This window comes from Lysobacter arenosi (genome assembly GCF_016613475.2).
Lineage (GTDB): Bacteria > Pseudomonadota > Gammaproteobacteria > Xanthomonadales > Xanthomonadaceae > Lysobacter_J > Lysobacter_J arenosi.
On the sequence record NZ_CP071517.1, the window covers coordinates 1,818,116 to 1,873,224 of the forward strand.

General features: G+C 66.8%; 52 protein-coding genes (1 of these 52 cut by a window edge). 16 read left to right on the forward strand and 36 right to left on the reverse strand.

Annotation, left to right across the window (positions count from 1 at the left end; genetic code table 11):
- Window positions 1-24: 24 nt before the first annotated feature.
- Window positions 25-324: a hypothetical protein gene (locus tag HIV01_RS08445; RefSeq protein ID WP_200606431.1), complete on the forward strand. Its 300-nt coding sequence runs from the start codon at window positions 25-27 to the stop codon at window positions 322-324.
- An 8-nt stretch (window positions 325-332) separates the two neighbouring features.
- Here the strand turns inward: HIV01_RS08445 and HIV01_RS08450 are convergent, their stop codons facing one another.
- Both HIV01_RS08450 and gltX read right to left on the reverse strand, forming a co-directional pair.
- On the reverse strand, window positions 333-827 hold the full coding sequence (locus tag HIV01_RS08450) for a transcriptional repressor (RefSeq protein ID WP_158733536.1): 495 nt from the start codon (window positions 825-827) through the stop codon (window positions 333-335).
- Between the two features lie 27 nt (window positions 828-854).
- A complete protein-coding gene (gene gltX / locus HIV01_RS08455) occupies window positions 855-2,261 on the reverse strand; it encodes a glutamate--tRNA ligase (RefSeq protein ID WP_200606433.1) in 1,407 nt (468 codons plus the stop codon).
- A 179-nt stretch (window positions 2,262-2,440) separates the two neighbouring features.
- Between gltX and lpxH the strand changes: the two genes are divergently transcribed.
- The gene (gene lpxH, locus HIV01_RS08460) at window positions 2,441-3,175 is read left to right on the forward strand and encodes a UDP-2,3-diacylglucosamine diphosphatase (RefSeq protein WP_200606436.1); all 735 of its coding nucleotides are present in this window, start codon (window positions 2,441-2,443) and stop codon (window positions 3,173-3,175) included.
- A gap of 44 nt (window positions 3,176-3,219) precedes the next feature.
- On the opposite strand, the gene HIV01_RS08465 is transcribed toward lpxH, so the two are convergent.
- The 7 genes from HIV01_RS08465 to HIV01_RS08495 all read right to left on the reverse strand — a co-directional run bounded on the left by HIV01_RS08465 (window position 3,220) and on the right by HIV01_RS08495 (window position 9,630).
- Window positions 3,220-4,026 (reverse strand): ferritin-like domain-containing protein, encoded by an 807-nt coding sequence (locus HIV01_RS08465; RefSeq protein WP_200606438.1) that lies wholly within the window; start codon window positions 4,024-4,026, stop codon window positions 3,220-3,222.
- Between the two features lie 6 nt (window positions 4,027-4,032).
- Entirely contained in the window at window positions 4,033-4,371 is a 339-nt protein-coding gene (locus HIV01_RS08470) for a ribonuclease E inhibitor RraB (protein ID WP_207527143.1), read from the reverse strand.
- A gap of 21 nt (window positions 4,372-4,392) precedes the next feature.
- Window positions 4,393-5,859 (reverse strand): amidophosphoribosyltransferase, encoded by a 1,467-nt coding sequence (purF, locus tag HIV01_RS08475; protein WP_207527144.1) that lies wholly within the window; start codon window positions 5,857-5,859, stop codon window positions 4,393-4,395.
- Window positions 5,860-5,906: 47 nt separating this feature from the next.
- Entirely contained in the window at window positions 5,907-6,479 is a 573-nt protein-coding gene (locus tag HIV01_RS08480; RefSeq protein WP_200606442.1) for a CvpA family protein, read from the reverse strand.
- Between the two features lie 42 nt (window positions 6,480-6,521).
- A complete protein-coding gene (locus tag HIV01_RS08485) occupies window positions 6,522-7,562 on the reverse strand; it encodes an SPOR domain-containing protein (protein WP_200606443.1) in 1,041 nt (346 codons plus the stop codon).
- Between the two features lie 95 nt (window positions 7,563-7,657).
- Window positions 7,658-8,947 (reverse strand): bifunctional tetrahydrofolate synthase/dihydrofolate synthase, encoded by a 1,290-nt coding sequence (gene folC / locus HIV01_RS08490; RefSeq protein ID WP_200606444.1) that lies wholly within the window; start codon window positions 8,945-8,947, stop codon window positions 7,658-7,660.
- Between the two features lie 41 nt (window positions 8,948-8,988).
- On the reverse strand, window positions 8,989-9,630 hold the full coding sequence (locus HIV01_RS08495; RefSeq protein WP_200606445.1) for a histidine phosphatase family protein: 642 nt from the start codon (window positions 9,628-9,630) through the stop codon (window positions 8,989-8,991).
- 126 nt (window positions 9,631-9,756) lie between these two features.
- Here HIV01_RS08495 and HIV01_RS08500 point away from each other — a divergent pair, with 126 nt between their 5' ends.
- Window positions 9,757-10,161 (forward strand): DUF3224 domain-containing protein, encoded by a 405-nt coding sequence (locus tag HIV01_RS08500; RefSeq protein ID WP_200606447.1) that lies wholly within the window; start codon window positions 9,757-9,759, stop codon window positions 10,159-10,161.
- Between the two features lie 12 nt (window positions 10,162-10,173).
- Here the strand turns inward: HIV01_RS08500 and HIV01_RS08505 are convergent, their stop codons facing one another.
- Entirely contained in the window at window positions 10,174-12,339 is a 2,166-nt protein-coding gene (locus HIV01_RS08505; RefSeq protein WP_200606449.1) for a S46 family peptidase, read from the reverse strand.
- Window positions 12,340-12,495: 156 nt separating this feature from the next.
- Window positions 12,496-14,679 (reverse strand): S46 family peptidase, encoded by a 2,184-nt coding sequence (locus tag HIV01_RS08510; protein ID WP_245156954.1) that lies wholly within the window; start codon window positions 14,677-14,679, stop codon window positions 12,496-12,498.
- 135 nt (window positions 14,680-14,814) lie between these two features.
- Between HIV01_RS08510 and tdh the strand changes: the two genes are divergently transcribed.
- The gene (gene tdh / locus HIV01_RS08515) at window positions 14,815-15,849 is read left to right on the forward strand and encodes an L-threonine 3-dehydrogenase (RefSeq protein WP_200606451.1); all 1,035 of its coding nucleotides are present in this window, start codon (window positions 14,815-14,817) and stop codon (window positions 15,847-15,849) included.
- Window positions 15,850-15,895: 46 nt separating this feature from the next.
- Here tdh and HIV01_RS08520 read toward each other — a convergent pair whose 3' ends face one another.
- Window positions 15,896-16,570, reverse strand: a complete 675-nt coding sequence (locus HIV01_RS08520) for a hypothetical protein (RefSeq protein WP_200606454.1) — start codon at window positions 16,568-16,570, stop codon at window positions 15,896-15,898.
- Window positions 16,571-16,891: 321 nt separating this feature from the next.
- Between HIV01_RS08520 and kbl the strand changes: the two genes are divergently transcribed.
- Complete coding sequence (kbl, locus tag HIV01_RS08525) at window positions 16,892-18,097, forward strand: glycine C-acetyltransferase (RefSeq protein ID WP_200606455.1); 1,206 nt, start codon at window positions 16,892-16,894, stop codon at window positions 18,095-18,097.
- A 109-nt stretch (window positions 18,098-18,206) separates the two neighbouring features.
- Here kbl and HIV01_RS18330 read toward each other — a convergent pair whose 3' ends face one another.
- The 6 genes from HIV01_RS18330 to HIV01_RS08555 all read right to left on the reverse strand — a co-directional run bounded on the left by HIV01_RS18330 (window position 18,207) and on the right by HIV01_RS08555 (window position 24,475).
- A complete protein-coding gene (locus HIV01_RS18330; protein ID WP_200606457.1) occupies window positions 18,207-18,647 on the reverse strand; it encodes a hypothetical protein in 441 nt (146 codons plus the stop codon).
- A 116-nt stretch (window positions 18,648-18,763) separates the two neighbouring features.
- Window positions 18,764-19,507 carry a pseudouridine synthase gene (locus tag HIV01_RS08535; protein WP_425600264.1) on the reverse strand — a complete coding sequence of 248 codons (744 nt, stop codon included), beginning with the start codon at window positions 19,505-19,507 and terminating at the stop codon, window positions 18,764-18,766.
- A 112-nt stretch (window positions 19,508-19,619) separates the two neighbouring features.
- A complete protein-coding gene (locus HIV01_RS08540) occupies window positions 19,620-20,144 on the reverse strand; it encodes a hypothetical protein (RefSeq protein ID WP_245156955.1) in 525 nt (174 codons plus the stop codon).
- A 242-nt stretch (window positions 20,145-20,386) separates the two neighbouring features.
- Complete coding sequence (locus HIV01_RS08545) at window positions 20,387-21,466, reverse strand: OmpA family protein (RefSeq protein WP_207527146.1); 1,080 nt, start codon at window positions 21,464-21,466, stop codon at window positions 20,387-20,389.
- Between the two features lie 276 nt (window positions 21,467-21,742).
- The gene (locus HIV01_RS08550) at window positions 21,743-22,846 is read right to left on the reverse strand and encodes an OmpA family protein (RefSeq protein ID WP_200606461.1); all 1,104 of its coding nucleotides are present in this window, start codon (window positions 22,844-22,846) and stop codon (window positions 21,743-21,745) included.
- 174 nt (window positions 22,847-23,020) lie between these two features.
- Window positions 23,021-24,475 carry a bifunctional 2-methylcitrate dehydratase/aconitate hydratase gene (locus HIV01_RS08555; RefSeq protein ID WP_200606462.1) on the reverse strand — a complete coding sequence of 485 codons (1,455 nt, stop codon included), beginning with the start codon at window positions 24,473-24,475 and terminating at the stop codon, window positions 23,021-23,023.
- Window positions 24,476-24,635: 160 nt separating this feature from the next.
- Between HIV01_RS08555 and HIV01_RS08560 the strand changes: the two genes are divergently transcribed.
- Complete coding sequence (locus HIV01_RS08560) at window positions 24,636-25,427, forward strand: DODA-type extradiol aromatic ring-opening family dioxygenase (RefSeq protein ID WP_200606463.1); 792 nt, start codon at window positions 24,636-24,638, stop codon at window positions 25,425-25,427.
- 28 nt (window positions 25,428-25,455) lie between these two features.
- On the opposite strand, the gene HIV01_RS08565 is transcribed toward HIV01_RS08560, so the two are convergent.
- Window positions 25,456-26,361 carry a LysR family transcriptional regulator gene (locus tag HIV01_RS08565; RefSeq protein WP_200606464.1) on the reverse strand — a complete coding sequence of 302 codons (906 nt, stop codon included), beginning with the start codon at window positions 26,359-26,361 and terminating at the stop codon, window positions 25,456-25,458.
- 107 nt (window positions 26,362-26,468) lie between these two features.
- On the opposite strand from HIV01_RS08565, the gene HIV01_RS08570 reads away from it, so the two are divergent.
- The 7 genes from HIV01_RS08570 (at window position 26,469) to HIV01_RS08600 (ending at window position 35,065) form a co-directional block, all read left to right on the forward strand.
- Complete coding sequence (locus HIV01_RS08570; RefSeq protein ID WP_425600265.1) at window positions 26,469-27,743, forward strand: MFS transporter; 1,275 nt, start codon at window positions 26,469-26,471, stop codon at window positions 27,741-27,743.
- 93 nt (window positions 27,744-27,836) lie between these two features.
- Window positions 27,837-29,078: an SGNH/GDSL hydrolase family protein gene (locus HIV01_RS08575; RefSeq protein ID WP_245156956.1), complete on the forward strand. Its 1,242-nt coding sequence runs from the start codon at window positions 27,837-27,839 to the stop codon at window positions 29,076-29,078.
- A 17-nt stretch (window positions 29,079-29,095) separates the two neighbouring features.
- Window positions 29,096-30,121: an aldo/keto reductase gene (locus tag HIV01_RS08580; RefSeq protein WP_200606468.1), complete on the forward strand. Its 1,026-nt coding sequence runs from the start codon at window positions 29,096-29,098 to the stop codon at window positions 30,119-30,121.
- A gap of 4 nt (window positions 30,122-30,125) precedes the next feature.
- Window positions 30,126-31,145: a zinc-binding alcohol dehydrogenase family protein gene (locus HIV01_RS08585; RefSeq protein ID WP_200606470.1), complete on the forward strand. Its 1,020-nt coding sequence runs from the start codon at window positions 30,126-30,128 to the stop codon at window positions 31,143-31,145.
- A gap of 307 nt (window positions 31,146-31,452) precedes the next feature.
- Window positions 31,453-33,528, forward strand: a complete 2,076-nt coding sequence (locus tag HIV01_RS08590; protein WP_200606473.1) for an NADPH-dependent 2,4-dienoyl-CoA reductase — start codon at window positions 31,453-31,455, stop codon at window positions 33,526-33,528.
- A gap of 337 nt (window positions 33,529-33,865) precedes the next feature.
- The gene (locus HIV01_RS08595; RefSeq protein ID WP_158733560.1) at window positions 33,866-34,324 is read left to right on the forward strand and encodes a cell wall hydrolase; all 459 of its coding nucleotides are present in this window, start codon (window positions 33,866-33,868) and stop codon (window positions 34,322-34,324) included.
- A gap of 129 nt (window positions 34,325-34,453) precedes the next feature.
- Window positions 34,454-35,065, forward strand: coding sequence for a glutathione S-transferase family protein (locus tag HIV01_RS08600; RefSeq protein ID WP_200606475.1), 612 nt, complete (start codon window positions 34,454-34,456; stop codon window positions 35,063-35,065).
- Between the two features lie 60 nt (window positions 35,066-35,125).
- On the opposite strand, the gene HIV01_RS08605 is transcribed toward HIV01_RS08600, so the two are convergent.
- The 7 genes from HIV01_RS08605 to HIV01_RS08635 form a co-directional block, all read right to left on the reverse strand.
- The gene (locus HIV01_RS08605) at window positions 35,126-35,668 is read right to left on the reverse strand and encodes a hypothetical protein (protein WP_200606476.1); all 543 of its coding nucleotides are present in this window, start codon (window positions 35,666-35,668) and stop codon (window positions 35,126-35,128) included.
- 193 nt (window positions 35,669-35,861) lie between these two features.
- Entirely contained in the window at window positions 35,862-37,013 is a 1,152-nt protein-coding gene (prpC, locus tag HIV01_RS08610; protein ID WP_200606477.1) for a bifunctional 2-methylcitrate synthase/citrate synthase, read from the reverse strand.
- Between the two features lie 310 nt (window positions 37,014-37,323).
- Window positions 37,324-38,208: a methylisocitrate lyase gene (prpB, locus tag HIV01_RS08615; protein ID WP_200606478.1), complete on the reverse strand. Its 885-nt coding sequence runs from the start codon at window positions 38,206-38,208 to the stop codon at window positions 37,324-37,326.
- 97 nt (window positions 38,209-38,305) lie between these two features.
- Window positions 38,306-40,204: a propionate--CoA ligase gene (gene prpE / locus HIV01_RS08620; RefSeq protein ID WP_200606479.1), complete on the reverse strand. Its 1,899-nt coding sequence runs from the start codon at window positions 40,202-40,204 to the stop codon at window positions 38,306-38,308.
- Between the two features lie 138 nt (window positions 40,205-40,342).
- On the reverse strand, window positions 40,343-41,329 hold the full coding sequence (locus HIV01_RS08625) for a malate dehydrogenase (protein ID WP_200606480.1): 987 nt from the start codon (window positions 41,327-41,329) through the stop codon (window positions 40,343-40,345).
- Between the two features lie 57 nt (window positions 41,330-41,386).
- Window positions 41,387-42,592, reverse strand: a complete 1,206-nt coding sequence (locus HIV01_RS08630; protein ID WP_207527147.1) for an aminotransferase class I/II-fold pyridoxal phosphate-dependent enzyme — start codon at window positions 42,590-42,592, stop codon at window positions 41,387-41,389.
- Between the two features lie 237 nt (window positions 42,593-42,829).
- A complete protein-coding gene (locus tag HIV01_RS08635; RefSeq protein ID WP_158733568.1) occupies window positions 42,830-43,336 on the reverse strand; it encodes a peptidylprolyl isomerase in 507 nt (168 codons plus the stop codon).
- A 216-nt stretch (window positions 43,337-43,552) separates the two neighbouring features.
- Between HIV01_RS08635 and typA the strand changes: the two genes are divergently transcribed.
- From typA to HIV01_RS08650, 3 genes are all read left to right on the forward strand, one after another.
- The gene (typA, locus tag HIV01_RS08640) at window positions 43,553-45,382 is read left to right on the forward strand and encodes a translational GTPase TypA (protein ID WP_200606482.1); all 1,830 of its coding nucleotides are present in this window, start codon (window positions 43,553-43,555) and stop codon (window positions 45,380-45,382) included.
- A 39-nt stretch (window positions 45,383-45,421) separates the two neighbouring features.
- Entirely contained in the window at window positions 45,422-45,892 is a 471-nt protein-coding gene (locus HIV01_RS08645) for a DUF2127 domain-containing protein (protein WP_207527148.1), read from the forward strand.
- A gap of 90 nt (window positions 45,893-45,982) precedes the next feature.
- A complete protein-coding gene (locus tag HIV01_RS08650; protein ID WP_425600270.1) occupies window positions 45,983-47,614 on the forward strand; it encodes an amidase in 1,632 nt (543 codons plus the stop codon).
- 124 nt (window positions 47,615-47,738) lie between these two features.
- Here HIV01_RS08650 and HIV01_RS08655 read toward each other — a convergent pair whose 3' ends face one another.
- From HIV01_RS08655 to rpmD, 10 genes are all read right to left on the reverse strand, one after another.
- On the reverse strand, window positions 47,739-49,127 hold the full coding sequence (locus tag HIV01_RS08655) for a class II 3-deoxy-7-phosphoheptulonate synthase (protein WP_200606486.1): 1,389 nt from the start codon (window positions 49,125-49,127) through the stop codon (window positions 47,739-47,741).
- A 118-nt stretch (window positions 49,128-49,245) separates the two neighbouring features.
- The gene (locus HIV01_RS08660; protein ID WP_245156957.1) at window positions 49,246-49,779 is read right to left on the reverse strand and encodes a disulfide bond formation protein B; all 534 of its coding nucleotides are present in this window, start codon (window positions 49,777-49,779) and stop codon (window positions 49,246-49,248) included.
- 107 nt (window positions 49,780-49,886) lie between these two features.
- Window positions 49,887-50,261 carry a 50S ribosomal protein L17 gene (rplQ, locus tag HIV01_RS08665; RefSeq protein ID WP_200606488.1) on the reverse strand — a complete coding sequence of 125 codons (375 nt, stop codon included), beginning with the start codon at window positions 50,259-50,261 and terminating at the stop codon, window positions 49,887-49,889.
- Window positions 50,262-50,460: 199 nt separating this feature from the next.
- Window positions 50,461-51,459 (reverse strand): DNA-directed RNA polymerase subunit alpha, encoded by a 999-nt coding sequence (locus HIV01_RS08670; protein ID WP_158733575.1) that lies wholly within the window; start codon window positions 51,457-51,459, stop codon window positions 50,461-50,463.
- 18 nt (window positions 51,460-51,477) lie between these two features.
- Window positions 51,478-52,107 carry a 30S ribosomal protein S4 gene (gene rpsD / locus HIV01_RS08675; protein ID WP_200606492.1) on the reverse strand — a complete coding sequence of 210 codons (630 nt, stop codon included), beginning with the start codon at window positions 52,105-52,107 and terminating at the stop codon, window positions 51,478-51,480.
- Between the two features lie 14 nt (window positions 52,108-52,121).
- Entirely contained in the window at window positions 52,122-52,514 is a 393-nt protein-coding gene (rpsK, locus tag HIV01_RS08680) for a 30S ribosomal protein S11 (RefSeq protein WP_055902370.1), read from the reverse strand.
- Between the two features lie 12 nt (window positions 52,515-52,526).
- Window positions 52,527-52,883: a 30S ribosomal protein S13 gene (gene rpsM, locus HIV01_RS08685; RefSeq protein WP_200606494.1), complete on the reverse strand. Its 357-nt coding sequence runs from the start codon at window positions 52,881-52,883 to the stop codon at window positions 52,527-52,529.
- A 234-nt stretch (window positions 52,884-53,117) separates the two neighbouring features.
- The gene (secY, locus tag HIV01_RS08690; RefSeq protein ID WP_200606496.1) at window positions 53,118-54,482 is read right to left on the reverse strand and encodes a preprotein translocase subunit SecY; all 1,365 of its coding nucleotides are present in this window, start codon (window positions 54,480-54,482) and stop codon (window positions 53,118-53,120) included.
- Between the two features lie 7 nt (window positions 54,483-54,489).
- Window positions 54,490-54,933, reverse strand: a complete 444-nt coding sequence (gene rplO / locus HIV01_RS08695) for a 50S ribosomal protein L15 (protein ID WP_200608411.1) — start codon at window positions 54,931-54,933, stop codon at window positions 54,490-54,492.
- Window positions 54,933-55,109, reverse strand: partial view of a 50S ribosomal protein L30 gene (gene rpmD / locus HIV01_RS08700; protein ID WP_200606497.1) — the 3' portion only. It continues 24 nt past the right edge of the window; only the last 177 of its 201 coding nucleotides appear in the window; its start codon lies off the right edge, out of view; it ends in the stop codon at window positions 54,933-54,935. The genes rplO and rpmD overlap by 1 nt, the downstream gene beginning before the upstream one ends.

Sequence of the window (55,109 nt, forward strand, 5' to 3'; positions counted from 1 at the left end):
CGACTTCATCCTCCGGAGGTCGTAATGAACGTTCCTGCAGCAAGCGTCATGGCGTTGTCCAGCCTGGTCTCGATTGTCGCGCCCGTCGATGCGATCGCCTCCGACGGCACGATCTACATCAAGGGAGCGATCGTCCAGCCGACGATGGACCCCACCCGCTCCACAACCCGCAAGGCCGAAGGCGACGAGCCACGGTACTCCATGCGCGACCGCCCGCTACCGCTGAAACTGGAGTTGGAGTTGCTCGACTACTACGCCCAATACATGCATGAGTTCGGCGTGGCGCAAGCGCAGTTGACCCTGCGGACGTCGGTGTACGAGTAGCCGCGGGCTCAGGCCGCTTCCTTGCCCGCACAATCCGCGCAGACCCCGTGCACTTCCAGCGTCTGCGCCTGCGCGGTGAATCCCAGCGCGCGTGCACGCGAATCGAGCAGCTCGACGATGCGTTCGTCTTCGAGCTCGGTCGCCGACTGGCAGCGGTCGCAGATCAGGAACGGCACGGCGTGCTGTGCCGCGCCGGGGTGGTGGCAGCCAACGTAGGAGTTGATCGAAGCCAGCTTGTGGATGAACCCGTGCTCGAGCAGGAAGTCGAGCGCGCGGTACACAGTCGGCGGCGCGGCGGCGTCGTGCGTGGCCTTCATCTGGTCCAGCAGTTCATAAGCCTTGACCGGCCGGCCGGCATCGGCGATCAGGCGCAATGCATGCGCGCGGATCGGCGTGAGCCGCAGGCCACGCTGCTCGCACGACCGCTCCACCTCCTGCACGAAGGCGTCGCCGTCGTGGACGTGGTGCTTGGGGTCGGTGCAGGCGTGGTCGTGTTGGCTCATCGGGATGGGGTCGGCTATGGCCTTGATTTATGCCCCGGCCGGCACTTTTGCAAGGGCCGCATCAATGCGCGCCACGGCCTCGCCCTGCCCCGCCAGGTAGACGGTCTGGGAGATGTCCGGGCTGACCTGCGTGCCGGTGATGGCCACGCGCAACGGCTGGGCGACCTTGCCCATGCCGATCGCGAGTGCTTCTGCGGTCTCGTGCAAGGCCGCCGACACGCTCTCCGCGCTCCACTGCGTCAGGGCTGCCAGGCGCTCGCGCGCGTCGGCCAGAGGCGCACGCGCGGCGGCGCCCAGGTGCTTGGCAACCGCGGCATCGTCGTAGTGCGTCAGCGGCTGGAACCACACCGCCGCGCGTTCGGCCATTTCCTTGAGTGTCTGCACGCGGTCGCGCAGGGCGATGACGACGTCCTTCGCCGCCGGGCCCTTGTCGAGGTTGTAGCCGTGCTCGCGCAGGTGCCACAGCAGGTGCTCGCCGACGTCTGCCGGATCGTCGGACTTCAGGTACTGCTGGTTGAGCCAGCCAAGCTTGGCCGGGTCCAGGCGCGAGGCCTTGGAGTTCACGTCCTTGAGGTCGAACAGCTCGATCATCTGCTCGATCGAGAACACTTCCTGGTCGCCGTGCGACCAGCCCAGCCGCACCAGGTAGTTGAGCAGCGCGTGCGGCAGGTAGCCCATGTCGCGGTACTGCATGACGTCGGCCGCGCCGGTGCGCTTGGACAGCTTGGCGCCGTCCGGGTCGAGGATCATCGGCAGGTGGGCGAAATGCGGCACTTCGGCGTCGAGCGCGCGGTAGATGTTGATCTGTCGCGGCGTGTTGTTGACGTGGTCGTCGCCGCGCACGACATCGGTAATGCCCATGTCGAGATCATCGACCACCACGGCGAAGTTGTAGGTGGGATAGCCGTCGGAACGGAAGATCACCAGGTCGTCGAGCTCACCGTTGGCGAACTCGATGCGACCCTTGACCTTGTCGTCCCACGCGACGACGCCGTCGTACGGGTTCTTGAAGCGGATGACGCGGTTTGGATCCTCGCGATAGCCTTCCTTGCGCTCGCGGTAGGCACCGTTGTAGCGCGGCTTGTCGCCGGCGATGATCGCGGCCTCGCGCATGGCCTCGAGCTCGGCCTTGGTCTCGTACGCGTAGTAGGCGGTACCGTCCGCGACCATCTGCTCGGCGACCTCGCGGTAGCGATCCAGACGCTGGGTCTGGTAGATCGGGCCCTCGTCGTAACCCAGGCCCAGCCAGTCCATTGCCTCCAGGATCGCGTCGATCGCCTCCTGGGTGCTGCGCTCGCGGTCGGTGTCCTCCACGCGCAGGATGAACTGCCCGCCGCGACGTCGCGCTTCCAGCCAGCAATACAGCGCGGTGCGCGCGCCGCCGATGTGCAGGTAGCCGGTGGGACTGGGGGCGAAACGGGTACGGCAGCTCATGCGGGGGGCTCGGACGGCGGAAAACGGGGATTTTACCGGAGTGGGGGCCTGCCCATTGGTTTCCCCGGGCCTGATGCCCAAGCCGCCCCCGCAACCGTTCGTCCTGAGCGTTGCGCCGCAGGCGCGGAGTCGAAGGATCCGCAGGCCGCAGCCGCAACACCGTGCCCTAGAATCACACCATGACCACCTTGTTCATTTCCGACCTCCACCTCGACGCCGAGCGTCCGCAGATCACCCAGCTGTTTGGCCAGTTCGTCCGCAACGAAGCCCGTGGCGCCGATGCGCTGTACATCCTCGGCGACCTGTTCGAAGCCTGGGTCGGCGACGACGATCCGTCCGAGACCGGCGCCTTCGTCGCCAGCGAGCTGCACGCACTGAGCCAGTCCGGCGTTCCGGTGTATTTCATCCGCGGCAATCGCGATTTCCTGCTCGGCGAGGACTTCGCCCGCCGCGCCGGCGCGAGGATCCTGCCGGACCCGTCGGTGGTGATGCTGTACGGCCGCCCGACGCTGGTGCAGCACGGCGACCTGCTGTGCACCGACGATGTCGCCTACCAGCAGTTCCGCGCGCAGACGCGTCATCCGCAATGGCAGGCGCAGTTCCTGTCGCAACCGCTGGCCGCCCGCATCGCTTTTGCCCAGCAGGCGCGTGCGGCCAGCAAGGCGCACCAGAGCGGGCTCAAGACCCAGGGCACGATGGAAACCATCACCGATGTCGCGCCGGCGACAGTGGCCGGCACATTCAGCCGCTACGGCATCGACACGATGATCCACGGCCACACCCATCGCCCGGCGATGCATGAGCTGGATGTCGATGGACAGGCCTGCCTGCGCATCGTGCTCGGCGACTGGTACGACCAGGGCTCGGTGCTGCGGGTGAATCCGGATGGTTACGACTTGCAGGCGATTGGATAACCGCATCGTCATCCCCGCGAAGACGGGGATCCTTGGACGTTGCCCTACCCCGCCAGCTTCTCCAGCGCCGCCAGTTCCTCGTCATCAAACCCCGCCGCACTACGCGCGGAGTGATTGAACGGACCGTACAGCACCGCCCGCGCGTACTCGGCGAGCAGCTCTCTAAAGCGCGGCGCAGGCTCCACGCCGGCGCGTTCGCAATACCAGCGGAACCAGCGCGAACCGGCGGCGACGTGCGCGACTTCCTCGCGCAGGATCACTTCGAGGATGTCGGCGGTGGCGTCGTCGCCCAGCGAGCGCAGCTTGACGATCATCGCCGGCGTAACATCCAGGCCGCGCGCCTCCAGCACTCGCGGCACCAGCGCCATCCGCGCCAGGCCATCGTGCGCGGTCTTCTCGGCCATTTCCCACAGGCCGTTGTGGGCATCGAAGTCGCCGTAGTCGCGACCGAACTCCTGCAGGCGCGCGCGCAGCATCGCGAAGTGGCGCGCCTCGTCGGCGGCCACGCTTACCCAGTCGGCGTAGAAATCGGCGGGCATGCCACGAAACCGGTACGCCGCGTCCCAGGCCAGGTCGATCGCGTTGAACTCGATATGGGCGATGGCGTGTACGAACGCCGCGCGGCCGTCGCTTGTGCCGAAACCGCGCCGGGGCAGGTCGCGCGGATGCACCAGCAGCGGACGCTCGGGGCGTCCAGGCATCCTGATGGCTTCAGGCGCCGGTGCGCTCTCGTCGACGGCAAGATCGCCGCGGGCGAAGGCTTCGGCCGCGGCGAATGTCAGCGCCAGCTTGTCGTCGGGCGTGGACGCATCGAGGCAGGCCCGCGCAGCGGAAAACAGCGAGCCTTCCATCGGAACTCAGTGCGAGGTCTCGTCCGCCGGCGGGCAGCCCCAGCCGTCGGCATAGCCGCGGTGCGACTCGGCCAGTTCGCCCAGCTGCAGCTCCAGCGCGGTGATGGCCGCGTGCGACGGCGCCATCACGCGAATCACGCACACCTGCCAGACGCCTTCCTCATCCACTTCGGCATCCTCGACCATCACGTCGGGCAATGCGGCGGCGGCTTCGACGAAAGCGTCGGCGTCCTCCTGCTCGGCGAAGACATGGAAGAACTCGATGCCGCGCGGCACGTCCAGGTCGTCGCCGTCGTCGAGCATCTGCCGCAGCACCTGGCCGTTCTCGTCGTCGGGGATCATCATTCGGCGAAGCTCGTGCATGGCTCAGGCCCTCCGCGTCTTCTTGGCTTCGTCGGAACGCAGCTGCTTGATGCGTTCGAAGTAGCCCGGTTCGATGCCGGTGACATATTCGCCGTTGAAGCACGACGAATCGAAATACTCGATGTTGTGCTTGGGACCGGAGACCGCCTCTTCCAGGTCCGACAGGTCCTGGTAGATCAGCCAGTCGCAGCCGAGGAGCTTCTGCACTTCATCGTCGGTGCGGTCGTGCGCGACCAGTTCCTCGGCCGACGGCATGTCGATGCCATAGACATTGGGGTAGCGCACCGGCGGCGCGGCCGAAGCCAGGTAGACCTTGCGCGCACCGGCGTCACGCGCCATCTGCACGATCTGCTTGGAGGTGGTGCCGCGCACGATCGAATCGTCGACCAGCAGCACGACGCGGTTGCGGAACTCCAGCGGGATCGGGTTGAGCTTGCGGCGCACCGACTTCGCGCGCTCGCCCTGCCCCGGCATGATGAAGGTGCGGCCGACGTAGCGGTTCTTGATGAAACCCTCGCGGTACTTCACGCCCAGCACGTTGGAGATTTCCAGCGCGGCGTCGCGCGAGGTGTCCGGGATCGGGATCACGGTGTCGATGTCATGGTCCGGGCGCAGGCGCAGGATCTTCTCGCCGAGCTTCTGGCCCATGCGCATGCGCGCCTTGTGCACCGAGACCTCGTCCATCATCGAGTCGGGACGGGCGAAGTAGACGTACTCGAAGATGCACGGCGTGTGCATGCGCGGTTCGGCGCACTGGCGCGTGAACAGTTCGCCACGCGGCGTGATCACGATTGCTTCGCCCGGACGGACGTCGCGCAGTCGCTCGAAACCGAGCAGGTCGAGCGCGACCGATTCGGACGCAACCGCGTATTCGTCCTGGCCATTGCCCTGGCGCTTGCCCAGCACCAGCGGACGGATGCCGTTGGGGTCGCGGAATGCGACCAGGCCCAGGCCGAGCACGGTGGCGACCACCGCGAAACCGCCGACGCAGCGCTTGTGCACGCCTTCGATGGCGCGGAACGTGGCTTCGGGATTGAGCGCCTTCTGCGTGTCGAGTTCATGCGCGAACACGTTCAGCAGCACTTCCGAATCCGACTCGGTGTTGACGTTGCGACGGTCCTGCTCGAACACCTCGCGACGCAGCGCGTCGGTGTTGATCAGGTTGCCGTTGTGGGCCAGGGCGATGCCGAAGGGCGAGTTGACGTAGAAGGGCTGCGCCTCGTCCGAACCCTCGCTGCCCGCGGTCGGGTAGCGGCAATGGCCGATGCCGACGCGTCCTTCCAGCAGTGCCATCGCCTTGGCGTCGAAGACTTCGCTGACCAGGCCATTGCCCTTGTGCACACGCAGCTTGCTGCCGTTGGCGGTGGCGATGCCGGCGGCGTCCTCGCCGCGATGCTGCAGCACCGTCAGGCCGTCGTAGAGCTGAGCCGCGACGTCGTTATGGCCGACGATACCGAGAATGCCGCACATGGTGATGAGTCCTGCTGAGTAAAGAGGGTTGGTGCTGGCGCGGCCCGTCAGGCCTCGCTGACCGGCGCAGGCAGGGCCTGGCCGGTTTCGTGCTCCGGCGATTGCGGCGCCGGGAGTGCTTCTTCACGACCGTCCAGGTCCACTTGCGCGGCCACCCAGTCGGGCAGCCAGGTGCGCAGCCACTGCGCCCCCGGAACGAACACCGGCACCACCTGCGAGCGCTGCCACTGCGGCTCGCGCGGCATCGCCGTCAGGCCCAGCAGCAGCACCAGCGCGCAGGCGACGAACGCGCCACGCGCCAGGCCCAGTGCCAGGCCCAGCAACCGGTCGAGTCCGGACAGGCCGACCGACTGCACCAGCTTGCGTACCAGCCAGCCCACCAGGCCGACCACGATCAACACGCCAATGAAACTCAATGCATAACCGGCGAGCAGCTCGCCGGGACCGGCGTCGCCATCGCCGGCCAGGACCAGCGCCACCTGGGCACCGAACCGGAACGCCGCCCAACCCGCCAGCACCCACGCCGCCAGCGAGGCGAGCACGCCGACGAAGCCGCGCATCAGCCCGAACAGCGCCGATGCCGCCACCACCGCCAGCAGCACCCAGTCGAACATGCTCATGGGGTGCGCCAATCGCTCATGGTCTGCCCGGCCTAGATGGGGTCAGGGGTGCGGTCGGACAATGCCGCCGACGCCGAGCTTCGCCGCGACCTGGCCCTTGAGCTGGTCGGCATCGGCTCGGCTGGCCACCGGCCCGACCCGGACCCGGTTGAGCACGCCCTTGTCAGTCCGGACCTGCTCGACGAATGCGCTGAAGCCGGCCGCGCGGGCGCGGTCACGCAGCTTGCCGGCTTCCTCGGCGCTGCCGAAGGCGCCCAACTGGACGGCGAACCCGGTATCGGCGGCTGCCGGCCTGGCCGGCGCTGCCGCCGGAGCGGCGCTGGCGACCGTGGTCGGCGCCGGCTTGCTCACGGGCTTGGCGGGGGCCTCGACCGGCTTGGCCGCCGGCTTGGTCGGCTCCGCCGGCAGCGGCGCCGGGCGCGTTGCCGGCGTCGAATCGGCCAGCGGCACCGGCGCCGACACCGCGGGTGCGGGCTGCACGGCCGCGGTCTGCGCCGCCGGCGCGGCATCCGCATCCGCGTCGGCATTCAGCGTCACGACCTTGGCACCGACGTCGCTGCGCACGCGAGCCGATTGCAGGCGCGCGGCCTCGGCCTCGGCCTGGGTCGCATACGGTCCGATGCGGACGCGATAAAGGGTGCGGCCACCGTTGCCCGGCGCTGCTTCCTGGAAGCCGGGCAACTGCGCCGAGGCCAGCGCTTTCACCACCCGGTCGGCATCGGCCGCGGAGGCGTAGCTGCCGAAGCTCACGGCGAAATCGCCGCCAGCGGTACCGGCAGGCGCGGGTGTGGTGTCAGCGGGCGACGCCGCGGCAGTCGCGCCCTGCGTGGTATCGACCGTCGGCAGCCTGTCGGCATCGCCGGCGTTCATTCCGACCGCGCCGCCTTGCGGGGCCTGGCCGGGAGTAACCAGTGGCAACTCGCGCGTCTCGAACTCGCCCTGCGGCGCATCGGGAAGCTTGAGGGGAACGTCGGAGGCTCCGCTTTCGGGCGCCGGGCCCTTGATCAGCATTGGCAGGAAGATCACCGCCAGCGCGACCAGTACCGTCGCGCCGATGAGTCGCTGTTTCAGGGCAGGTTCCATCGGGTCTCGCACACCGCAGGCGGATTGCCGTGCGAATTATACCCTCGCCGCCCGCCGCGACCGCGATCGGGCGCAAAGGAATCGCTCTGCACCGTTCAGTCGCGACCCAGCCACTCCAGCGCGGCGGCGGCGGTGTGGAACGAACCGAACACCAGCACGCGATCGCCGGCGCCTGCCTGCGCATGCGCCTGCCGCAATGCGTCCTCGACCTGCTCATGGCGTGTCGCCGTCGCTGCCGGCGTGCCCTGCAGGCGCGTTGCCAGCGCTTCGACGCTGCCACCGCGCGGCCCGGGAAGGCCCGCCAGGTGCCAATGCGCGACCTGCGGCGCGATCGCCTCGACCACGCCCGCCACGTCCTTGTCCGACAGCGCGGCATAGACCGCATGCACCGTGCCGGACACCGGGTTGGCCGCCAGCCACGCCGACAACGCACGCGCCGCCTGCGGGTTGTGGCCGACATCCACCACGACCTCGATGCCATTGCGATCGAAGCGCTGCAAGCGGCCACTGACCTGCGCATTGGCGACGCCCTCGGCGATGGCCGCACGCGGCACGGGTTTGCCCAGCGCGCGCAGGGCCGCGATGGCGACGGCGGCATTGCGCAGTTGCACTGGCGCGGCCAGGCGCGGCATCGGCAGCTCCTGGCGATAGCCGACCTCGCGCCAGCGCCAGCGCGGCGGCAGCGGCTCGCCGTTGCCGTCGAGTTCGACCGGCAACACCTCGAAGAAGAAATCGTTGCTGATGCGCCAGGTCGACGCGCCGATGCGGTAGGCATGGCCGAGCACGCTCGACGGCGGATCGTCGTCGCCCAGCACCAGCGCCTTGCCCATCCGCGCGATCCCGACTTTCTCGGCACCGATTGCCTCGCGTTCGTCGCCGAGGTAGTCCTGGTGATCGAGGTCGACGGTGGTGACGACGGCGACATCGGCATCGACCAGGTTGGTCGCATCCAGGCGACCGCCCAGGCCGACTTCGAGGATCGCCAGGTCCAGCCCGGCGCGTTCGAACAGCCACAGTGCCGCCAGCGTGCCGTACTCGAAGTAGGTCAGCTCGACCTCGCCACGGGCCGCCTCGATCGCTTCGAAGGCAGCGGTCAGGTCGGCGTCGCCGACTTCGGCACCGTCGATGCGGATGCGCTCGTTGTAGGCCAGCAGGTGCGGCGAGGTGTAGGCACCGACTTTGCGTCCCGCGGCGCGCGCGATCGCCTCGATGAAGGCCACCGTCGAGCCCTTGCCGTTGGTGCCGCCGACGGTGATGACCTTCTTCGCCGGCCGCTTCAGGCGCAGGCGCCTGGCGACTTCGCCGATGCGCTCCAGGCCCATGTCGATGGTTTTGGGGTGGATGCGCTCGATGTACTCGAGCCAGTCGGCAAGCGTGCGGGTCATCGCCGCATTATCGCCTGCCCCTGCATCGCATGTCCCGACAACTACAGGGCCCGGTGCACCGCTTCGCCGAACAGCAGCGTGTGGTGGCTGCAGTCGTTCAGGCGGACCACTTCGAGGCGGTCGACGTCCGGGCCTTCCAGCAGGTTGATCGTGGTGGGCGCCTGGCGGAAGCCCCACAGCTTCGACAGCGGGATACCCAGCACGTGGCACAGCAGCACGCGGTTGACCGCATCGTGGGCGACCACCAGCAGCGTGTCGCCATCGCCCAGGCCTTCGGTAGCGCGGGCGAAGGCCGGCCAGGCGCGGTCGAACACGTGCTGCAGCGACTCGCCCTGCGGCATCAGCACCTCGTGCGGCGCATCGCGCCAGGCCTGCAGACGCTCGCCGTCGCGCTCACGGATCTCGCTGGCAAGCAGGCCTTCCCAAGTGCCGTGGGCGATTTCCATCAGCCCCGGATCCAGGGTCAGCGGCAGATCGCGCTCGCCCAGGGCGAACTCGGCGGTCTGCCGCGCCCGCGTCAGCGGCGAGGCCACGGCGCGGGTGATCGGCAGCTCGCGCAGGCGCTCGCCCAGCGCACGCGCCTGGCCGATGCCGACCGGCGACAGCGGGATGTCTTCCTGGCCCTGGTAGCGGCCTTCGGCGTTCCACGGCGTCTCGCCGTGACGGGCTAAGAGGATGCGCATGCTCTGGTCTGTGGGACAACAGCCCCGCAATCTAGGCAAATGCCGGCGGCGGCACAACCGTTGCACTGGCAACCGCCGTGGCCGTGCGCGAGGATTCACCGCACAGACCGCGCAGGGAGCTCGACCATGGCACAACAGGTGAAAGGCGAATTCGAGGTCAAGCGCACACCGGAAGGCGGTTGCGATCTCGGCGATGGCGTCGTCGCCGGCCACTTCCGCTTCGACAAGCGCTTCCACGGTGCGCTTGATGCCACCGCGGTGGTGCACATGCTCGCGGTCGGCACCGAAGTCGAAGGCTCGGCGGCCTACGTCGCGGTCGAGCGCATTTCCGGCGCGCTCGAGGGCCGCGTCGGCGCCTTCCTCACCCAGCACAACGGCACGCTCGACCGCGGCTCACCGACGCTGACGGTGAGCGTGGTGCCCGACTCGGGCACCGGCGAGCTGAAGGGCCTGAGCGGGCGCATGACCATCGACATCCGCGATGGCGCGCACTTCTATTCGTTCGACTACGAGTTGCAGCGGCAGGAGTGAGGCACGGCTGCCTCACTGCTTCTTCGCAACACCCAGCTCCTGCAACAGCTGCGGCGCCGGATAGACCTCCTGCATGATCCAGCGCATGTAGCGCTGGTCGACCGAGATCATCCGCGTCATCGCCGGATCGAACACCCAGTTGCTGCTGACCGACTCCCAGTTGCCATCGAAGGCCAGGCCGACCAGCTTGCCCTGTGCATCGAGCACGGGTGAACCGGAATTGCCGCCGGTGATGTCGAGGTCGGACAGGAAGTTCACCGGCACCGTGCCGAGCTTCTTGTCGGCCAGGCCTGCGTAGTTCTTCGCCGCGACCGCATCGAGCAAGGCCTTCGGCGCGTTGAACGGATCCTGGCCGGTGGCCTTGGCGGCGACTTCTTCCAGGCGCGTGAACGGAACCTGCTTGCTGCCATCGAGCTTGGTGTAGCCGGTGACGTTGCCGAAGGTGATGCGCAGCGAGGAGTTGGCATCGGGGTAGACGAACTGGCCCTTGCTCTTGCGGTAGTCCGCCACCGCCTGCAAGTACAGCGGGCGCGCCAGCAATGCGTCGCCGGCGCGGGCCTTGCCTTCGCTTTCCAGCTGCAGCACGGTCGGCATGATCGCCACGGCGAACTGCATTGCCGGGTCCTTGCTCTTCTCCAGCTCGGCGCTGCTGGCCGTCATCAGCTTCAAGCGCTGCTCGGTGATGCCCAGGTTGGTCTTGGCGAGCTTGTCGACGGCGCGAATGATCGCCTTGTCGTCACTGCCGTCGAGCCACTTCTCGATCGCCGCGATGCGCTGCGATGCCGGCAGCTTGGTGTACTCGCGCAGCCAATAGACCTGCAGCTGGCGATCCATGGCCGGCACGTAGCGACGCTCCATCTGCCGCATGCCGCCTTCGAACGTGGCCAGGTCGCGCTGCTGGTAGCCCTGCTCGCGCTGTGCATCGGGCTTGGCGCGCTCGAGCGAAAGCCGGTACAGCTGCGTCGCCGCGCCGAGCACGCCGGTGCTGCGCAGCTGACCGAACACCAGGTCGCGTTCGCGATTGACGCGCGCGGCATCGTCGAGCTCGATGAGCTTGGCGTGTGCGGCCAGTGCCGGCTCGCCCTTACCGCCTTGCTTGCGCAGCCAGTCGAGCACGGCGGTTTCCTCGGCCTGCTTGGTGGCGGCGGCGCCGATGCGCTTGAAGCCGGCGAGCTGGCCTTCGTAGTTCTTCATCGTGTTCTGCCAACCCTTCACGGTGTTGGCGTACTTCACGGCGACGTCGGGGTTCCTGCGTCCTTCGGCCTGGACCAGTGCGACCAGGTCCTTGTAGTGGCCGCCGATCGTCGGATAGGTCCAGTTCGCAGTTTCCTCGAACTCCTCGGCCAGCGCGTAACGCGCGGTGCGGCCCGGGTAACCGGCCACCATCACGAAGTCGCCGGCCACCAGCGGCTTGTCGGCGAACTTCAGCCAGGCCTTGGGCTGGTAGGGCACATTGTCGGGCGAGTACGCAGCCGGCTTGCCGTCCTTGCCGACGTAGGCGCGATAGAACGCGAAGTCGCCGGTGTGGCGCGGCCAGGTCCAGTTGTCTACTTCGCCGCCGAAGTTGCCGACGCCGGCGGGAGGCGCATAGGCCAGGCGCACGTCGCGGATCTCGAGGTTGCGGAACAAGCGGTATGCATTGCCACCGGAAAAGCTGTACAGGCGGCAGCGGAATCCTGCCTCGCGCTCGCACGAGGCCACCAGCTGCTTCTCGATGGTCTCCAGCGCGGTCGTGCGGCCCAGCGCATCGGGTGCGTCGGCGATCGCATCCTGGACCTGGCGGGTCACGTCCTGGATCGTGTCGAGGGCATAGATGCGCGCATTGGGACCGGCGGACACTTCCTCGGCCGGCGTGGCGGCATTGAAGCCGTCCTTGATGAGATTTTTCTCAGGCGTGGAGTTGAGCTGGATCGCGCCATACGCGCAGTGATGATTGGTCACCACCAGCCCCTTCGGCGAAACAAAGCTGGCGGTGCATCCGCCCAGCGACACCACCGCGGCCATCGGGTCGCCGGTGAGGTTGGCCAGTTGCTTGGGATTGAGCTTGAGGCCGGCCTTCTTCAGCGGGCCGGCGATTTCCGGCAACTGCTGCGGCACCCACATGCCCTCGCCTGCCCGGGCAACGCCGACTCCGGCCGTCGCACCCAGTACCGCAACTGCCAACACCGCATGACGCATGCATCCGCTCCAAGCAAGAAGATCGACGGGCGAGTCTAGCCTCTGGCGCGCCCGCGCGGCCATGGCAAGGACCATGACCGCCGTTCAGCTTTGCTGGAGCAAGGCGGCGCGCCAATATCGGCACGCCCGCCCCATGACACCGTTCGCCAGACTTCCTTATTCCGCCGGCAGGTTCATTTCCTTGAGCAGATGCGGCGCCGGATACACCTTCGCCAGCAGCCAGCGCAGGTAACGCATGTCGACATGGATCGCGCGCTTGTAGCGCGGATCGAACATCCAGCTCGCACTCACCGCTTCCCAGTTGCTGTCGAAGTTCAGGGCGATCAGGTCGCCCTTCGCATCGAGCACGGGCGAACCGGAATTGCCGCCAGTGGTATCGAGATTCGTCATCAGGTCGACCGTCTGCGTGCCCAGGCTGGGCTCGGCAGTGCTGCCGAAATCGCCCTTGGCGATCGCATCACGCAGCGGCTGCGGCGCATTGAACGGCTCCTCGCCGGTGTGCTTCTCGACGATGCCCTGGACCGTGGTCAGCGGCAGGTAATGCACGCCATCGCGCGGGTCCATCGCACTGATGCGGCCATAGCTCACGCGCAGCGTCGAGTTGGCATCCGGATAGACCGCCCGACCCTGCGACTTGCGGAAGGCAATCAGCGCGCGCATGTAGGCCGGACGCAGGCGCAGCAACTCGCCGGCACTGGCCTTGCTCTCGTCGTCCAGGCGCTGGATCGCCGGAAGCAGCGTCGCCGCGGCCTTGAGCAACGTGTCGCCGGATTCGGCCAGCGTGGCGCTGTCGGACTCCATCGCGCCCAGGCGCGTGGCTTCGTCACCCAGCTTCGTGCCTGCGTACAGCGCATCCAGCCGCGTCTTCAGCTGCGCCGGCCTGGTGCCGAACACCGCATCGAACTCGGCCACGCGCTGCGTCACCGGCAGCGCCTGGTACTGCGTGAGCAACTCGGTCAGCAGCGCCTTTTCGATCGCCGGCGCATATCGCCGCTGCACCTGCTTGAGCTGGCCGGTGATCAGCACTTCGTCACGCTGCTGGTAGCCGGTCTCGCGCTGCGCGTCCGGCTTGGGACGCTCGGCGGCCCAGCGCTGCAACGTGATAGCCGCGCGAAGCAACTGCGTCTGCGACTGGATCGCGCCCAGCAGCTGGTCGCGCTCGCGCGTGGCCACGCCCTGGTCGATGACTGCCTGGGCGGCGTCGATGTCGGCGCGCGTGGCGGCGGCATCGGCCTGCTTGTCGAGCCAGGTGTACATGGCCGACTCGTCGTCGCGACGAACCTTGGCCGCATCGCTGCGACGCAGGCCATCGAGTTCGCCCTGCGCGCGCTTGAGGGTGTTCTTCATGCCGCGCACCTGCGAGGCGTAGCTCACGCGTGCGGCTTCATCCTTGCTGCCACCGGCCTCAACCACGTCGATCATGCGCTGGTACAGCGCCACGCGCGACGGCAGCTGCCACTGGATCTGGTTGGCGAACTCCGACGCCATGCGATGACGAAACGTGACGCCCGGGTAGCCGGCGAGCATGGCGAAGTCGCCGTCCTTGACGTTGCGTGTCGACACCTGCAGGTGCGCCGGCGGCACGTACGGAACGTTGTCGGCGGAGTAGTCGGCCGGCTTGCCGTCCTTGCCGACGTAGGCGCGCAGCAGGGTGAAGTCGCCGGCATGGCGCGGCCAGACGAAGTTGTCGACTTCGCCGCCGTAGTTGCCGATGTCGTTCGGCGGCGCATAGACCAGGCGCACGTCGCGCAGCTCGAGCTGGCGCACGAGATAGAAATCGGTGCCGTAGTACATGTTGGCGATGCTGCAGCGGTAACCCGGTTCGCTTTCGCACTTGGCGACCGCGGCCTTGCTGGCACTGTCGACGGCGTCGTAGTACGCACGTCCCTGCTTGCCGCGCGCAGCGGCGAGGATGCTGTCGGTGACGCGATCGAAGCCGGTCGTGACCAGCACGCGGTAATCGGGATTGGCGGGAAGCTCGCCGGCGCGATCGCTGGCGATGTAGCCGTCCTTGATCAGGTCACGGCCCGGCTTGGAGTTGTACTGGACCACGCCGAAGGCAACGTGGTGGTTGGTCAGCACCAGGCCATCCTTCGACACGAACGCGCCGCTGGCGCCGCCGACCTTGACCACCGCGTTCATCGGCGGCCGCGCCAGCTCGGCCAAGTCGCCGGGCTTGCCCTTGAAGCCGGCCGCCTTGAGCTGGCGGGCGATGTCGGGCAGCTGCGACGGCATCCACATGCCCTCGTCGGCGTGGGCCGCGCCCGCTCCCAGAGCCAGCAACAGCGAGACGGACAGGGCGGACAAACGGTGGCGCATGGTCGGCATGGATCGGGGCATGGATCGGATTCAAGGACTCGGGAAGCCGGCGACGATAGGCCAATCCTGCCGCCCCGGGCAAACCCGCCCCCCGGTCGGACCGGGTCGGCGGCGTATAATTGCCGTCTCTTTACCGCCAAACCGCGGACGATCCCAATGACGCAATCGATGAAAGCGCTGGTCAAGCGCGAAGCTGGCAAGGGCATCTGGATGGAAGAGGTGCCGATCCCCGCGCCCGGCCCGAACGAAGTCCTGATCAAGCTCGAGAAGACCGCGATCTGCGGCACCGACCTGCACATCTACCTGTGGGACGAGTGGAGCCAGCGCACGATCAAGCCGGGCCTGGTGATCGGCCACGAGTTCGTCGGCCGCATCGCCGAAGTCGGCCCGGGCGTGACCGGCTACAAGATCGGCCAGCGCGTGTCGGCCGAAGGCCACATCGTCTGCGGCCACTGCCGCAACTGCCGCGCCGGCCGCCAGCACCTGTGCCCGAACACCGTCGGCATCGGCGTCAACCGCAACGGCGCCTTCGCCGAGTACATCGTGATGCCGGCCAGCAACCTGTGGCCGATCCCGGACCAGATCCCGAGCGAACTGGCCGCGTTCTTCGACCCCTACGGCAACGCCGCGCATTGCGCGCTGGAGTTCGACGTGGTCGGCGAGGACGTGCTCATCACCGGCGCCGGCCCGATCGGCATCATTGCCGCGGGCATCTGCAAGCACATCGGCGCGCGCAACGTGGTGGTCACCGACGTCAACGACTACCGCCTCAAGCTGGCCGCCGACATGGGCGCCACGCGCGTGGTCAACGTCGCCAACACCTCGCTCAAGGACGTGATGGCCGACCTGCACATGGAAGGCTTCGACGTCGGCCTGGAGATGAGCGGCAACGCGCGCGCCTTCAACGACATGCTCGACTGCATGTACCACGGCGGCAAGATCGCGATGCTGGGCATCATGCCCAAGGGCGCCGGCGCCGACTGGGACAAGATCATCTTCAAGGGCCTCACCATCCACGGCATGTACGGCCGCAAGATGTACGAGACCTGGTACAAGATGACGCAGCTCGTGCTCGGCGGTTTCCCGCTCGGCAAGGTGCTCACGCACCAGCTGCCGATCGACGATTTCCAGCAGGGCTTCGAACTGATGGAATCGGGCAAGGCCGGCAAGGTCGTGCTTAGCTGGAACTGATCGGCGTGAACTGATCTGACTCGACTGACGGACGCTCAGGCGTCCGTCAGTCCACCAGCGCCACGCGCAGCCCATCGCGCCACCAGCACCACGTCAGCGCCGCGAACATCGCGGTCAGCCACAACCCGACGTGCCACTCGAGCACGTTCTCCCAGCGATCGCCATAGGGCGTTGCAGCCAGCGCATACGCCAGCGCCACCGCGAGCACCCCCAGCGCCAGGAAACCCATCGCGACCGCCAGCAACGGCGCGTACGCGCGCGGACGCGGCAGCTGTCGCGACAAGGCATGCAGCACCAGCATCAACGCGATGTAGCTGCAGCCGAAGTACAGATAGACACCGTAGCGACGCAGCACCTGATAGATCGCGCCATCGCTGCCGAGAAACGTTGCGTACAGGCCGAGAAACACGCCTGCCGCCAGTCCCAGCCACGGCAGCACCCGCACGCGCACCTGCCACTGCCGCCGCAGCCAGACGGTCGCCGCCAGCCAGCACAGCGCCTGGATCGTCGCAGCTGGAAGCATCACCATCCGGAACAGGTGGTTGCCCAACCCATAGCGCGCCGCGCGGCTTATCGAAACGCAGCCATCCCAATAAGGATTGCAGGAGGGAATCAACCCATCGCGCACCGATAGCCACCACGCCACGTGACTCACCGCGAACGGCAGCAGTGCAGCCAGGAATGGCAGTGGCCACAGCGGCAGCGTGATGCGCAGGCTCATGGGGCGGATGGTAACCAGTTGACCAGAGCAACGTCGCTTGGTCCCCGCCTGCGCGGGGATGAGGGGCAAAAGCCGCAGACCGGGCAACGAAGTGCCGAAGCGTCGTTCGACGGGGTGGGGATTGCTCCGCAGCGGGACATGGATGTCCCGCGCCCCGCATCGGACAGGATGTCCGACTAAGGGGCGGAGCAATCCCCAGCCCGGCGGACGGCGCCCTGCCGCAGCCAGCGCCATGCTTCTTCGCACGAAAGCCTGCGAGACCCGAAGCACCGGCTAAAATGCCCGCTTGCCGCAGCGCCCTGCCTCCGACGGAATCCCGCCATGACGAACTCCCCTGCCCTGACCGCCCGCTATGCGGAAGAACTCGACACCATCCGCAGCCAGGGCCTGTTCAAGGCCGAGCGCGTGATCACCTCGCCGCAGTCGGCGCAGATCAGCCTCGAAGACGGCCGCAGCGTGCTCAACTTCTGCGCCAACAACTACCTCGGCCTTGCCGACCACCCGGACGTGATCGCCGCCGCCAAGGCCGCGCTGGACACCCACGGATTCGGCATGGCCTCGGTGCGCTTCATCTGCGGCACCCAGGACCTGCACAAGCAACTGGAACAGACCATCGCCGACTTCTTCGGGACCGAGGACACGATCCTCTATGCCGCCTGCTTCGATGCCAACGGCGGCCTGTTCGAACCGCTGCTCGGCGAAGAAGACGCCATCATCTCCGACGCCCTCAACCACGCCTCGATCATCGACGGCGTGCGCCTGTGCAAGGCCAAGCGCTTCCGCTACGCCAACTGCGACATGGCCGACCTTGAGAAGCAGTTGCAGGCCGCCGATGCCGCCGGCTGCAAGACCAAGATGATCACCACCGACGGCGTGTTCTCGATGGACGGCTTCATCGCCCCGCTCGACGAGATCACCGCACTGGCCAAGAAGTACAACGCACTGGTGCACATCGACGAATGCCACGCCACCGGCTTCCTCGGCGCCAGCGGCCGCGGCTCGGCCGAAGTGAAGGGCGTGATGGACAAGATCGACATCTTCACCGGCACCCTGGGCAAGGCCATGGGCGGCGCGCTGGGCGGCTTCACCACCGCACGCCGCGAAGTGATCGAGATGCTGCGCCAGCGCTCGCGCCCGTACCTGTTCTCCAACTCGCTGCCGCCGCACGTCGTCGCCGCCGGCATCAAGGCATTCGAGATGCTGTCTTCGGCCGGCGAACTGCGCGCGCAGCTGGCCACCAACACCGCCTACTTCCGCGAGCAGATGTCTGCCGCCGGCTTCGACATCAAGCCGGGCGTGCACCCGATCTGCCCGGTGATGCTGTATGACGCACCGCTGGCGCAGAAGTTCGCGTCGCGACTGCTGGAGGAAGGCATCTATGCGATCGGCTTCTTCTTCCCGGTCGTGCCGCAGGGCCAGGCGCGCATCCGCACGCAGATCTCGGCCGCGCACACGCGCGAGCAACTCGACCAGGCGATCGCGGCGTTCGTCAAGATTGGCCGCGAGCTGGGCGTGCTGAAAGCCTGACGTCGACGGGCGAATCGATCCCGGCGTTCGCCGGGATGACGACAGAAAAACAAAAGGCCGGTCATTGACCGGCCTTCTGTTTTTTCATCCCGACGAGGATGTGGAGCGCTTACTTGCCCTTGGCCTCGTTCGCGACCTGGGCACCGCCCTGTGCAGCGGCGGGCTGGGCACCGGCAGCCGGCGCGCCCTTGGCGACGCGGATGCCGCGCGACTTCATCCAGGCATCGAACTCTTCGGCCGTCATCTTCTTGCCGTTCTGGTTCATGTTGAAACGGTACGGCGTGTTATCGAACTGGGTCTTGGGCTTGTACTCGCCCGGCGCCGTGGATTCGGCTGCGACTTCGGCCTTGGCTTCCTCGGCCTTCGGAGCGGCTTCGGCCGCCTTGGTCTTCTTGCCGGCGGCAACCATCACGCCCTGATCCATGCGAACGGCCGAACGAGCGACGTCGGACTGGGCGGCGCTGGCCGGGCCACGATCATTCATACCCGTATGTGCTGCGGCAACACCCGACACCAGCAGCAGCGAAACCACCATCGACATCTTGCGCATCTCACGCTCTCCCCACGACGAAGTTGGCGGAAGTGTAGGCGTCAAAACCGCGCAAAGGAAACGTTAAAAGGGTGATGCCGCCCACAATCCGGCACTGCAGCATTGAAGCCGGCATCTCAGCGATCAGATGAACAGGGAGCGGACGCCAGCGCGGCCACTTCGGCCTCGCCCAGTTCACGCCATTGCCCCTTGCCCAGGTCGCCCAGCGCCAGCGAGCCGATGCCGACCCGGACCAGGCGCAGCACGTCGATCCCGAACGCGGCAAGCAACCGGCGGATCTGCCGGTTGCGACCTTCCTCGAGGACGATCTCCAGCCAGGCATTGCGCTCGCCGCTGCGCAGCAGGCTCACCCGGCTCGCACGCAGCCTCTCCCCTTCCTCGTCCACCCCGGCCACGAGCGCCGCCAGCAGCGCCTCGTCGGGCAGCGTGTCGATCTGCACGTGGTAGGTCTTGTCCGGCCCGGTATCCGGGTCGGTGATGTGGGCCGCCCAGGCGGGGTCGTTGCTGAAGAGCAGCAGGCCCTCGCTGGCCTTGTCGAGCCTGCCCACCGGCGCCAGCCACGGCAGGCCGGCACCGTCGAAGCAGCGGTAGACGGTGTCGCGCCCGCGCTCGTCCTGGGTCGTGGTGACCAGGCCCCGCGGCTTGTTGAGCATCAGGTGGATGCGCCGCGCCTCGCCGAGCTCGCTGCCGTCGACGACGACACGGTGGCGCCCCTGCACGATCGGGAACTCCGGATCACGGATCACGCGACCGTCGACTTCGACGCGACCGGACTGGATCCAGCGCGCGGCTTCGCTGCGCGAACACACACCCTGTTTTGACAGCACGCGCGCAAGGCCGTGGCGAGGCGTGGACGCCATCATCGATCCGCTGGGTTCATGTCGCCCGCTTGCGAGGGCGACGTTGCGCAGGCACCCGCGCAGCGCGCGTGGTGCGATGCAGGCAACGGGGCGCGAATGCGCCCCGCGTTACTCACTTCTTCTCGTCCTTGACCGGAGCAGCCGGCGCTGTGACCGGTGCCGGAGCCGCTACCGCCGGTGCCACGGCACCGCCCTTGCCCTTGGCCACGCGCACGCCCTTGGCCTTCATCCAGGCATCGAACTCTTCGGCCGTCATCTTCTTGCCGTTCTGGTTCATGTCGAACCGCCACGGGGTGTTGTCGAACTGCGTCTTGGGCTTGTAGGCGGCCGCATCATTCGCGCTCGGCATCGCGCTCGCCGGAGCGGCGGTGGGCAGCGCCTTGGCCACCTGGCAACCTTCCAGGCGCAGGCGGAACAGCACCTGGTCCACGGCGAGTGCTTCATCGAACGCCTGCGACAGCACACCGGTCGGCGCACCGAGCTGATGGCTGGGCACGACCAGTTCCGGCGCGATCGGCGCGACCACGGTCGGACGGATCGGCAGCGCAGCCGGTGCCGCCATCGAACCGCATTGCGCGGACTGCGCTTGCGCCACTCCTGCGAGCAACAACAACGACACACCGATCATCGCGCGCATGGCACGGCTCCTTCCATTCGTCCCACGCGACCGGAACGTCGCGGGGTTGCGTCGGCAGTGTAGGCGCCGGGGCAACTGGCGACAACCGCGAAAACTGCCGGAAAAGCAGCATCACGCGCGCATCACGTCGTCGTGGTGTCGCCGATGCGCGATCGCCTCCAAAACGACGAAGCCCGGCACGAGGCCGGGCTTCGAAGATTGCTGTGCGGAAAACCCGTTGCCGAGCCTCCCGCGTCGCGTGCTTAGTTCTGCACGTTCAGCTCGGTACGACGGTTCTTCTCGTTCTTGCAGGCCGGCATGGTCTGCTCGGTCGGCTCCAGCGGACGGCTCTCGCCGTAACCGATCGGGCCCACCAGGCGAGCGGCGTCCACGCCATTGCTGGTCAGGTAGTCGTACACCGTGGTGGCGCGACGCTCCGACAGCTTCTGGTTGTACGCATCCTTGCCGCACAGGTCGGTGTGACCGGCGACTTCGACCTTCAGCTCCGGATAGCGCTTCAGGATCTCGGTGGCCTCGGACAGGATCGAGACCGCATCCGGACGCAGCGTGGCCTTGTCGAAGTCGAAGTTCACGCCCTTCAGGTCGATCGACACCGGCACCGGGCAACCGTCCGGACCGATGGTCTGGCCGGCCTGCGAACCCGGGCACTTGTCGTCGCAGTTGTTGACGCCGTCACCGTCGTCGTCCAGGTCGGCGCAGCTCGGCGCGGCCGGAGCCGGCGCGGCAGCGACCGGCAGGGCGCCCAGCGGGATCACGACGCCGACCGAAGCCAGCATGTCGCCGAACCAGTCTTCGTTCGGAGCAGCAACGCTGCCGTCGTCGAAATCGGCGCGGTAGGCCAGCTCGGTGCGCAGCGACACGCGCTCGCCCAGGGCGGTCTGCAGGCCGACGCCGACCTTGGCGGCGAGGTTGCCCTCGTCACGCTGGCTCGGCGAGTTCGGGTTCGGGAACGAGTCGAACTCTTCTTCCGACTGCTGGTAACCCAGGCCCATCAGCAGGTACGGCGCCCAGTTGCGGCCTTCCGCCAGGAAGTGGCGGCGCAGGTCGAACGAGATGCCGTACTGGCTCCAGTTGAGGTTCTGGTTGGCGTCGTTGTTCGGGTTCTGGTAGTTGAGCTCGCCATCGAGCGACCAGTTCGGGTTCAGGAACTTGCCGACGCCCAGCGCACCGAACGGCGCATTGCGGGTGCCACGGTCGTTGTCCTGGATGTTCATGCCGGCAGTGCCGGTCAGGTACCAGCGGTCATCGAATTCCTGGGCGCTGGCGACCTGGGAAAAAGCCAGGCCGGCCAGCAGGGCGGTGCTCAACAAACGGGTCTTCATGTGTCACTCCTTGATCAGTCAGAAACGGACGGGGAAATACAGGCGTACTGCAGGCATGCGCGTTGCGGTAGCTGAATCGGCCTTGGCGGGGGCCAAGGGGGTCACTGACGGCGGCGATCATACACCGTGATTGTATTTGTTAATACTGGTTAACGTTTTTTTGCGAATTTATCTGATAAGGCAATGTCCCATAACGACGAAGCCCGGCCAGAGGCCGGGCTTCGAAGATTGCTTTGCGGGGGGAAACTCGTTGCCGAGCGTCCCGCGTTGCGAGCTTTAGTTCTGCACGTTCAGCTCGGTACGACGGTTCTTCTCGCTCTTGCAGCCCGGGAAGGCCTGGCCCATGTCCTCGAGCGGACGGCTCTCGCCGTAACCGATCGGGCCCACGAGGCGAGCGGCGTCCACGCCATTGCTGGTCAGGTAGTCGTACACCGTGGTGGCGCGACGCTCCGACAGCTTCTGGTTGTACGCATCCTTGCCGCACTGGTCGGTGTGACCGGCGACTTCGACCTTCAGCTCCGGATAGCGCTTCAGGATCTCGGTGGCCTCGGACAGGATCGAAACCGCATCCGGACGCAGCGTGGCCTTGTCGAAGTCGAAGTTCACGCCCTTCAGGTCGATCGACACCGGCACCGGGCAACCGTCCGGACCGATGGTCTGGCCGGCCTGCGAACCCGGGCACTTGTCGTCGCAGTTGTTGACGCCGTCACCGTCGTCATCCAGGTCGGCGCAGCTCGGCGCGGCCGGAGCCGGCGGAGCGGCAACAACCGGCGGACCCAGCGGGATCACGACGCCGACCGAAGCCAGCAGATCGCCGTACCAGGATTCGTCGTTGAGCGGTGCACTGCTTGCATTGGTGCTGAAGTCGTTGTCGTCGAAGTCGGCACGGTAGGCCAGCTCGGTGCGGATCGCAGCGCGCTTGCCGTACAGGGCACTCTGGACGCCGACACCGACCTTGGCGGCCAGGTTACCTTCGTCACGCTGCACCGGCGAATTCGGATTGGGGAAGTTGTCGTACTCCTGCTCCGACTGCTGGTAGCCCAGGCCCATCAGGATGTAAGGAGCCCAGTTGCGGCCCTCTTCCACGAAGTGGTAACGACCGTCAAACGAAATCCCGTACTGGCTCCAGTTGAGATCCTGGTTGTCGTCCATGTTCGGGTTCTGGTAGTTCAGCTCGCCGTCGATCGACCAGTTCTGATTAAGGAACTTGCCGACGCCGAGCGCACCAAACGGCGCATTGCGCGTACCGCGATCGTTGTCCTGGATGTTCATGCCGGCCGAGCCGGTCAGATACCAGCGATCATCGAATTCCTGCGCATTGGCAGCCTGGGCCAGACTCAGACCACCCAGCAGGGCGGCGCAGAGGAGTTTCTTATTCATATATCCAGCTCCTTGATCAAAAAACGGAAACAGCGTCTGCGAGGTTCCCACTTAGGACGGCCGCCAGACGACGCCATCGGGGCGGAGGTTAAATTTGCCTATGTGAAAGCGGTGTTAACGGTGATCTAACAAACCGGGAAGTTCCCCGGCCAACGTCCGGCAATTGGTCGGGATTCAGCAACGCATGCCGTCCATCAGCCGGGTGACCGGCTGGGCCAGCAATTGCCCGGGGTCGGCTGCCAGCGCGAGCAGCGTGGCCACCTGCCTTTCCGGCAGTTTTGCCGCAACCGCCGCTTCAAACTTGGCCAGCAGCAGCGGAATACCTTCGTCGCGGCGGCGCCGGTGGCCGACCGGATAATCGACAGAAACCTTTTCGCTCTGCGTTCCGTCCTTGAAGAAAACCTGAACGGAGTTTCCGATATACCGCTTGTCGGGATCGAAATAATCACGGGTGAAACGGGGGTCTTCCTCCACCCGCATGCGCGAACGCAGAGCGTCGATGCGCGGATCGGCCGCGACCGTGTCGCCGTAGTCGTCGGCACGCAGGCGCCCGAACAGCAGCGGCACGGCGACCATGTACTGCAGGCAATGATCGCGGTCGGCGTAGTTCGCCAGCGGGCCGGTCTTGTCGATGATGCGCATCGCCGCCTGCTGGGTCTGGATGACGATCGACTCGATCGCCTCCACGCCGTCCAGTTCGATTCGCGGTGCGACCTGCGCATGCAGTTGCATCGCGCACTCCACCGCGGTCTGCGCATGGAACTCGGCCGGGTAGCTGATCTTGAACAGGATGTTCTCCATCACGTAGCTGCCGAACGGCCGCTCGAACTCGAATGGCTGGCCCTCGAAGGCGACGTCCTGGAATCCCCATGTCGTTGCGCTCAGGGCGCTGGGATATCCAACCTCGCCCTTGACCGCGTTGAGTGCATGCGTGACCGCGCGACGGCATGCATCGCCCGCGGCCCAGCTCTTGCGTGGCCCGGTGTTGGGCGCGTGCCGATAGGTGCGCAACACGCCGTTGTCGATCCAGCTGTGCGATATGGCGTTGACGATCTGCTCCTTGCCGCCGCCGAGCATCGCGGTGGCAACGGCCGTCGATGCCAGGCGCACGAGGATAACGTGGTCGAGGCCGACGCGATTGAAGGAGTTCTTCAATGCATAGCAGCCCTGGATCTCGTGCGCCTTGATGGCATGGGTGAGCACGTCGCGCACGGTCATCGCCGCGGCGCCATCCTTTCGTCCCAGGTAGTCGGCCACCGCCAGGATCGTGCCCAGGTTGTCCGACGGATGCCCCCACTCCGCCGCCAGCCAGGTGTCGTTGAAGTCGAGCCAGCGGATCTGCACGCCGATGTTGTAGGCGGCCTGCACCGGGTCGAGTTCGTAGGTGGTGAACGGAACGCGCGCGCCGCCGGGCAGCACCGCACCGGGCACCAGCGGTCCCAGGTGCCTGACGCACTCGGGGTGGTCCATTGCCAGCGCCGCACAGGCCAGCGAGTCGAGCAGCATGTAGCGGGCGGTCTCGTAGGCCTCGCTCGAATCGATCCGGTAGTCGACGACGTAGTCGGCGATGTCCGCCATTGCCGCATCGGGCGGTGGACGGACGGCGGAGCGCAGGTCGGCGTGGCTCATGAGCAATCCCGTGGACGGTGCGCGCGCATTGTCGTCGGGGCGCAGTGGCCTCGATGTGAGCACTGCACAATTGCGACATCGGGCATTGCGGTTGGCTACGGAACGCACCGGCACGCGGATGGCGCTTGGAAAAGCCGCGCCACAGGCCCACCCTTGGTGCATGGACGCCCCTACCCGCCTTCCGACCCTGTTCCTCTCTCATGGCTCGCCGATGCTGGCGGTGGAGGATTCACCTGCCGGCCGCTTCCTTGATGGCCTCGGCCGCCAGCTGCCTTGGCCACGGGCGGTCGTGGTCGTCTCGGCGCATTTCATGACCGACCGGCCGATGGTGGGCGGGCATATCCAGCCGCACACCGTGCATGACTTCGGCGGTTTCCCCGAACCGCTCTACCAGATCCGCTACCCGGCGCCTGGCGCGCCCGACCTGGCCGAACAGATCGCGCAACGCCTTGCCGATGCCGGGCTCAATCCGCGCGTGCGCGAGAACCACGGCCTCGACCATGGCGTCTGGGTGCCGATGCTGCGGATGTATCCCGATGCCGATGTGCCGGTGGTGCCGGTATCCGTGATGCCGCACGGCGACGCTGCGCAGCATTTCGCACTCGGCCAGGCGCTGGCACCGCTGCGCGATGAAGGCGTGCTGGTGATCGGATCGGGCGGCTTCGTCCACAACCTGGGCGACCTCGACTGGAAGCATCCGCAGGCGGCGCTGGCACCGTGGGCGCAGGAATTCGGCGACTGGATGCACACGATGCTTGCCGCGCACGACTGGCCGGCCCTGCTGGACTGGCAACAGCGCGCGCCGCACGCACAGCACGCGCATCCCACGGTCGAACACCTGATGCCGCTGTTCGTCGCACTGGGCGCTGCGGGCGACACGCCCAGCGTCCGCGCGATCCATCGATCGCACCAGCTGGGCTCGCTGGCGCTGGATGCATTCGCATTCGATTGAATGCGATGCATGCGGCCTGGGTTGACCGTCAGACCTGCGGCAACACCTGCGCCAACCGCTCTTCCATGAAGTCGACGAACGCGCGCACGCGCGGCGGCACCAGGCGCCGTTGCGGCATTACCGCGTAGATGCCGGTCTCGGCCAGCGGATAGTCGGCAAGCAACACCTGCAGGCGACCGCTGCGCAGGTCATCCGACGCGTGCCAGGTCGAATGCAGGGCGATGCCGAGTCCGGCGACGGCGGCATCGCGCACGACTTCGCCGTAATTGCTTTCGATGCGGCCATGCACGCGCACCGCGACTTCGCCGCCGGCACCGTCGCTCATCCGCCACACGTCCTGCCGTCCCTGGCTGCCGACCAGCATCACGCAGTCGTGCTCGACCAGGTCCTGCGGCGTGCGCGGCGTGCCGCGCCGGCGCAGGTAGTCGGGCGATGCACACAGCACCCGCCGGTTCGGCGCGAGCCTGCGCGCAACCAGGTTGGAGTCCGCCAGCTCACCGATCCGGATCGCCAGGTCGAACCCGGAGCTGACCAGGTCGACCATCTGGTCGTTCAGGTTCAGGCTCAGCCGCACGCGCGGATGGCGCTCGAGGAACTCCGGCACCAGCGGCGATACATATAAACGTCCGAACGAGGCCGAGGTCGTCACCCGCAGGGTCCCGGCGATCTCGCTGCCGCCCAGGCCCAGGCTGCTGGTCAGCGCCTCAAGGTCCTCCACCAGCGCCCGCCCCTGCTCGGCCAGCGCAGCGCCCTCAGGGGTCGCGTGCAGCCGGCGCGTGGTCCGGTGCAGCAGGCGTACCCCCAGGTCCCGCTCCAGCCGCTTGAGGCGCTGGCTGGCGACGGCGACCGACAGATCGAGGCTGCGGGCGGCGGCGCTGATCGAGCCCAGGTCGAGCACGCGCAGGAACAGGCTGATATCGCCGATGCGATCCACTGATTCTCAACGTTTGGTTGAAACTGCTTAGCCATCTTGGCGGTTTTTGCGGAATATGCAACGGCCTAGCCTGCGCACCTCCCTTCTTCCCGAGTGGACGCCGCAGCATGGCCCTCGCCACCGCCCCATCCCGCTCCAAGCCAGCCCTTTCCAAGCCAGCCCTTCCCGCCCCGGCCTCCGGCCGCATGCCGGTGGCGCTGTACGCCCTGACCGCCGGCTCGTTCGGCATCGGCTGCGCCGAGTTCGTGATCATGGGCCTGCTGCTGCAGGTCGCCGCCGACCTGCAGGTCTCCATCGCCGCCGCCGGCATGCTGGTGTCGGGCTACGCGCTGGGCGTGTTCGTCGGTGCGCCGGTGCTGACCCTGCTGACCCGGCGCATGCCGCGCAAGGCGGTGCTGCTGGCGCTGATGGCGATCTACACGATCGGCAATGCCGCCTGTGCGCTGGCGCCGGACTACACCACGCTGATGGCCGCGCGCGTGCTGACCTCGCTGACCCACGGCACGTTCTTCGGTGTCGGTGCGGTGGTCGCGACCGGCCTGGTGCCGGCCGACCGCAAGGCCTCGGCCATTTCCATCATGTTCTCGGGCCTGACCCTGGCGACGCTGCTGGGCATGCCGGCCGGTGCCTGGCTTGGGTTGCACCTGGGTTGGCGTTCGACCTTCTGGGCCATGAGCCTGGTCGGCGTGGTCTCGCTGCTGGTGATCGCACTGCTGGTGCCGCGCAGCCGCGAGGCGCAGGCGCCGGTCGCGGTGCGTGATGAACTGCGCACGATCGTGCGTCCGCAGGTCCTGCTGGGATTGCTGATGACGATGCTCGGCTTCGCCGGCGTGTTCGTGGTGATCACCTACATCCAGCCGCTGCTGACCAGCCTGGCCGGATTCTCCGAAAGCGCCGTCTCGCCGATCCTGTTGCTGTTCGGTGCCGGCATGGTGGTGGGCAACCTGCTCGGCGGCCATCTCGCCGATCGCAAGCCAACGCCGGCGTTGCTGGGCACACTCGCCGCGCTCGCCATCGTGCTGGGCCTGATGAGCTTCGCCCTGCACAACCAGTTCGCCATCGTCGCTTTCGTCACCGCACTGGGCATCGCTGCGTTCGCCACCGTCTCGCCGCTGCAACTGCGCGTGTTGCGCCATGCCTCCGGTGCCGGCGAGAACCTGGCATCGAGCTTCAACATCGCCGCCTTCAACCTTGGCAATGCCATGGGCGCGTGGCTTGGCGGCGTGGTCATCGAACGCGGCCCCGGCCTGGAGGCAGTGACGTGGGCGGCAGCGGCGGTGACTGTCGCGGGACTGGCCGTCGCACTGTGGAGCGTGCGATTGGAAAGCGCGCGTGATCGCGACGCCGCATTGCCTGCAGATTGCGTGCCCGAACGCTCCTGACTCAACCACTCGCGAAGGAATTGCGTGCCATGAACCACATCGTCTCCCCCCACCCTGCTCGCCGCGCTGCTGCTCGCAGCTACCGCCACACCGTTGCCGGCACGCGCGGGCGAAGAGGCAACGCAGTGGACCACCACCTGGACCGCGAGCCCGCAGCCGTTGTGGGCAGGCGATTTCGTGCTGCCCACCAATGTTCCGTATCACCTGTGGAACCAGACGGTGCGACAGAGCGCACGCGTGAGCATCGGCGGACCGCGCGTGCGCGTGCTGCTTTCGAATGAGTACGGCAGCAAGCCATTGCGGATTGGCGCGGCGCGCATTGCACGCAGCCAGCGCGATGATCGCATCGTCGCGGCGAGCGATCGCGCACTGACGTTCGGTGGCAAGTCGTCGGTGGTCATTCCGCCGGGCGCTCCTATGCTCAGCGACCCGGTCGAACTGGACGTGCCTGCGCTGGCTGACGTCTCGGTGAGCCTGTACCTGCCCGAGCCGACGCCACCGGCGACGTTCCACTGGGATGCGCGCCAGACCACCCACGTCGGCGCAGGCGACCAGACCGGTGCAGCCGCGTTCAAAGCCGAGAGCACGCTGAGCACGCGCGTGTTCCTGTCGGCCGTACAGGTGCAAGCCCCGGCGGCTACACGCAGCGTGGTCGCACTGGGCGATTCGATCACCGACGGCAACATGTCTACCGTGGACCAGAACCGCCGCTGGCCCGACTTCCTCGCCCGTCGCCTGGCCGGCCAGGACGTCGCCGTGCTCAATGCCGGCATCTCCGGTGCGCGCCTGCTGCAGGACAAGATGGGCAGCAACGCGCTGGCCCGTTTCGATCGCGACGTGCTGGCGCAGCCAGGCGTGGCGACAGCCGTGGTCTTCATCGGCATCAACGACATCGCCTGGAACGGCACCGCGTTCGCGCCGACCGATCCGGCCGCACGCGCCGAAGACCTGATCGCCGGCTACCGCCAGCTGATCGCCCGCGCACATACACGCGGCGTGCGCATCGTCGGTGCGACCCTGACGCCGTTTGAAGGTGCCTTGCAGGACACTCCGATGCGCGGCTACTACGGCGCCGACAAGGAACGCGTGCGCCAGGCCGTCAACACCTGGATCCGCGACAGCGGCGAGTTCGACGCGGTGCTGGACTTCGACGCGGTCACCCGCGACCCGTCGCATCCGGCACGTTTCCTGCCCGCCTATGACTCGGGCGACCATCTCCATCCCGGCGATGCCGGATACCAGGTGATGGCCGACTCGATCGACCTGCGTGCCCTGCTCGGCGACGAACCGGCAGTGGCCACTACCGCACCCGCACTTGTTTCCCACGAACACTGACTTCAGGAACCGCAACGATGGACTATCGCTTTCTCGGCAAATCCGGCTTTCGCGTGCCCGCGCTGAGCTTCGGCACCGGCACCTTCGGCGGCAAGGGTGAACTGTTTGGCTCGTGGGGCAACACCGACATCGCCGAGGCCACGCGCCTGGTCGATATCTGCCTCGACGCCGGCCTCAACATGTTCGACAGCGCCGACGTCTACTCCGGCGGCCTGGCCGAAAGCATCCTCGGCGCGGCGATCAAGAACCGCCGCGACAAGGTGCTGATCTCGACCAAGGCCACCTTCCGCTTCGACGACGGCCCCAACAACGTCGGCTCGTCGCGATTCCACCTGATCAACACCGTCGATGCCGCGCTCAAGCGGCTGGGCACCGACTACATCGACCTGTTCCAGTTGCACGGCTTCGACGCACGCACGCCGATCGAGGAAACGCTGTCGACGCTCGACGACATGGTCCGCGCCGGCAAGATCCGTTACCTGGGTGTATCGAACTTCTCCGGCTGGCACCTGATGAAATCGCTGGCGACCGCCGACCGCCATGGCTGGTCGCGCTATGTCGCCAACCAGACGTACTACTCGCTGATCGGTCGCGACTACGAATGGGAACTGATGCCGCTCGGCATCGACCAGGGCGTGGGCGCGGTGGTGTGGAGCCCGCTCGGCTGGGGCCGCCTCACCGGCAAGATCCGCCGCGGCCAGCCGCGACCGGACGTGACCCGCCTGTCGGCCACCGCCGACTACGGCCCGCCGGTCGACGAGGAGCGCCTGTACCGCGTCGTCGATGCACTCGACGCCATTGCCGCCGAGACCGGCAAGACCGTGCCGCAGATCGCGTTGAACTGGTTGCTGCAACGTCCGACGGTATCGACCGTGGTGATCGGCGCACGCACCGAGGAGCAGCTGCGGCAGAACCTCGGCGCGGTCGGCTGGAGCCTGACGCCCGAACAGGTCGCCTCGCTCGACGAAGCGAGCGCTTCGACGGCGGCGTATCCGTACTGGCACCAGGCCGGTTTCGCCGAGCGCAATCCGTCGCCGGTCTGACTCCATGAAAGCCATCGCCCTCACGCATTACCTGCCCATCGACGATCCGCAATCGCTGGTCGATGCCGACCTTCCCGATCCTGCCGCGCCGACCGGCCACGACCTGCTCGTTCGCGTCGAAGCCATCTCGGTCAACCCGGTCGACACGAAGGTGCGCTCGCCCAAGCCGCAAGTGGAAGCACAACCCAAGGTGCTCGGCTACGACGCTGCCGGCGTGGTCGAAGCCATCGGCGAGAACGTCAGCCGCTTCCGTCCCGGCGATCGCGTCTATTACGCCGGCGACATCACGCGCGCCGGCAGCAACGCGCAACTGCAACTGGTGGACGAGCGCGTGGTCGGCCACGCGCCAAAGTCGCTCGATTCCGCGCAGGCAGCGGCACTGCCGCTGACCGCGCTGACTGCATGGGAGTTGTTGTTCCAGCGCATGCCGTTCGACAGCGAAAGCGGCGGCAACCGCAAATCGCTGCTGATCATCGCCGGCGCCGGCGGCGTCGGATCGATCGCCATCCAGCTCGCCCGCCGCGCCGGCTTCACCGTGATCGCCACCGCATCGCGCAGTGAAACCATCGAATGGTGCAAGGCGATGGGCGCCCACCACGTCATCGATCACCGCCAGCCGTTGCCGCCGCAGCTGGCCGCGCTGGGCTTCCCCACGATCGACGCCGCGCTCAACCTCGCCGATACAGCCCGCTACTGGGACGTGCTGGGCGAACTGCTCGCACCTCTCGGACACGTCGGCCTGATCGTCGAGCCGTCCGAGCCGCTTCGCCTCGGCGACCCGTACAAGGCCAAGTGCATCGGCATTCACTGGGAAATGATGTTCGCCCGCACGCGCTTCCGCACCGCCGACATGGACGAACAGGGCCGCATCCTCGACCGTGTCGCGGCGCTGATCGACAGTGGCGAACTGCGCGGCACGCAGCACGACGCGCTCAGCCCGATCAACGCGGCCAATCTGCGCGAGGCGCATCGGCGCCTGGAATCGGGTGCGACGATCGGGAAGCTGGTGCTGTCGGGCTGGTGACAAGCAACGACACTGGGCCCCGCCTGCGCGGGGATGACGGCTAAAGGACGAAGACCGGGCAATGAATTGCCGAAGCGTCGTCCGCCGGGACGGGGATTGCGCAGCAGCGGGACATGGATGTCCCGCGCCCCGCATCAGACAGGATGTCTGACTAAGGGGCGGAGCAATCCCCGGCGCGGCGGACGACGCCGACCCGCAGACGAAAGCGCAAGCCCGGCGCCACCCCGCAGACGGAAGCCCGATGCACCGCTTGCCGCCAGCCCGCTTTCCCGGCATGGTGCCGCTTCCGTACGCCAGCGTATTCGCCATGACGGCCGCCAGCCCCCTGAGCTTCGAAAGCACCGCCACCCCGCACCCGCTCTACCCACGCCTGTTCGAGCCCCTCGACCTGGGCTTCTGCACCCTGCGCAACCGCGTGCTGATGGGCTCGATGCACACCGGGCTGGAGGACAAGGCCGCCGACTTCCCGAAGCTGGCAGCCTACTTTGGCGAACGCGCCGCCGGCGGCGTCGGCCTGATCGTCACCGGCGGCTTCTCGCCCAACCTGGCCGGCTGGCTCAAGCCCTTCGGCGGCACCCTGCGCTGGCCGTGGGAAGTGCGCCGCCACCGCCAGGTCACCAGCGCCGTGCACGGCCACGGCGGTCGCATCTGCCTGCAGATCCTGCACGCCGGCCGCTACGGCTACAGCCCGCTGCAAGTGGCACCGAGCAAACTGAAAGCCCCGATCAATCCGTTCACCCCGCGCGCCCTGTCGGCCGGCGGCGTCGAACGCCAGATCCGCGCCTTCGTCCGCACCGCACAGCTCGCCCGCGAAGGCGGCTACGACGGCGTGGAAGTGATGGGCTCGGAAGGCTACCTGCTCAACCAGTTCACCGCCCCGCGCACCAACAAGCGCAACGACGCCTGGGGCGGCGACGCCAACAAGCGCATGCGCTTCGCCGTCGAGATCGTGCGTCGCATCCGCGAGGCATGCGGTCCGGATTTCATCATCGTCTATCGCCTGTCGATGCTCGACCTCGTCGACGAAGGCCTGGCATGGGATGAAGTCGTGCAGCAGGCGAAGGCGATCGAGGCTGCCGGCGCAACGTTGATCAACACCGGCATCGGCTGGCACGAAGCACGCATTCCCACCATCGCCACGTCGGTGCCGCGCGCCGCGTTTACCGGCATCACCGGCCGACTGAAGCCGCACGTGACGCTGCCGCTGATCACCACCAACCGCATCAACATGCCGCACGTCGCCGAGCGCGTACTGGCCAGCGGCGACGCCGACATGGTGTCGATGGCGCGACCGCTATTGGCAGACCCGCAGTGGGTCAACAAAGCGCGCGAGCAGCGCGCCAACGACATCAACACCTGCATCGCCTGCAACCAGGCGTGCCTGGACCATGTGTTCGAGAACAAGACCGCCAGCTGCCTGGTCAATCCGCGCGCCTGCGCCGAGACCGAACTCAACTACACGCCGACCACGTCGCCGCGTCGCATCGCCGTCGTCGGCGCCGGCCCGGCCGGTCTCGCCTGCGCTACGGTCGCCGCCGAGCGCGGCCATCGCGTCACCCTGTTCGAAGCAGGCAGCGAGATCGGCGGCCAGTTCAACCTGGCCAAGCGCATCCCGGGCAAGGAAGAGTTCCACGAGACCCTGCGCTACTTCGCTCGCCGCATCGAGCAGACCGGCGTCGAGCTGCGTCTGGACACCCGCGCCGATGCGGACGCCCTCGCCGGCTTCGACGACGTCGTGCTGGCCACCGGCATCCGCCCGCGCCAGGTCGACTTTGCCGGCGCCGACCACCCCAAGGTGGTCAGCTACCTGGATGTCATCAGTGGCCGGGTCGTGCCGGGGCGCAAGGTCGCCCTGATCGGCGCCGGCGGCATCGGCTTCGACGTTGCCGAGTTCCTGGTGCACCACCCCGGCCCGGCCGACCCCGATGCCGTCGACGCGGCCCGCTGGCGCTCCGAGTGGGGCGTCAACCTGGGCTACGACGCAGCCGCCCGTGGCGGCCTGGCCCCGGCGCAACCAGAGCCGCCCGCGCGCGAGGTCTGGCTGCTGCAACGCAGCCCCGGCCGCCCGGGCGCCCGCCTAGGCAAGACCACCGGCTGGATCCACCGCGCCACGCTCAAGGCCAGGAAGGTCCGGATGCTGGGCGGGGTGGAGTACCTCGGGGTCGACGACGAGGGCCTGCACATCCGGGTCGACGGCAGCGAGCAGACCCTGCCGGTCGACCACGTGGTGATCTGCGCGGGTCAGGAGCCGTTCAAGCCGCTGGAGGGTCAATTGGGGGGCACCGGCAAGGTGACTCATGTGATCGGAGGGGCCGATGTGGCCGCCGAACTCGACGCAAAACGCGCCATCGCGCAGGCCTCGCGGCTCGCCGCGACGCTGTGACAGGCGTCGCTGCGCAAGCGCTGAGAGCCCCACGGGACGGGGCTTTCAGCCGCCTGTTCAGATAAAAAACCCAAGACAATCCGATGGTTACGAATTAGCCATTCAGCTGGCATTTATACTTCCGCCGCTACCTTGCGCCAACTTTTCAGCCACCCCCTTGGTGGCGACCCACACCGCCCGCGCCTTTGCGCGGTTTAGGTGAAGGGGCAAAAGCGTGCCGCAGAGCCCGCTGCCCTCCCCAGTACGCCATGCCGGTTCGCGCCGCAGTTGCCGTGTTTCCCAACAGGGACGGCGACAGCGCTGCGGAACGGCGCAACGGAGCAAGGAGTCCGATTAGATGAAACTGGCTTGGATCCTGTGGCTGGCCTCTGTGCTTCCGCCACAAACCGCCGATTCGCTGTGCCTGAGCACCACCGTCTACCTGGAAGCCCGCGACCAGTCCGTGCGCGGCCAGAAGGCGGTGGCTGAAGTGGCCCTGCGCCGCCGTGACAGCGGCCTGTGGGGCAACACGGTCTGTGACGTGGTCACGGCCCGCAAGCAGTTCGCGCCGACCCTGGTGGCCCCAGGCACGCGCCTGACCAACACCGAGGCGTGGGGCGAGGCCGTCACCGTGGCTCTCGATGCCGAGCGTAACTGGGCCCTGCCGCCCGGCCAGCGCAAGGAGATCGTGCCCGGCGCCAGCCACTTCGCCGCCCACGCGATCGCCAGCCCGAGCTGGCGCACCGCCTACCAGGTGGCCACGATCGGCGACCACACCTTCTACAAGGTGCAGTCGTTGAAGCCGCGCCGGACCTGAGGCACGGTTGAGGAAGCGGCTTGCGCTGCAAGCCGCTCCACGGAGTGTTGCAGCCGTGGCGTTGAGCACGCGGGACGAGTCGGCGATAGTGGTGGATTCAACAGCCCCCACGCCCCCGCGGAGTTCGCAATGAAGCTCTACACCAAGCCCGGCGCCTGTTCGACCGCCGACCACATCGCCCTGGAGTGGACCGGCCAGCCGTTCGAGTACGAGATCCTGGACAAGGACTCGATGAAGGCGCCCGCCTACCTCGCCATCAATCCCACCGGCGCCGTGCCGGCGGTGGTCGACGGCGACTTCGTGCTGACCCAGAACGCGGCGATCATGGGCTACATCGCCGACACGTATCCCGAGGCCGGTCTCGCCGGTGACGGCAGCGCGCGCCAGCGCGGCGAAGCCGCCCGCTGGCTGGCCTTCGTCAACTCCGACCTGCACCCGGCGTTCAAGCCGCTGTTCGGACCGGCCGCCTTCATCGAAGACGAGGGCCAGTACGACGCCGTCAGGGCCACCGCGCGCAAGCGCGTGCGCAGCCTGTTCGAGTCCGCCGACAAGCAGCTGGCCGGCAAGCAGTGGCTGGCCGGCTTCCGCAGCTTCGCCGACCCCTACCTCTACATCACCCTGCGCTGGGCCGATGGCCTGGGAATCGACCTGGGCGGCTTGGCCAACCTGGCGGCTTTCCGCCAGCGCATGGACGCCGACCCCGGCGTGCAGAAGGCACTGAAGGACGAAGGGCTCGCCTGAGTCCCATGAAGCGGGGACCTGCGCTCAAGGCAGGTCCTTCGCTGCGATCCGCGCGATGCCTCAGGCGGTCGCCAGCGAGCGCAGGCGTCGCTCCATCTCGCCGGCAAAGCCGACGCTGTGGGTCTTGGCCAGGGCCGAGCTCAAGTCCGGCAACAACGCCAGCAACTCATCCACATCGGTGCAGCGCTCGATCTTGAGCTGCAGGAAGTAGCCGCGCAGGCCCAGGTGCTCGCGCACGGTCTCGGACATCTGCGTGTACAGCGGGGCGTAACCGCCGCCGCTGCCGCCGTCGGCCACCGGTCCGGGGCCCATGGCTGTCGTTACCGCGGCAGTGAAGAATTGTCCCGTCACCCGCCCGGGAATCGACGCAGCCGCAACGGCCGCCATCGTCTGCGGCACGTCGACCAGCCCCAGCGCGCGCAGCTGCTCGAGCCCGTCAGGCGGCCCACGCAAACCAGCGATCACCTCGCGCAGTTGCCCGGCGCTGCGCTGGCCATCGACCAGCAGCAGGATCGAACGCAATACGTTGGGCAGTTTGCGCGTGCGCTGCTGGATCTCATCGCGCCCGGCATCGGTCTTGTTCGGCACTTCGTCATCGCGCATGGCTTCCCCTAAAACCATCGGCCACGAAAAGGCGTGGCCGACTATGCCATGGGCGGCGCGCCGGAGGATGGCCTGAAGGGGGGTATCAGACGAAAGGCGGGGGTCCGGGCGGGCAGTTCGCTGCCCTGCCCGTCGCCCTCGCCGCGCTGCGGCCTGTCCCTCCCCCGCTCAGGGGGAGGGTCTTGCGTGTTGCTCAGCGCTTGTCGATCGCCACGTAGGCGCGATCTTCCGGACCGACGTAGTTCGCGCTCGGACGGATGATCTTGCCGTCCTCGCGCTGCTCGATCACGTGCGCGCTCCAGCCGGTGGTGCGCGCGATCACGAACAGCGGCGTGAACATCGGCGTCGGGATTCCCATCATGTGGTAGGCCGATGCGCTGTACCAGTCGAGGTTCGGGAACATCTTCTTGGTGTCCATCATCAGGTTCTCGATGCGCTCGGACACGTCGAACAGCATCTGGTTGCCGCCGTCGGCACACAGCTTGCGCGAGATTTCCTTGATGATCGGATTGCGCGGATCGCCGATGGTGTACACCGGATGGCCGAAGCCGATAACGATCTCCTTGCGCTCCATGCGCGCGCGGATATCGGCCTCGGCCTCGTCGGCGCTGCCGTAGCGGCTGATGATGTCCATCGCCACTTCGTTGGCGCCGCCGTGCTTGGGACCGCGCAACGCACCGATCGCGCCGGTGAGGCACGAATGCAGGTCCGAACCGGTGCCGGCGATCACGCGCGCGGTGAACGTCGATGCGTTGAACTCATGCTCGGCGTAGAGGATCAGCGACTTGTCGAGCGAGTCGGCATGCAGCGCGCTCGGCGGCTCGCCGTGCAGCAGATGCAGGAAGTGCGCGGCGACGCTGTCGTCGTCGGTCTCCACATCGATGCGACGACCGTTGCGGGTGAAGTGCCACCAGTAGATCAGCATCGAACCGAAGCTCGCGATCAGCTTGTCGGCGATGTCGCGCGCCTCTGCGGCCGGATGGCCTTCGCGCTCGGGAAGCACGGTGCCCAGCACCGAGCAGCCGGTGCGCAGCACGTCCATCGGATGCGCGTTGGCCGGCACCAGCTCGAGCGCTTCGGAGACGATCGCCGGCAGGCCGCGCAGGCGCTTGAGCTTGGCCTTGTAGGCCTTGAGCTGCGACACCGTCGGCAATACGCCGTGCACGAGCAGGTGCGCGACTTCCTCGAAGGTCGACTTGGTCGCCAGGTCGTGGATGTCGTAGCCGCGGTAATGCAGGTCGTTGCCGCTGCGGCCGACGGTGCACAGGGCGGTATTGCCCGCGGCGGTGCCGCTCAGGGCGACGGATTTCTTGGCCTTGGGCAGGATCTGTGCCGAGTCACTCATTGCTTGTCTCCTCATTCGGCCACGTTGGCGGTGGATTTTTTGTCCGGTCCCGCCAGGGGCCGTCGTTCTCAGGGATAACGCGGGAAAAGTTGCGGAGCATTGCGAAAAACGCGCTGGCAGCCGCGGATCGTGGCGCTACAGCAGGGGGGTAAAGCCAAGTTGCGACGGGCAGGTCGCACGCGACCGTGGCGGGCCAGTATCGCGCCCGTTACGGTCGCAAGGCGGACGGACGCGCCGGCGGAGATAGGGACAGGGGGACTCAACGTCGAGGCCCTGTACGCTCCGTCGGCCGACCACTTCCATCCTTTGCTTACTTCTCGCGCGCGAACAGCGCGTCGAGCTTGTCTTCGTACGCGTGGTAGCCCAGGTAGTCATAGAGCTCCGCGCGCGTCTGCAACGTCGGCACGAGGCTCTTCTGCGTGCCTTCGCGGCGCACCGTCTCGTAGAAGTTCAACGCCGCCTTGTTCATGGCGCGATAGGCGCCGCAGCAGTACAGGGCGATGTCGACACCGGCCTCGCGCAGCTCGTCGGTGGTGAAGAACGGAGTGGAACCGAACTCGGTCAGGTTGGCCAGGATCGGCACCTTCACCGCGGCCTTGAAGCGGCGGTAATCCTCGAGCGTGTTCATCGCCTCGGGGAAGATCATGTCGGCGCCGGCTTCGACGTAGGCGCAGGCGCGCTCGATCGCCGAATCAATGCCTTCGACCGCGGCCGCATCGGTGCGGGCCATGATCACGAAGCTGCTGTCGGTGCGCGCATCGACGGCCGACTTCACGCGGTCGACCATTTCCGAAGTCGGCACCACTTCCTTGCCCGGGCGATGGCCGCAACGCTTCTGGCCGACCTGGTCTTCCATGTGCACGGCGGCGACGCCGACGTTGATGAAGGACTTGATGGTGCGGCCGATGTTGAACGCGCCGCCCCAGCCGGTGTCGATGTCGACCAGCAACGGCATCTGCGTGGCGTCGACAATGCGGCGCGCGTCGGTGAGCACGTCTTCCATCGTGCTGATGCCCAGGTCCGGCACGCCGAGCGAGTTGGCGGCGACGCCGCCACCGGACAGGTACAGCGCCTTGTAACCCACGCGCTTGGCCATCAGGCCGGCGTAGGCAGTGATGGCACCCATCACCTGCAGCGGGGATTCTTCAGAAACGGCGGCGCGGAAACGAGCACCGGCGGAGGCTTGCGAAGTCATGTCATCTCCTGGTTGAAGGGGCATTTTAGGCCACCTCGGGGGAGAGCGTCGGACACCTTCACCGGCATGTCGCGATTTGATAACTCAGTTGCCCGGATCAGTTGCCCGAGTCCGCCCCCCGCTCCAGCGCCCGCCGCACCTCTTCCAGCGCCCCCGGATCATCCAGGGTCGACAGGTCGCCCGGGTCGCGGTGCTCGGCCAACGCCTGGAGCGAGCGCCGCAGCAACTTGCCCGATCGCGTCTTGGGCAAGGCGTTGACGACATACACCCGCGCCGGCCGGGCCACCCCGCCCAGCTGCTCGACCACCCGCTGCTGCATGCTCGCCGCCGCCTCCGCCGCGGACTCGCCGCCCAGGGCCTGCTTCAACGTGGCGAACACCACCGGCACCTGCCCCTTTAGCTCGTCATGCACGCCGATCACCGCCGCCTCGGCGACGCTGGGATGGGTCGAGCACGACTCCTCGATCTCGCGCGTACCCAGGCGATGACCGGCGACGTTGATGACATCGTCAGTGCGGCCGAGGATGAAGGTGTAGCCGTCCTCGTCGCGGATCGCCCAGTCGAGGGAGCTATATACCAATTGCTTGAAATGACTGAAGTAGCTCGACAGGAACCTGGCATCGTCGTTCCACACCGTGGTCAGGCACCCCGGTGGCAGCGGCGGTTCGATCACCAGGACGCCCTTCTGCCCCGGCGCCACGTCGTCACCGCTGTTGTCGTCGATCACGCGCAGCTTGTAGCCCGGCGTCGGCAGGCCGGGCGAGCCGAACTTCACCGGCTTCAGGTCCAGGCCCGGCATCAGCGACAGCACCGGCCAACCGGTTTCGGTCTGCCAGTAGTTGTCGATGATGGTCTTGCCGATGCCGTCGGTGATCCAGTGCGCGGTCGGCTCGTCGAGCGGCTCACCGGCGAGGAACAACCAGTGCAGTTTCGACAGATCGTGCTTCGTCAGCCACGATGGATCCTGCTTCTTCAGCACGCGGATGCCGGTCGGCGAGGAGAACATCGTGCGCACGCCGTACTGCTCGCAGATGCGCCACCAGATGCCCGGATCCGGGTTGGTCGGAAGGCCTTCGTACAGCACCGATGTCGCGCCGGCGATGAGCGGGCCGTAGACGTTGTACGAATGCCCGACCGCCCAGCCGACATCGGACGTCGAGAACATCACCTGGCCGGCGCGCACGTCGTAGATCGACCACATCGACAGCGCCATCGCCACCGCATAGCCACCGACATCGCGCTGCACGCCCTTGGGCTTGCCGGTGGTGCCTGAGGTGTAGAGCAGGTAACTGGGCTCGTTCGATTCAAGCCACTCGACCTCGACCCGCGCGCCTTCATGCTTCGCGCGCAACACGGCGTAATCGACATCGCGACCTTCCACGATGTTGTATCCCGGATCGAGCCCGCGACTGACGACCAGCACGTGCGGCGGCGGCGATGCCGCCTCCTCGCAGGCGGCATCGACCAGCGGCTTGTAGGCGATGACCTTGCCGCCGCGCATGCCGGCGTCGGCGCATATCAACAGCTTCGGCTTGGCGTCGTCGATGCGCAGCGCCAGGTTGTGCGCGGCGAACCCGCCGAACACGACCGAATGCACCGCACCGATGCGTGCGCAGGCGAGCATCGCGAACACCGCCTCGGCCATGTTCGGCATGTAGATCACGACGCGGTCGCCACGCCCGACACCCAGCGACTTGAGCACGGCGGCGAAGGTGTTCACTTCGGCGTGCAGTTCGCGGTAGCTGATTTCGCGGGTGAGGTTGGTTTCAGACGAGATCGCGACCAGCGCCAGCTGTTCGCCGCGTTCGCCGAGGTGGCGATCGACCGCGTTGTAGCAAAGATTGGTTTCGCCACCGGCGAACCACTTGCGGAACGGCGGGTTGGAGTAGTCGAGCACCTGCTGCGGCGGCTTGTGCCAGTGGATCGCCCTCGCCTGCTCGGCCCAGAACTCCTCGGGCTGTTCGATCGAGCGGCGGTAGAACTCCTCGTAACCCATCGCGGCACCTCCACGGCTATCCCGTCGAGGCTAGTACCAGCGGCGGAAGGAAGCGTTACGACCTTGGTCGATAACCAAAAAAAGGCGGCCCGAAGGCCGCCTTTTCAGCGCAACCGGCACGCAGCCGGCAGCAATCAATCAACCCAGCAGGTGGGCAACGCCGGCGCGCTCTTCTTCCAGCTCGGCCAGCGTCTTGTCCATGGCCGCGCGGCTGAACTCGTCGACTGGCAGGCCTTCGACGCGGGTGTACTCGCCGTTGGCGGTGGTCACCGGCACGCCGTAAAGCACGCCTTCCGGAATGCCGTAGCTGCCGTCCGACGGCACGCCCATCGTCACCCACTTGCCGTTGCTGCCCAGCACCCAGTCACGGATGTGGTCGATGGCGGCGTTGGCAGCCGAAGCGGCCGACGACAGGCCACGCGCCTCGATGATCGCCGCGCCGCGCTTGGCGACCTGCGGGATGAACGTGTTGGCGTTCCAGTCGGCGTCGTTGATCTTGTCCTTCAGCGAGGCACCGTTGACCGTGGCGAAGCGGTAGTCCGGGTACATGGTCGGGCTGTGGTTGCCCCACACGACCAGCTTCTCGATGTCGGCCACGGCCACGCCGGCCTTGGAAGCCAGCTGCGACAGCGCGCGGTTGTGGTCCAGGCGCAGCATCGCGGTGAAGTTCTTCGCCGGCAGGTCCGGCGCCGACTTCATGGCGATGTAGGCATTGGTGTTGGCCGGGTTGCCGACGACCAGCACCTTGACGTTGCGCGAAGCGACCTTGTTCAGCGCGGCGCCCTGGGCGGTGAAGATCTTGGCGTTCTCCAGCAGCAGGTCCTTGCGCTCCATGCCCGGGCCGCGCGGACGCGCGCCGACCAGCAGGGCGATGTCGGCGTCCTTGAACGCGACCTCGGCGTCATCGGTGCCGACCATGCCGGCCAGCAGCGGGAACGCGCAGTCTTCCAGCTCCATCATCACGCCCTTGAGCGCGGCCTGGGCCTTCTCCATCGGCAGCTCGAGCATCTGCAGGATGACGGGCTGGTCCTTGCCGAGCATTTCGCCGGAAGCGATGCGGAACAGCAGCGAGTAGCCGATCTGGCCGGCAGCACCGGTAACGGCAACGCGGACGGGGGTCTTCATGGGTAACTCCTGAAATGAAAAGCGGGGCGACCGGCGCCCCGCAATGGATCACGAAATTTAGGAAAGCTCTGCGAAGAATTCCTGGAAACGCTGCAGGCCCGGAGCGAGCTGCGGCGTCGGACAGGTGTAGCTGATGCGCAGGGCGCGCGGCTCGCCGAACGCCGAACCCGGCACGCAGGCCACGCCCTTGGCTTCCAGCAGCGCATTGCAGAAGTCGACGTCGTTGCCGATCTTCGTACCGGTCGGACCGTGGGTCTTGCCGAAGGCGACGCTGATGTCCGGGAACACGTAGAACGCGCCCTGCGGACGCGGGCAGATCACACCCGGGATCGAATCCATCACCGCCATCACCTGGTCGCGCTTGGCCTCGAACTCGGCGCACTTGGCCGTCGGCACGTCCTGCGGACCCGACAGCGCGGCGACCGCAGCGGCGCTGACGATCTCCGGGATGTTGGTGATGTGGTTGGAGTTCATCGTCACGATCGACTGCGCGACCGCTTCCGGACCGGCCATGAAGCCCACGCGCCAACCCGGCATGCCGTAGGTCTTGGACAGCGAGTCGATGAAGATCACGCGCTCGCGCAGTTCCGGACGGGCGTGCACGAAGTTGTGGTAGCCCAGGCCGTCGAACACCATCCGGTTGTAGATGTCGTCGGTAATGACCCAGGTGTCCGGGTACTTGGCAACGACGTCGGCCAGCGCGTCGATCTCTTCCTTCGAATAGACCATGCCGGTCGGGTTCGAGGGATTGTTGAACAGGAAGACCTTGGGCTTCTTCGCCAGCGCGACGTCGAGCTGCGCCGGGGTGAGCTTGTAGTCCTGCGAGGCCGGGCACGGCAGCAGGTCGATCTTCGCGTTGACGATGTCGGCGATGTCGAGATAGCTCGTCCAGTACGGCGTCGGGAAGACGATCGTGTCGCCTTCGTCGAGCAGCGCTTCGGCGAGGTTGTAGATGACGTGCTTGGCGCCGATGCCGGTGGCGATGTTGACGCGGCCGTAGCCGGTCAGGCCGATCTTCGCCATGTGCTCGATGAAAGCATCGAGCATCGCGTCCGCGCCGCGATTGCTGCCGTACTGGCCGCTGTCCTTGCTCAGCGCATCACGCGCCGCGGCATAGACATGGTCACCGGGGAGGAAGTTGGGAACACCAATCGAGAAACTGATGATGTCGCGGCCTTCGGCTTTGAGCCGCTTGGCCTTCTCGGCAACCTGCATGATCGCGCTGGGCTTGGCGCGACCGATGCGCCGGGCAAGCTGGGGCATCGCGGGAACCTCTGGGAGTCGATGTGGGGTCGCTGTGGGCGGCACGAGAACCAGCCGCCATCGAGCCGCGAAATGTTAGCACGGAGGCGCCCGCCGCCTCGTTGCAGGGATGAGTCAGAACGTCCGCCGGACGGCCCGGGAAGCCCAGACACAGCCCACGAGCGATGGCCCCAAAAGGCAAACGCCCGCCCCGGCAAAGCCGGAGCGGGCGCCTTCACGCAGTCGGCAGACGCCGCCTTACGGGCGGGCGTTCTGGTCCAGCGTCTTGTTCCATTCCGCTACGCGGTCAGCCTTGGCGGCCAGCACGGCAGCGGTATCGCCCTCGATCTTGACCGACTTGATCGTGTCGCCCTGCTTGACGCTGTCGACGATCTGCTGGCCTTCCAGCACCTTGCCGAAGACGGTGTGCTTGCCGTCCAGCCACGGGCACGGGACGTGGGTGATGAAGAACTGGCTGCCATTGGTGCCCGGGCCGGCATTGGCCATCGACAGCACGCCGCGCTCGTGGCTCAGGCCATTGCGGGCCTCGTCCTCGAAGCGGTAGCCGGGGCCGCCGGTGCCGGTGCCCAGCGGGCAGCCGCCCTGGACCATGAAATCGTTGATGACGCGGTGGAAGCTCAGGCCGTCATAGAAGCCGCGCTGGGCCAGGTTGACGAAGTTGGCGACCGTCAGCGGCGCCTTGTCGGCGGCGAGTTCGATGCGGATCGGACCGCGGTCGGTGTCGAAGGTGGCGATCAGGCTCATGAATCCGTCTCCTGGGACGTGGGGCAGTTGGGTGGGGCTAGGCAAAAGCGGGGGGAAAGTCGCAAAAGCGTTCAGACTTGCCGTTCAGATGGCGGCGTCCGGGCCAATAGACAAGGGTACTTGCAGAGCCTCCACCTGAACAGGCAGAGGTAATCATTGACAGGTATAATGCCCGGCTACCTCCTCGCCCGAGTGCCGGTCTGCCGGCCTTTTCGCATGTCCATCGAACGCCTCCGCAATATCGCCATCGTCGCCCACGTCGACCATGGCAAGACCACTCTCGTCGACTGCCTGCTCAAGCAGTCGGGCACCCTGTCCGAACGCACGGTGCTGGCCGAGCGCGCGATGGACAGCAATGACCAGGAAAAGGAACGTGGCATCACGATCCTTGCCAAGAACACCGCCATCACCTGGCAGGGCAACCGCATCAACATCGTCGACACCCCGGGCCACGCCGACTTCGGCGGTGAGGTCGAGCGCGTGCTGTCGATGGTCGACTCGGTGCTGATCCTCGTCGACGCGATGGACGGCCCGATGCCGCAGACCCGCTTCGTCACCCAGAAGGCGTTCGCGATGGGCTTCAAGCCGATCGTGGTCGTCAACAAGATCGACCGTCCGGGCGCCCGTCCTGACTGGGTCATCGACCAGGTGTTCGACCTGTTCGACAAGCTCGGCGCCACCAACGAGCAGCTCGACTTCCCGATCGTCTACGCCTCGGCGCTGCACGGCTACGCCAGCCTCGACGACAGCGCCCGCGATGGCGACATGACCCCGCTTTACGAAGCGATCATGAAGCACGTCGCGCCGCCGCAGGTCGACATGGACGGCCCGTTCCAGATGCGCATCAGCCAGCTGGACTACAGCAACTTCGTCGGCCTGATCGGCATCGGCCGCATCCAGCGCGGCAAGGTCCGTCGCAACATGCCGGTCAGCGTGATCGACCGCGAAGGCAAGAAGCGCCAGGGCAAGGTCCTGCAGGTGCTGGGCTTCATGGGCCTGGAGCGCCTGGAGACCGAGGAAGCCGAGGCCGGTGACATCGTCGCCATCTCCGGCGTCGCCGACCTGTCGATCTCCGACACCGTCTGCGCCCTCGACTTCCCGGAAGCGCTGCCGGCGCTGACCGTCGACGAGCCGACCATCTCGATGACCTTCCAGGTCAACAACTCGCCGTTCGCCGGCAACAAGGAACTCAGCGGTGGCAAGTTCCTGACCAGCCGCCAGCTGCGCGAGCGCCTGGAGCGCGAGACGCTGCACAACGTCGCGCTGAAGGTCGAGGAAGGTTCCGACCCGGACAAGTTCCTGGTCTCCGGCCGTGGCGAGCTGCACCTGTCGGTGCTGATCGAGAACATGCGCCGCGAAGGCTTCGAGCTGGCCGTGTCGCGTCCGGAAGTGATCATCAAGGAAATCGACGGCCAGATGATGGAGCCGGTCGAGCAGCTGGTGGTCGACATCGAAGAGCAGCACCAGGGCGGCGTCATGGAAAAGCTGGGCATCCGCAAGGGCCAGCTGAAGAACATGGAGTCCGACGGCAAGGGTCGCGTGCGCCTTGATTACATGATCCCGGCCCGTGGCCTGATCGGTTTCCAGAACGAGTTCCGCACCCTGACCCAGGGCTCGGGCCTGCTGTTCCACGTGTTCGACCATTACGGTCCGAAGGAAACCGGCGCGATCGCCAAGCGCCAGAACGGCGTGATGATCGCCAATGCCGCCGGCACCACCCCGGCCTACTCGCTCGGACCGCTGGAAGAGCGCGGCCGCCTGTTCGCCGCCGAAGGCGACCAGGTGTACGAGGGCCAGCTGATCGGCATCCACTCCAAGGACAACGACCTTACGGTCAATGCCATCAAGCCCAAGCCGCTGACCAACATGCGCGCCTCGGGCAAGGACGATGCGATCAAGCTGACCCCGGCGATCAAGTACTCGCTGGAGCAGGCCCTGGACTTCATCGAGGACGACGAGCTGGTCGAAGTCACCCCGAAGGAAATCCGCCTGCGCAAGAAGTTCCTGACCGAGTCGGACCGCAAGCGCGCCTCGCGCGCGGCCTGAGTCTCCTGACGGCACGCACCAGGGCGTCGACTCGCCAACATGACCGACGCCCAGCACTACAACCCGGATCCGCACGCGCATCCGGGTCTCCATGTCATCGCGATCTTCGAGGCCGCCAAGGGACTGCTGGCATTGCTGGCAGCCAGCGGCCTCGAACTTCTCGGGCCGGCGCCCCTGCTGCGCTGGCTGCATGAGCTGATCGCCCGATTCCAGCTCGACCCCAACGAAGGCGCCCTCGCCTGGTTGAACAAGGTCATCAACCCCGACGGCGTGCACCTGGCCGCCGCGGTGGTCCTCGCCTACGGCCTGCTGCGCATGCTCGAGGCCTCGGGACTGTGGCGGGCCAAGGCCTGGGCCTCCTGGCTGGGCTGCATCAGCGCCGCGATCTACCTGCCCCTGGACCTCTACGCCGTGTACCACCACCCCGGCTGGACCTCGTGGGCGGTCCTCGCCGTCAACTTGATCGTCGTCGCAGTGCTGGCACGCGACCTGCTCAAGCGTCGCCAATAGGGCCTGACGGCGGTTCAGTTTCGCGTATGCTCGGCGACGGCCATCCGCGACCGGGGAATCGCAATGCGCTCTTTGCCTGTAACCAAGACGTTGTCCGTGGCGATGATGATCGCCTTGCTGCCTGCCTGCCAACGCGCTGACGCGCCTGACGCGGGTGTGGCTGCGTCCAAGCCGGCTGTGGCGGTGGCATCGGCGAATGCCGGTCCCGCGCCTGCCCGCTTCGCGTTCGCCGAGGTCGGCATCGCCGAACTGCAGGCACGCATGGAGCGCGGCGAACTGAGCAGCCATGCGCTGACCCAGGCCTACCTCGACCAGATCGCCGCCATCGACGATGCCGGCCCGCGACTCAATGCGGTGATCGAGACCAATCCCAATGCACTCAAGGAAGCCGACGCGCGCGATGCCGAGCGCAAGGCCGGTCGCGTCCGCGGCCCGCTGCACGGCGTGCCGATCCTGCTCAAGGACAACATCGACGCCACGCCGATGGTGAACTCGGCCGGCTCGCTTGCCCTCGCCTCGCACCACCCGCGCACCGACGCTTTCCTGGTCGCACGCCTGCGCGAAGCCGGCGCGGTGATCCTCGGCAAGACCAACCTCAGCGAATGGGCCAACTTCCGCTCCTCGCGCTCGAGCTCCGGCTGGAGCGCGCGCGGTGGCCAGACCCGCAACCCGTACGCGCTCGACCGCTCGCCGTGCGGCTCCAGTTCCGGCAGCGGCAGCGCCATCGCCGCCAGCCTGGCTGCCGCCGCGATCGGCACCGAGACCGACGGCAGCATCATCTGCCCTTCCTCGGTCGCCGGCCTGGTCGGCATCAAGCCGACCGTCGGCCTGGTCAGCCGCAACGGCATCATCCCGATCTCGCACAGCCAGGACACCGCCGGCCCGATGGCGCGCAGCGTCGCCGATGCGGCGGTGCTGCTGTCGGCGATCGTCGGTCGCGACGACGCCGACCCGGCGACCGCCGAAAGCACCGGCCGGGCGATGTTCGACTACCACGCCCGGCTCAACGCCGACGGCCTGCGCGGCGCCCGGATCGGCGTGCTGCGCAAGTCGATGGGCTTCCACCCCGATGCCGACGCCGCGCTCGAGCGCAGCATCGAGACCATGCGCAAGGCCGGCGCCGAAGTCGTCGACGTCGAGATCGCCGGCGCGGGCAGCTGGAACGAGCCGGAAATGGACGTGCTGCTGTACGAATTCAAGCACGGCGTCGACGGTTACCTGTCGCGCAGCGGCGCGCAGGTGACGTCGCTGGCCGGCCTGATCGACTACAACCGCAAGAATGCCGGCAAGGAAATGCCCTACTTCGGCCAGGAGCTGTTCGAACGCGCGCAGGCCAAGGGCGCGCTCGACGAGATCGGCTACATCGAGGCACGCAGCAAGGCCCGCCGCCTCGCCCGCGCCGAAGGCCTGGAAGCGACGCTGACGGCGAACAACCTCGATGCCGTTATCGCACCTGCCACCGCGCCGGCGTGGCTGATCGACCCGGTCAACGGCGACCACTTCCTCGGCGAAGGCTACGGCGCCGCTGCGGTGGCCGGAACGCCCAGCATCACCGTGCCGATGGGCGACAGCTTCGGCCTGCCGATCGGCATCATCTTCATGGGCCCGGCCTCGAGCGAACCGCGCCTGATCGAACTGGCGTATGCGTTCGAGCAGAAGACCAAGGTGCGCAAGGCGCCGCAGTTCCTGGCGACGGTAGCGCTCGGAAAGACCAAGGGCTGAGGCCCGGCTCGTCGTCCCGGCGAAAGCCGGGACCCACCTTGCGCTTGCGCGTCATCCCTGCGGGAACCCAGGGACGTTGCCTTGACATGGATCCCGGCTTTCGCCGGGATGACGGCGAGAAACCTTACGCCGGCGCCGCGATCTGCGCCTGCTTGCGCACGATCAGCATCGCGATCTCCAGCGCCTGCTCGTAATTCAGGCGCGGATCGACCGTCGACATGTACGCCCGCTCCAGATCGCTCTCGGTCAGTTCGCGCGCGCCACCCAGGCACTCGGTGACATCCTCGCCGGTGAGTTCCAGGTGCACGCCACCCAGGCGCGTACCGGCCGCGGCGTGCAACTCGAACGACTGCTCCAGCTCGCTGCGGATGTTGCGGAAGCGACGCGTCTTGTAGCCGTTGCTGGTGCTCTCGGTGTTGCCGTGCATCGGGTCGCATACCCACAGCACGCGACGCCCGTCGCGGCGCACCGCATCGAGCAGCGGCGGCAGCTTCTCGGCGATGCCGCTCGCACCCATGCGATGGATGAACGTCAGGCGGCCCGGCTCGTCCTCGGGGTTGAGCAGGTCGATCGTGCGCAGCAGCTGGTCCGGCGTCACCGACGGGCCGACCTTCAGCGCGATCGGGTTGCGGATGCCGCGGAAGTACTCGGCATGGGCGCCATCGACCGCAGCGGTACGCATGCCGATCCACGGGTAATGGGTGCTGAGGTTGAACCAGCCCCAGTGACGGGGCACCTGCCGCGTCAGCGACTCTTCGTACGGCAGCAGCAACGCTTCGTGCGAGGTGTAGAAGTCGACGCGATTGAGGTTGTGCACCTCCGCGCCCGACAGCGTCTCCATGAAGCGGACCGCATCGCCGATCGCGGTAACCATGCGCCGGTATTCCTCGGCGAGTTCGGAATGGCCGACCCAGCTGAGGTTCCAGTATTCGGGGTGGTGCAGGTCGGCGAAACCGCCGTCGATCAGCGCGCGGACGAAGTTCATCGTCATCGCCGAACGCGCATGCGCCTTGATCATCCGGCGCGGATCCGGCGCGCGCGCGGCGGCGGTGAACTCCGGCGCGTTGACCATGTCGCCGCGGTAGCTCGGCAACGTCACCTCACCGATCGTCTCGGTGTCGGTCGAACGCGGCTTGGCGTACTGGCCGGCGAAACGGCCCACGCGCACCACCGGCTTGCGCATGCCATGGACGAGCACCAGGCTCATCTGCAGCAGCACCTTGAGGCGGTTGGAAATGACTCCGGAGTTGCAGGCCGAGAAGCTCTCGGCGCAATCGCCACCCTGCAACAGGAAACGCTTGCCCTCCTGTGCCTCGGCCAGCTGCTGCTTGAGCGACAGGATCTCCCACGACGTCACCAGCGGCGGCAGGTCGCGCAGTTCGGCCAGCGCCGACTCGAGTGCGGCCGCATCCGGATACTGCGGCAACTGCATCGCGGTTCGGTTGCGCCACGACTGGGGGGCCCAGTCAGCGGGCAGGTTCACGGCACGGAGATTGCGATCTGGGCTGGGCATGACACGGAATGCTGCAATGCGGCGAACCACTATGGGCGCTCACCCCTCGTGCTGCAACCGTTACAGCGGCAACCGAGGAGTACGCCCCGATGGGCCCGGGATACCTGGGATAACGCCGTCAGCGACGACGAAAGGCCGCGTATCCGGCCCAGATCGCCAACAGCACGAACCACACCAGGCTCCAGGTCGGCATCGACAGGCCGAGGAACGACCAGTCGACATTGGCGCACTCGCCCGAACCGGTCATCACCTTGCGGATCACGCCGGTGATCGGCATCGCTTCGAGCATGTAGTCCAGGCCCGGACCGCACGACGGCACCTGGTCCGGCGGCAGATGCTGCAGGCGGACGTGATTGCCGGCGACCGCGATGCCACCGAGTGCGGCCAGCAGGGCCGCGACACCGTAACCGCGTCGACCACCCGCGCCCTTGGGCGCGTGCAATGCACCGAGCAGGAACACCAGGCCCATCACGAAGAACGCGACGCGCTGGAAGATGCACAGCGGGCACGGTTCGAGACCGTCATGGAGCTGGAGGTAGAACGCGAAGCCCAACAGGCCGGCGCAGGCGAGGAATCCGAGCAGGAACTGGATGCGGAACGAGCCGCGCAGGATGGCATTGGTCATGCCGCCAAGCTTAACGGCGATGTGCATGCGCAGCCAGTCGGTTCGCCGCAGTCGATGCACCGTCGGTCGCAGCGCCAAAAAGCAAAAACCCCGGCACCGGGCCGGGGTTCTGCTCAAAACTTTGCGCGCGGGAATTACTCCGCAGCGGCTTCCGGACGGTCGACCAGCTCGACGTAGGCCATCGGCGCATTGTCGCCAGCGCGGAAACCGCACTTGAGGATGCGCAGGTAGCCGCCCGGACGGGACTGGTAACGCGGGCCCAGGGTGGTGAACAGCGTGCCCACGGCTTCCTTGTCGCGCAGGCGCGAGAAGGCAAGGCGGCGGTTGGCAACGCCATCAACCTTGGCCAGGGTGATGAGCGGCTCGGCAACGCGACGCAGCTCCTTGGCCTTGGGCAGGGTGGTGCGGATGAGGCCGTGCTTGATCAGCGAGGCCGCCATGTTGGTGAACATGGCATCGCGGTGTGCACTGGTGCGGCTGAACTTACGGCCGGCTTTCTGGTGGCGCATGGTCGTGATTCCTGATGAATGTTGAGTCGTTGAACTTCGCTGTCGCCATCCAGGCGCTGACACAGTGGACTGCGGGTGGCCCGAACCGACCCTCCGTGGCCGGCTTGCCGCGAGCCTTCAGGCTCGTCGGTGTCTTACTACTTGCAAGAACACAGGCCGCACCGGGAGGTGCGGCCTGTTCTGGAACCGAGCGTTACGCTCAGCCCATCATGCCGTGCTGGGCGATGCCAGCGGGCGGCCAGTTTTCCAGCTTCATGCCGAGCGAAAGACCGCGCTGGGCGAGGACTTCCTTGATCTCGGTAAGCGACTTCTTGCCGAGGTTCGGCGTCTTGAGCAGCTCCACTTCGGTCTTCTGGATCAGATCGCCGACGTAGTAGATGCTCTCGGCCTTGAGGCAGTTGGCCGAACGCACGGTGAGCTCGAGGTCGTCGATCGGACGCAGCAGGATCGGGTCGATGCCGCTGGTGGCCGGCTTCGCCGCACCGCGATCGCGATGGGTGAAGTCGCCGAACACCGACAGCTGGTCGGTGAGGATGTCGGCCGCAGTGCGGACGGCTTCCTCTGCGTCGATCGTGCCGTTGGTCTCGATGTCGAGAACCAGCTTGTCCAAGTCGGTGCGCTGCTCCACGCGGGCCGCTTCAACGGCATACGCGACGCGGCGGACCGGCGAGAAGCTGGCGTCCAGCATCAGGCGACCAATGGCGCGGGTTTCCTCGTCCGGGCGACGACGAGCGGCGGCCGGCTGGTAGCCGAAACCACGCTCGATCTTCAGACGCATGTTGAGCGCGGTGTCCTTGGTCAGGTGCGCGATCACATGCTCGGTGTTGAGGATCTCGACGTTATGGTCGGTCTTGATGTCACCGGCGGTGACGATGCCGGGGCCCTGCTTGGCGAGCGACAGGGTCGCCGACTCGCCGGTGTGCATGCGGATGGCGACGTCCTTGAGGTTCAGCAGAACCTCGAGGACATCCTCCTGCAGGCCTTCGACCGTGGTGTACTCGTGCAGCACGCCATCGATCTCGACTTCCGTGATTGCGAAGCCCGGGATCGACGACAGCAGCACGCGGCGCAGCGCATTGCCGAGGGTGTGGCCATAGCCACGCTCCAGCGGCTCGATCACGACCTTGGCACGGTTGCCCGTAAGGCGTTCGATCTGGGGGCCGCGCGGGCGCAGCACCTGGTTTGCGGTAACCGTCATGTTGTGGCGTCTCCTGGATTACTTCGAGTACAGCTCGACGATCAGCGCTTCATTGATGTCTTGCGGCAGGTCAGCACGATCCGGAACAGCCTTGAACACACCAGCGAACTTCTTGCTGTCGACTTCAACCCACGACGGCGAGAGGTCCATCTGCTGCGCCACGGTCAGGGATTCCTGCACGCGGAGCTGCTTCTGGGCGCGTTCGGCCAGCGCGATCGCGTCGCCAGCCTTGACCTGGTACGAAGGCAGGTTGACCGACTTGCCGTTGACCGTGACGCCGCGGTGCGAAACCAGCTGGCGGGCGGCCGGACGCGTCACCGCGAAACCCATGCGGTAGACGACGTTGTCAAGGCGGGTCTCGAGGAGCTGCAGCAGGTTTTCACCCGTGTTGCCCTTCTTGGTCGAGGCCTTCTTGTAGTAGTTGCGGAACTGACGCTCCAGCAGACCGTAGATACGCTTGACCTTCTGCTTCTCGCGAAGCTGGGTGGCGTAATCGGACAGCTTGCCCTTGCGGGCGGTCGGGCCATGCTGGCCGGGCTTCTGCTCGAGCTTGCACTTGGAATCAAGTGCGCGAGCGGACGACTTCAAGCCGAGGTCGGCGCCTTCGCGACGAGCGAGCTTACAGGTGGGACCAATATAACGAGCCATTTTTCTTCAGCTCCTCAGACGCGACGCTTCTTCGGCGGACGGCACCCGTTGTGCGGGATAGGCGTCACGTCGATGATGTTCATGATCTTGTAACCGACGTTGTTCAGCGAACGAACGGCGGACTCACGGCCCGGACCCGGACCCTTGATGCGCACTTCCAGCGACTTCACGCCGTAGTCGAGCGCAGCACGGCCTGCCTTTTCGGCAGCCACCTGGGCGGCGAACGGGGTCGACTTGCGGGAACCGCGGAAACCCGCGCCGCCCGAGGTCGCCCACGAGAGCGCGTTGCCCTGGCGGTCGGTGATCGTGATGATGGTGTTGTTGAAAGAAGCGTGGACGTGAGCGATGCCGTCGGTGACGACGCGCTTGATCTTCTTCTTGGTTTTGGCAGCAGCCGGCTTAGCCATGGTCTGTGTCCCTTACTTCCTGATGGCCTTGCGCGGGCCCTTGCGGGTACGTGCATTGGTCCGGGTGCGCTGGCCGCGAAGCGGCAGGCCGCGACGGTGACGCAGGCCGCGGAAGCAGCCCAGGTCCATCAGACGCTTGATGGCGATGCCGATTTCGCGACGCAGGTCGCCCTCGACAACGTACTTGCCGACTTCGGCGCGCAGGCGCTCGACTTCCGGCTCGGAAAGGTCACGGATCTTGGTGGTGGCGGTGACGCCAGCCGAGACACAGACCTTCTTGGAACGGGTACGGCCAATGCCGTAAATGCTCTGGAGCCCAACCCAGACATGCTTCTGGGCAGGCAGATTGACGCCCGCAATACGCGCCATAACGCGATCTCCAACTGATTGGCGGCCAGGACGGATTAATCCCGGCGGAGTGAACTGGAAAGTATACTAAGGTCTCGGGTTAATAGGAAGCCCTACCGCGCCCGAAGGCGCAGCAAAGCCCGGCATGGGGAGTGTGCCCATGCTCCGGCGACGAATCTGGACTGGCTGGGACAAGGCGGTGAACTGCCCTGCCCCGGCCCCGCGCGCTACTCTGGCGCGCGGAACGGTCCGGATTCACCCGCGCGCGAGACCGCCGCGCGAGCCGCCCTTCAAGTTCGCCTTCTTCAGCAGGCTCTCGTACTGATGGGACATCAGATGAGCCTGGATCTGGGCGATGAAATCCATGACAACCACGACCACGATCAGCAGCGAGGTGCCGCCGAAGTAGAACGAGGTGCCCAGTTCGGTACGCATGACCTCCGGGAGGAGGCACACGAGGACCAGGTAGATCGCGCCGGCCGCCGTCAGGCGGGTCAGCACACCATCAATATAGTCGGCGGTCGACTTGCCCGGACGGATGCCCGGGATCAGCGCGCCCGACTTCTTGAGATTATCGGCCGTTTCCTGCGAGTTGAACACCAGTGCGGTGTAGAAGAACGCAAAGCCGACGATCAGACCCGCATACAGGATCATGTGCAGCGGCTCGCCCGGGTTCAGCCACTGGCTGACGCGGTGCAGGGTCGAACCGGAGTTGCCCTGGCTGAACCAGTTCGCCGCCGTCGCCGGGAACATCACGATGCTCGAGGCGAAGATGGCCGGGATCACGCCCGACATGTTCAGCTTCAGGGGCAGGAACGAGGACTGGTTCTGGTAGGCGCTGCGACCGCCGCTACGACGGGCGTAGTTGACCGTGATCCGGCGCTGGCCCCGCTCGACGAACACCACGAAGTAGGTGAAGCCCACCACGATGGCGACGACCGCGATTGCGACCAGGGCGCTCATGTCGCCGTTGCGGATCTGCTCGAACATGCCGATGACGGCGGCGGGCAGGCCCGCGACGATGCCCGAGAAGATGATCAGCGAGACGCCGTTGCCGATACCCCGCTCCGTGACCTGCTCGCCCAGCCACATCAGGAACATGGTGCCCGCGGTCAACGCGATCACCGCGGTCAGGATGAAGCCCGGACCCGGGTTGTAGACCACCGCGATGCCCTGGCTGGCGCCGCCGGCCTGGAGGGCCGTGGCGATGCCCCAGGCCTGGAACACGGCCAGCGGGATCGCACCCATGCGCGACCACTGGTTGATCTTGCGACGGCCCGACTCGCCTTCCTTCTGGATGGCCTTCAGGCTCGGCACGATCTGCACCAGCAGCTGCACGATGATCGATGCCGAGATGTACGGCATGACATTGAGTGCGAACAGGCTGAAGCGATGCAGGGCACCACCGGAGAACATGTTGAACATGTCCACGATCGTGCCCTTCTGGGTCTCCATCAACTGGAGCATCGCCTCCGGATTGACGCCCGGCACCGGGATGTAGCAACCGATGCGGTAGACAATCAGGGCACCGACGACGAACAGCAGGCGCTGACGGAGCTCGGTGAACTTCCCGAGCCCGCCACCGATACCGGCAACTGCATTGCTACCGCTGCGCGCCATCTAGTCCTTACTCCCCGACCTTGCCGCCGGCCGCTTCGATAGCGGCCTTGGCGCCGGCCGTAGCGGCCACGCCCTTGAGTACGAACTTCTTGCTGATCTCGCCCTTCTTGACGATCCGGGCCTGCTTGGCGTTGCTGTGCACCAGCTTGGCGGCCTTGAGCGCAGCGAAGTCGATCTCGCCGGCTTCCAGCTTGTCCAGCTGGTACAGCATCACTTCAGCGGTGTCCTTGAGCAGCTTCGAACGGAAGCCGATCTTGGGCAGGCGACGCTGCATGGGCATCTGGCCGCCTTCGAAGCCAGCCTTGATCTTGCCCTTGCCGGAGCGGGCGAACGAGCCCTTGTGGCCGCGGCCGCAGGTCTTGCCCAGGCCCGAACCGATACCACGGCCGACACGGGTGCGCTCCTGACGGGCGCCTTCAGCGGGTTGCAGAGTGTTGAGACGCATGTCGATTACTCCTCGACTTTGACGAGGTAGTGGAGCTGATTGATCAGGCCGCGAACCTGCGGGCTGTCCTTCAGTACACGCACATCGTTGAGCTTGTTCAGGCCCAGCGCACGCACCGACAGGCGGTGACGCGACTGGGTACCACGCAGACCCTTGACCAGGCGCACCTTGACGGTGCCGCC

What these genes read in the sequence shown, in the direction of transcription:
- HIV01_RS08445 (WP_200606431.1), top strand. Translation starts at nt 25, where the DNA reads ATGAACGTTCCTGCAGCAAGCGTCATGGCGTTGTCCAGCCTGGTCTCG.
- HIV01_RS08450 (WP_158733536.1), bottom strand. Translation starts at nt 827, where the DNA reads ATGAGCCAACACGACCACGCCTGCACCGACCCCAAGCACCACGTCCAC.
- gltX (WP_200606433.1), bottom strand. Translation starts at nt 2,261, where the DNA reads ATGAGCTGCCGTACCCGTTTCGCCCCCAGTCCCACCGGCTACCTGCAC.
- lpxH (WP_200606436.1), top strand. Translation starts at nt 2,441, where the DNA reads ATGACCACCTTGTTCATTTCCGACCTCCACCTCGACGCCGAGCGTCCG.
- HIV01_RS08465 (WP_200606438.1), bottom strand. Translation starts at nt 4,026, where the DNA reads ATGGAAGGCTCGCTGTTTTCCGCTGCGCGGGCCTGCCTCGATGCGTCC.
- HIV01_RS08470 (WP_207527143.1), bottom strand. Translation starts at nt 4,371, where the DNA reads ATGATGATCCCCGACGACGAGAACGGCCAGGTGCTGCGGCAGATGCTC.
- purF (WP_207527144.1), bottom strand. Translation starts at nt 5,859, where the DNA reads ATGTGCGGCATTCTCGGTATCGTCGGCCATAACGACGTCGCGGCTCAG.
- HIV01_RS08480 (WP_200606442.1), bottom strand. Translation starts at nt 6,479, where the DNA reads ATGAGCATGTTCGACTGGGTGCTGCTGGCGGTGGTGGCGGCATCGGCG.
- HIV01_RS08485 (WP_200606443.1), bottom strand. Translation starts at nt 7,562, where the DNA reads ATGGAACCTGCCCTGAAACAGCGACTCATCGGCGCGACGGTACTGGTC.
- folC (WP_200606444.1), bottom strand. Translation starts at nt 8,947, where the DNA reads ATGACCCGCACGCTTGCCGACTGGCTCGAGTACATCGAGCGCATCCAC.
- HIV01_RS08495 (WP_200606445.1), bottom strand. Translation starts at nt 9,630, where the DNA reads ATGCGCATCCTCTTAGCCCGTCACGGCGAGACGCCGTGGAACGCCGAA.
- HIV01_RS08500 (WP_200606447.1), top strand. Translation starts at nt 9,757, where the DNA reads ATGGCACAACAGGTGAAAGGCGAATTCGAGGTCAAGCGCACACCGGAA.
- HIV01_RS08505 (WP_200606449.1), bottom strand. Translation starts at nt 12,339, where the DNA reads ATGCGTCATGCGGTGTTGGCAGTTGCGGTACTGGGTGCGACGGCCGGA.
- HIV01_RS08510 (WP_245156954.1), bottom strand. Translation starts at nt 14,679, where the DNA reads ATGCCCCGATCCATGCCGACCATGCGCCACCGTTTGTCCGCCCTGTCC.
- tdh (WP_200606451.1), top strand. Translation starts at nt 14,815, where the DNA reads ATGACGCAATCGATGAAAGCGCTGGTCAAGCGCGAAGCTGGCAAGGGC.
- HIV01_RS08520 (WP_200606454.1), bottom strand. Translation starts at nt 16,570, where the DNA reads ATGAGCCTGCGCATCACGCTGCCGCTGTGGCCACTGCCATTCCTGGCT.
- kbl (WP_200606455.1), top strand. Translation starts at nt 16,892, where the DNA reads ATGACGAACTCCCCTGCCCTGACCGCCCGCTATGCGGAAGAACTCGAC.
- HIV01_RS18330 (WP_200606457.1), bottom strand. Translation starts at nt 18,647, where the DNA reads ATGCGCAAGATGTCGATGGTGGTTTCGCTGCTGCTGGTGTCGGGTGTT.
- HIV01_RS08535 (WP_425600264.1), bottom strand. Translation starts at nt 19,507, where the DNA reads ATGGCGTCCACGCCTCGCCACGGCCTTGCGCGCGTGCTGTCAAAACAG.
- HIV01_RS08540 (WP_245156955.1), bottom strand. Translation starts at nt 20,144, where the DNA reads ATGCGCGCGATGATCGGTGTGTCGTTGTTGTTGCTCGCAGGAGTGGCG.
- HIV01_RS08545 (WP_207527146.1), bottom strand. Translation starts at nt 21,466, where the DNA reads ATGAAGACCCGTTTGTTGAGCACCGCCCTGCTGGCCGGCCTGGCTTTT.
- HIV01_RS08550 (WP_200606461.1), bottom strand. Translation starts at nt 22,846, where the DNA reads ATGAATAAGAAACTCCTCTGCGCCGCCCTGCTGGGTGGTCTGAGTCTG.
- HIV01_RS08555 (WP_200606462.1), bottom strand. Translation starts at nt 24,475, where the DNA reads ATGAGCCACGCCGACCTGCGCTCCGCCGTCCGTCCACCGCCCGATGCG.
- HIV01_RS08560 (WP_200606463.1), top strand. Translation starts at nt 24,636, where the DNA reads ATGGACGCCCCTACCCGCCTTCCGACCCTGTTCCTCTCTCATGGCTCG.
- HIV01_RS08570 (WP_425600265.1), top strand. Translation starts at nt 26,469, where the DNA reads ATGGCCCTCGCCACCGCCCCATCCCGCTCCAAGCCAGCCCTTTCCAAG.
- HIV01_RS08580 (WP_200606468.1), top strand. Translation starts at nt 29,096, where the DNA reads ATGGACTATCGCTTTCTCGGCAAATCCGGCTTTCGCGTGCCCGCGCTG.
- HIV01_RS08585 (WP_200606470.1), top strand. Translation starts at nt 30,126, where the DNA reads ATGAAAGCCATCGCCCTCACGCATTACCTGCCCATCGACGATCCGCAA.
- HIV01_RS08590 (WP_200606473.1), top strand. Translation starts at nt 31,453, where the DNA reads ATGACGGCCGCCAGCCCCCTGAGCTTCGAAAGCACCGCCACCCCGCAC.
- HIV01_RS08595 (WP_158733560.1), top strand. Translation starts at nt 33,866, where the DNA reads ATGAAACTGGCTTGGATCCTGTGGCTGGCCTCTGTGCTTCCGCCACAA.
- HIV01_RS08600 (WP_200606475.1), top strand. Translation starts at nt 34,454, where the DNA reads ATGAAGCTCTACACCAAGCCCGGCGCCTGTTCGACCGCCGACCACATC.
- HIV01_RS08605 (WP_200606476.1), bottom strand. Translation starts at nt 35,668, where the DNA reads ATGCGCGATGACGAAGTGCCGAACAAGACCGATGCCGGGCGCGATGAG.
- prpC (WP_200606477.1), bottom strand. Translation starts at nt 37,013, where the DNA reads ATGAGTGACTCGGCACAGATCCTGCCCAAGGCCAAGAAATCCGTCGCC.
- prpB (WP_200606478.1), bottom strand. Translation starts at nt 38,208, where the DNA reads ATGACTTCGCAAGCCTCCGCCGGTGCTCGTTTCCGCGCCGCCGTTTCT.
- prpE (WP_200606479.1), bottom strand. Translation starts at nt 40,204, where the DNA reads ATGGGTTACGAGGAGTTCTACCGCCGCTCGATCGAACAGCCCGAGGAG.
- HIV01_RS08625 (WP_200606480.1), bottom strand. Translation starts at nt 41,329, where the DNA reads ATGAAGACCCCCGTCCGCGTTGCCGTTACCGGTGCTGCCGGCCAGATC.
- HIV01_RS08630 (WP_207527147.1), bottom strand. Translation starts at nt 42,592, where the DNA reads ATGCCCCAGCTTGCCCGGCGCATCGGTCGCGCCAAGCCCAGCGCGATC.
- HIV01_RS08635 (WP_158733568.1), bottom strand. Translation starts at nt 43,336, where the DNA reads ATGAGCCTGATCGCCACCTTCGACACCGACCGCGGTCCGATCCGCATC.
- typA (WP_200606482.1), top strand. Translation starts at nt 43,553, where the DNA reads ATGTCCATCGAACGCCTCCGCAATATCGCCATCGTCGCCCACGTCGAC.
- HIV01_RS08645 (WP_207527148.1), top strand. Translation starts at nt 45,422, where the DNA reads ATGACCGACGCCCAGCACTACAACCCGGATCCGCACGCGCATCCGGGT.
- HIV01_RS08655 (WP_200606486.1), bottom strand. Translation starts at nt 49,127, where the DNA reads ATGCCCAGCCCAGATCGCAATCTCCGTGCCGTGAACCTGCCCGCTGAC.
- HIV01_RS08660 (WP_245156957.1), bottom strand. Translation starts at nt 49,779, where the DNA reads ATGCACATCGCCGTTAAGCTTGGCGGCATGACCAATGCCATCCTGCGC.
- rplQ (WP_200606488.1), bottom strand. Translation starts at nt 50,261, where the DNA reads ATGCGCCACCAGAAAGCCGGCCGTAAGTTCAGCCGCACCAGTGCACAC.
- HIV01_RS08670 (WP_158733575.1), bottom strand. Translation starts at nt 51,459, where the DNA reads ATGACGGTTACCGCAAACCAGGTGCTGCGCCCGCGCGGCCCCCAGATC.
- rpsD (WP_200606492.1), bottom strand. Translation starts at nt 52,107, where the DNA reads ATGGCTCGTTATATTGGTCCCACCTGTAAGCTCGCTCGTCGCGAAGGC.
- rpsK (WP_055902370.1), bottom strand. Translation starts at nt 52,514, where the DNA reads ATGGCTAAGCCGGCTGCTGCCAAAACCAAGAAGAAGATCAAGCGCGTC.
- rpsM (WP_200606494.1), bottom strand. Translation starts at nt 52,883, where the DNA reads ATGGCGCGTATTGCGGGCGTCAATCTGCCTGCCCAGAAGCATGTCTGG.
- secY (WP_200606496.1), bottom strand. Translation starts at nt 54,482, where the DNA reads ATGGCGCGCAGCGGTAGCAATGCAGTTGCCGGTATCGGTGGCGGGCTC.